Origin of the sequence: Streptomyces silaceus, from assembly GCF_001419745.1 — a bacterium.
Classification (GTDB): Bacteria; Actinomycetota; Actinomycetes; order Streptomycetales; family Streptomycetaceae; genus Streptomyces; species Streptomyces silaceus.
In genome coordinates this window covers 1-41,917 of the sequence record NZ_LIRJ01000135.1, presented here as the reverse complement: position 1 = coordinate 41,917, position 41,917 = coordinate 1, and the positions used below count along the sequence as shown (strand labels likewise).

Genomic DNA, 41,917 nt, shown 5'->3' with positions numbered 1-41,917 from the left:
CGGCATCGACGTGGTCGCCGTCCGCGTCGTCGCGATCCGCCCCGAGCCCGAGGTGGAGCGGGCGCTGCGCACACCCGCCAGGGAGCGCATCCAGCAGGACGCGGACCGGGCGACGTACGAACGGCGCGCGGTGGCCGTCGAGCGCGAGCGCGCCATCGCCGAGAACGAACTCGCCAGCCGCATCGAACTGGCGCGCAGAGAAGAGCAGTTGGTGGAGCAGAACGGCACGAACGCGCGGCGCGAGGCGGAGGAGGCCGCCGCCGCCGACGCCGTGCGCGCCGAGGCCGAGGCCGCCCGCACCGTGCGCCTGGCCCGCGCCGAGGCCGAGTCGGCGCGGACGGTCGGCGCGGCGCGCGCCGAGGCGCAGGCGGCCTGGCTGCGGGTGCACGCCGAGGTGGACGCCGCCACCCTGCACGCGCTGGCCGCCGGCCGGCTCGCCGAGAACGTGCCCCGCATCGAGAGCCTGACCCTCTCCCCCGACGTCCTGACCGGCCTGCTCGCCAAGCTCGGCGCCCCGGAGGGGGGCGGACGGCAGTGACCCTCGCGCCGCGCGCCGTCCTGGTCCACCGCACCACCGAGTACGAGGAGTTGCTGGCCCGGCACGGCACCCACGGGCAGGCCGCGTTCTTCCTCTCCTCGCGCGGGCGGAGCATCGAGGAGGTCGCCGAGCGGCACCGCCGGGCGCGGCGCGCGCTGGACGAGACCGCCGCCGCGGTGCCGCTCACCTGGCGGCAGAGCCGGGTGGAGCGCGCCGACCTGGACCGGTTCCTCTTCGGCCCGGAGGACGTGGTGGTCGTCGTCGGCCAGGACGGCCTGGTCGCCAACGCCGCCAAGTACCTGTCGGGACAGCCCGTCGTCGGCATCGACGCGGACCCGGGGCGCAACCCCGGCGTGCTCGTGCGCCACCGGGCGCGCGACACCGGGGCGTTGCTCGCCGCCGCCCTGCGGGAACGCGGCACCGTGGACGAACTCACCATGGTCGAGGCGGTCACCGACGACGCCCAGCGCCTGCTCGCCCTGAACGAGATCTATGTCGGCACGCCCGGACACCAGACGGCGCGCTACTCGCTGGGCGGCGACGGCGAGCGGGCGCCCGCCGAACCCCAGGCGTCCTCGGGCGTCCTGGTCGGCACCGGCACCGGCGCCACCGGCTGGCTGCGCTCGCTCTGGCAGCAGCGCGGCAGCGCCCTTGTGCTGCCCGGGGCCGTCGAGCCCCGGCTGATCTGGTTCGTGCGGGAGGCCTGGCCCTCGCCGGCCACCGGCACCTCACGTGTGGAGGGGGTCCTCGCCGCCGGTGAACGGCTGCGCGTCACCGTCGAGTCGGACCGGCTCGTCGCGTTCGGTGACGGGATGGAGGGCGACGCCCTGGAGCTCGCCTGGGGGCAGACCGTCCGCCTCGGCGTCGCCGACACCGCGCTGCGGCTTGTCGGTTGACGGATCCGGCCAACCTGTGAAGATCCAGGTGGGGGTATGTGCGACCGTCGTGCACGGATGCGGCAGGATGGCTCAGCGCCGGACCGAGCCCTCGTCCCGGCGTGACCGCTTTCCCCCGGAATCGAGCAGGTATCACAAGGTGACGACACATCACATACGCCGCGTGCGGGCGTATTCGCCGCGCTTCCTCCCCCGTACGGCGGGAGCGGGCCGATGACGCGCGCGCTCACCCTGCACGACTGGATCACGGCGGGCATCGCGGTGCTCGCCGGCGTCGCGGCGGGGCTGCTGCTGCGGACCCTCCTGCGGTGGCTCGGCGAGCGGGCCAGCCGGACCCGCTGGAGCGGCGACGACGTCATCGTCGACGCGCTGCGCACGCTCGTCCCCTGCGCGGCCATCACCGCCGGGCTCGCCGCCGCGGCGGGCGCGCTGCCGCTCACCCCGCGCACCGGGCGCAACGTCACCATGACGCTCACCGCGCTGCTCATCCTGGCGGCCACGCTCACGGCGGCCCGCATCGTCACGGGCCTGGTCAGGGCCGTGGCACAGTCCCGGTCCGGCGTGGCGGGGTCGGCGACCATCTTCGTGAACATCACGCGGGTCGTGGTGCTCGCGATGGGCTTCCTCGTCGTCCTGCAGACCCTCGGCATCTCCATCGCGCCGCTGCTCACGGCGCTCGGCGTGGGCGGTCTCGCGGTCGCCCTCGCGCTGCAGGACACCCTCGCCAACCTCTTCGCGGGCGTGCACATCCTCGCGGCGAAGACCGTGCAGCCCGGTGACTACATCCAGCTGAGCAGCGGCGAGGAGGGCTACGTCGTCGACATCAACTGGCGCAACACCGTGGTCCGCCAGCTCTCCAACAACCTGGTCATCATCCCCAACGCCAAGCTGGCGAGCACCAATATGACCAACTACAGCCGCCCCGAGCAGGAGCTGTCGATCATGGTGCAGGTCGGGGTCAGCTACGACAGCGACCTGGAGCACGTCGAGAAGGTCACGATCGAGGTCGTGGACGAGGTGATGTCCGGCATCACCGGCGCGATGCCCGACCACGAGGCGGCCATCCGCTTCCACACGTTCGGCGACTCGCGGATCAGTTTCACGGTGATCCTGGGCGTCGGCGAGTTCAGCGACCAGTACCGCATCAAGCACGAGTTCATCAAGCGCCTGCACCAGCGCTATCGCGCCGAGGGCATCCGGGTCCCCGCGCCCGCCCGCACGGTCACCGTCCACCAGGGCGAGCTGCCGCCCCCGCTCGGCATCCCGCACCAGCGCGACGCCGGCGCGGCCCCCCGGGTGCACTGACCCGACTGGCCGACCCTTCGGTGGCGGCACCCGTGCCCGCGTGTTCCACTCGCGGGCATGGGGCACGACCACGGCCCGTCCACGGCGGGCGGCACTCTCAGCGGGACGTACCGCAAGCGCCTGCTGTGGACCATCGGCATCAGCGGCTCGATCACCGTCATCCAGGTGGTCGGCGCCCTCCTGTCCGGCAGCCTCGCGCTGCTCGCGGACGCCGCGCACAGCCTGACCGACGCGGTCGGCGTCTCGCTGGCGCTGGGGGCCATCACCCTCGCCCAGCGGGCGCCGACGCCCCGGCGCACCTTCGGGTTCTACCGCGTGGAGATCTTCTCCGCGGTCCTCAACGCCCTGCTCCTCGTCGCCATCTTCATCTGGGTCCTCTGGTCGGCGATCGGCCGTTTCAGTGAGCCGGTGGAGGTCAAGGGCGGCCTGATGTTCGTGGTCGCGGTGGGCGGTCTCCTGGCCAATCTCGTGGGCCTGTGGCTGCTGCGGGACGCCAAGGACAAGAGCCTCAATCTGCGCGGCGCCTATCTGGAGGTCCTCGGCGACGCGCTCGGCTCGGTCGCCGTCATCGTGGGCGGCCTCATCATCCTGCTGACGGGCTGGCAGGCCGCCGACCCGATCGCCTCGATCGTCATCGGCCTGCTGATCGTGCCGCGCGCCTACGGCCTGCTGCGGGACTCCGTGCACGTCCTCATGGAGGCGACCCCGCAGGACGTCGACCTGGAGGAGGTGCGCCGGCACCTCCTGGAGGAGCCGGGCGTCGTCGCCGTGCACGATCTGCACGGCTGGACGGTCACCTCGGGGATGCCGGTGCTCACCGTCCACGTGGTGGTGACGGAGGCGGCCCTCACGGACGGGTACGGGGAGTTCCTCGGCCGGCTCCAGCGGTGCGTCGGCGACCACTTCGACGTGGCGCACTCCACGATCCAGCTGGAGCCGGAGGGGCACCGGGAGGACGCCGACGCGCTGCACGGCTAGGCGTACGGCCGCGCTCCCGGCCGAGTCCGGTCGGCCGCCCCCACCAGCCGGGGGTCACCCCTTCGCCTTGCCCCCTATTATTCGGACATGTTTGCCTATTTCGGCGCCGCACTGTTCTTCGCCCTCTTCGCCGTCGGCGTCCTGCGCGACCGGCGCCGCTTCAGCAACGCCGTCTACCTCGGCATCGCCCTGGCCTTTCTGGGCATCAGCTTGATCTACGAGCTCAACAGGGCTCCCCTGGGCGTCGCGGAGGTGGTCACGGTGCTGATCCTGGTGGTGCCCTCGCTGGGCGTCCTCGCCGTCGCGGTCTTCCTCACGGCCAACGGCGTGAAGATGGTCCGCAAGGAGGGCCGGAGCCCCACGAACTTCCTCTCCCTCCTCGCGGGCCTCTCGATCTTCGGCGTCATCGCGCTGCTCGTCGCCGCGTTCGGCACACGCTCGCGCCCGCTGATCATCATCACCGGCACCACGTTCCTCCTCGTCTGCTACGTCTCCTTCCTCTTCCTGTGCTTCATCGCGTACGCGTTCCTCTACAGCCGCATGCCGGTGCGCGGCACCGTGGACTTCGTGATCGTCCTGGGCTCCGGGCTGGTCGGCGGCACACGCGTACCGCCGCTCCTCGCGAGCCGGCTCGACCGCGGTCGCGCGGTGTTCGAGGCACAGCGGGCGCGCGGCGCCGATCCGCTGCTGATCACCTCGGGCGGCCAGGGGCCCGACGAACAGCTGCCCGAGTCCCACGCGATGGCCGACCACCTCACCGAGCGCGGCTTCCCCGCGGACCGGATCCTGCGCGAGGACCGCTCCGCCACGACCGAGGAGAACCTCGCGTTCAGCAGGGCGCTGATGGACGAGCGGCGGCCCGGGCACCGCTGCGTGATCGTCACGAACAACTACCACGCCTTCCGTGCGGCCCTCCTGGCCCGCCGCACGGGCGTGAACGGCCAGGTGGTGGGCGCCCCCACGGCCGCCTACTTCTGGCCGAACGCCACGATCCGCGAGTTCGTCGCGGTCTTCCTCTCCCACAAGACGGTCAACTTCGGCGCCTGTCTGCTGCTCGCGGCGCTCGGCACGGCCGCCTGGTGGGACGTCTGAGGCGCGGCCGACCGCCAGGTCGCCCGAGGCACGGCCGACCGGCAGGACGTGCGAGGCGCGCCGCTACCGCGCCGGTGGTGCCGGCCGCCGCGCCCCGAAGGCCCGCGCCACCGCGTCCCGCACCGCGGCCTCGGCGGACGCGGCATTCCCTCCCCCAGGGCTTCGCCCCCCTCGCGGTTCCCTCCTCCCGTGCGAGTCGTTTCACGGCGGTTTGCCCGGCCTTGCCTATGTTGAGCCGACAGAGGGTCCGCACTTCGGCCCCCGACCTGAACGGACGACACCTTGAAGCTGCAGCCGACCATGAACCGCGCGGCGTACGCCGCCCTCTCCTCTCTCGCCGTCGCGGCGGCCCTCCTGGGGCCGGTGACGGACGCGGCGGTCGCCGCCCCGCGGCCGACCGTGGCGGCCCCCACGGCGACGCCCGACGCACCCCGTCCCGCGCTCACCGCCCACGCCTCGGTGGACAGCGTGCGTGCCTCTCAGCAGTTCCGAATCGAGGGCACCAGCGAGGGTCTGCCGGCCGGCACTCCCGTCACCCTCCAGCAGAAGCAGGGCGAGCGGTGGGTCGACCTGCCCGCGACGGTGCACACGACCGCGCGCGGCACGTACGGCCTGCGGGTCGTCCTCGACCTCGTCGGCCGCAACGAACTGCGCATGACCGGCGGCGGCGCGGTGTCGCCGGTCATGCACGTCACCGTCCTGCCCCAGGAGCGGACCCTCCTGGAGGGGCGCCCGGTACAGGTGCCCCCCGGCCAGTGACCGGGTCTACTGCGCCAGGCAGGCGATCAGCTCCTCCCTGCCGGTGACCCCGGTCTTGCGGTAGACCGCCTTGAAGTGGTCGTTGACCGTGTGCGGCGACAGGCCGAGGCGGCGGGCGATCTGCTTGACGGCCAGGCCCTGGAGGGCCTGCTCGACGACCGCGCGCTCCCTGCGGGAGATGCCGTACCACTGGGCGAGCGCGGGCAACAGCTCGGCGGCCGGGGCGGGTCGGAGCGTGACCACCACGTCGTCCGCCCGGTCTCCGTCGAGCGGCTGCGCCTGCAGCGAGAACCACCCCAGCGGGGTGGGCGCGCGGGTGATCGCCGGTGCGGCCGTGCGCCGCGCGGTGTACGTGATGTGCCACAGGAAGCCGAACCGCTCCTGACCGCCGGCGGGATAGACGCCGGGCAGGAGTCCGCGCAGCGCGTCGCGGCCCGCCGCGGTCGCCCCGGAGACCTGGTCGTCGCGGTCGACGAGGACGACGCTGAGCGGGAAGTGGACCAGGCGGGGGCTGAGCGGCTTGTCGGTCACGTACCGCCGTACGGAGTCGGCCAGTGGCCGTGCCAGCTCCGCCGCGCGCGCCGCCTCGGCGGGCGAGAACGGCCTGGCGCCGCGCTCCCGGAGGAGGACCAGCACGCCCCAGGTGACACCGCGCCCGGTCAGCGCGACGCACAGCTCGCTGCCGTAGCTGTCGGCGGCCATGATGCGGTGCAGCCTGCGCGCCTGCGGGCTCTCGTCCGGCGCCCCGGCACCGAGGACGGTCACCGGGCAGTCGCCGGCGATGAGTTCGGCGACGGGGCTGCGGGTGCGGCCGAGCGCGTCCGCGCGGTCCATGCGGCGGCGCGCCCGCGTGTCGTAGGTGTTCTCGCAGGCGAGGAAGCAGCGCGCTCCGGTGACGGGGTCGAAGCCGGTGAGCAGGTATCCGTCGTGCGGGACGGCCCGGCTCAGGAGCCGGGAGAGCTCGCCGCCCAGCTCCGCGACGGTGCCGGCGCGTGCGGCGGCCTCCGGCGCGTCGCGGGCCACCGCGTCCACCGAGTACGTCGAGCCCATCGGATCCCCCTTGTCGGATCCACCTCCTGCGACCTGCGTCGAGTCTGGCACGGCAGCTGTCATCAACTCCCTTACTTTGCGCGCTTGTTCACCCGCGAGGGCCACGGAACAGGTGCGCGCCATCCCTGAATCTCGGGATACCGGGGCGCTCCTCGGGCCTCGTATGTTCAGTACGACGGTCCGGGGTGACCGGTCGGGGGAACCCGGTCACCCCGCCGTCCGCGCGAAGGAATGGTGGGTCGTCGCGCCGGGGAGTCCGGGCAGATCGCCGCCGCCGACGTCGGCGGTCTGCCCGGCGGCATCGACACGCCGACGACGGGAAGCACAGGAGTCGAACGTGCCGACGTGGATTGTCAGACCCTCCTGTCACGATGCCGACATGGGATTCTTCGACGACTTGGTGCTGCCGGAACAGCCCGCGCGGCAGCGTGACGCGTTACTCAGGCAGGGCCCTCCGGAGGCGGACGCGGGCCGGGAGCGGCCGCCCGGCGACTGGTTCGAGCCGGTGCTCGTGTCGCAGCTCGCGGTGGCCGGTGCCGGTCCCGCCGCGAAGGTGGTGGTGCGCGGCTGGTCCGTGTGGCCGCGTTCGGTCACGCTGCACCTGGCGGTCCGCAGGCCCGTGCACAGGGGCGAGGACGAGGCCGGGCGGCAGTCCGGTCTGCGGGTGGGGCTCCTGCTGGCCGACGGGCGCAGGGTGACGTCGCTCGACGAGTCCCGTGGCGGGTCCGTCCTCGGTCCGGCGGCGCTGCGGGCCGCGGCCGCGGGGCTGGAGGAGCCGTCCGGGCTGATCCCGCTGGACCCCGGCGTGGACTACGCGCGTCGCTCACTGTTCAAGACCGACGTCGATCTGTACCTGCCGGAGCTGCCGCCCCTCGGCGAGACGCGGCTGGTGGTGGAGTGGCCCGACGAGGACATCCCCGAGACGAGCACGCCCGTCGACGCGGGCGCGCTGCGCGCCGCGGCGGCGCGGTCCTTCGAGGCATGGCCCGACCTGCCGGCACCGGACCCGGAGACACAGCCGGGCATGATCATCACGAGCCACATGGGCGGCCCGCCGTCCTTCCTCGCCCCTCCCCTGTCCCGGCATCAGCGTGCGGCGCTAAGGCAGCAGGAGGAGGCACGGCGGCGCTATGCGCCGCGCGCCGACTGGAGCGGCATGGGGTACCGGGACTGGGGCGACGTGGAGTTGATCCGTGCCCGGCTCTCCGGCGGCGCTCCGCCCGACACCCTCGGCCCCGCGGGCGGCACACCGCTGCACCGGGCCGCGGAGAGCGGCGGCGCCGAGGCCGTGGCCGCGCTGCTCCCGCACGTCACGCGGGTCGACGCCGTCGACGAGGAGGGACGCACGGCGCTGTGGCACGCCGCCTGCGCCGTGGACGAGGAGAGCATCCGGCTGCTGATCGGCGCCGGAGCCGACGTGTGGACGCCGCAGTGCGGCCCCTGGTCGCCGGGCCGGCTGCTCCTGACGACGCCGCTCGCGCCGCTCGTCGCGGGGCTGCCGGGCGCGGTGCCGCTGCCGGAGGACGAGGCGGCCGCCTTCCGCGCGGCGGACGCGCTGATCAAGGCGTTCGGCATGGGGGACGTGTGGACCGAGGGCCTCGGCATCGCCTTCGTCCGCGACCTGGACGAGGACGAGGTGATCCGGCGCCTGGGCGGGGACCCGGCGCGCTGCCCCCAAGTCGGCCCGGAGGAGGCACCGTTCGACGAGGAGAACGACGAGCAGGACTACGACGACGACCTCGACTTCGTGCGGGTGACCGCCCTGCCGGGCTCTCCCGGAGGCTGCGTCATCACCCAGCAGGCGTACATGCCCGCCGACGACGACGTCCTCAAGGTCCTGTCGGCGGGCACGTCCGCGTACGGGGTGTACTTCAATCCCAAGGGCGGCACGCACGGCACGCTGGCCCGGGACGGCGAGATCGTGCGGCACGAGGAGATCGGGCTGCCGCCGGACGAGGCGGAGGCGACCGCGCACTGGCACTTCCGCTTCTGGCAGCACGGCGACCACGCCCCGTACGGGGTGCGGGACCTCGCCTACGCCTGCGGCGCGGCCGGGCTCCGCGTCGGCGACGGCTCGGCGGCCCTCGACTACGACGCCCCGCGGCGGTGGGTGGAGCTGCCACCGGAGCTCCGACGCTGACACCCGCTCGGCCTCAGCGCGCCGCCGGATCACGGCCCCGCAGCACCCGGTTGACCCGCTCGGTGTCGAGCACGCCCTCCCAGCGGGCGACGACGAGCGTGGCGACGCTGTTGCCCGCGAGGTTGGTCAGGGCACGGCACTCCGACATGAACTTGTCGATGCCGAAGATCAGCATGATGCCGGCGGCGGGGACCGTGCCCACGGTGGTCAAGGTGGCGGCCAGCGCGATGAAGCCCGCGCCGGTGATGCCGCCCGACCCCTTGGAGGTCAGGATCATGACGGCCAGCAGGCCCAGCTGCTGGCCGATGCCGAGCGGGGTGTCGGTGGCCTGGGCGATGTAGACGGCGGCCAGGGAGAGATAGAGGGAGCTGCCGTCGAGGTTGAAGGAGTAGCCGGTGGGCACGGTCAGGCCCACGATCTCGCGGCGTACACCGAGCCCTTCGAGCTTGGCCATCAGCCGGGGCAGCACGCTCTCGGAGGACGACGTGCCGAGCACGATCAGGAACTCCTCGCGCAGATGGCGCAGCAGCCGCAGGATGTTGATCCGCAGGAGCGCGGTGACCGAGCCGAGGACGACCAGGACGAAGAAGAGCGAGGTGCCGTAGAAGAGCGCGATGAGCCGGCCGAGACTGGTGAGCGTGGAGATGCCGTACTCGCCGATGGTGTACGCCATCGCCCCGAAGGCGCCGACGGGGGCGGCCAGCATGATGAAGTGCAGGATCTTGAAGACGACGGCGCCGAGCCGGTTGACGCCCTCGACGACGGGCTGTCCGACGGGTCCGACGGCCTTGAGGGCGACGCCGAACAGCACCGAGAAGAAGATGACTTGGAGGATGTTGCCCTCGGCGAAGGCGCCGACGGCGCTGGAGGGCACGATGTCCGTGAGGAAGTGCCACCAGCTCTGGTCCCTGCCGTCCTCGACGTACTGGGCGGCGTCGCCCTCCAGCCGCAGGTCGCCGGGGTCGGCGTGCACCCCGGCGCCCGGCTGGAAGACGTTCACCGCGACCAGGCCGACGACGAGGGCCGCGAGCGTGCCCGCCTGGAAGTACGCCAGGGACTTCAGCCCCACGCGCCCCACGCGGGCGAGGCTGTCCACGCCGCCGATGCCCGCCACGATCGTCAGGAAGACGATCGGGGTGATCAGCATCTTGATGGCGGAGACGAAGGTGGTGCCGACCGGTTCGAGGGCGACGCCGGCCGACGGCCACAGCCAGCCGGTCAGGATGCCGGCGGCGATGGCGGTGAGGACCCAGAAGTACAGCTGCCTGTACCAGGGCCGGGACGGCGTGCCGTCCGGGGGTGACACGGTGGGCGTGGACGCCGGCGCTGCCATGGCGTACCTCCTGTTACTCCTCGTCGAGGAACGGGGACGCGGGACGCTCAGAGCAGTTCGAGCACCTTGTCGGTGAACTCGGCGGTGGTCGCGGTGCCGCCGAGGTCCGGGGTGCGGACGTCGGTCGTGGCGAGGACCGAGGAGAGCGCGTCGGTGACGGCCGCGGCGGCGCCGGGGTGCCCGAGGTGGCCGAGCATCAGGGCGGCCGACCAGATGGCGCCCATCGGGTTGGCGATGCCGCGCCCCGCGATGTCGGGCGCGGAGCCGTGGACGGGCTCGAACATGGAGGGGAACTCCCGCTCCGGGTTGAGATTGGCGGACGGGGCGATGCCGATGGCCCCGGCGACGGCGGCGGCCAGGTCGCTGAGGATGTCGCCGAAGAGGTTGGAGGCGACGACCACGTCGAAGCGGGCGGGGTCGAGGACGAACTTGGCGGCCAGCGCGTCGATGTGCTCCTGATCCCACGTCACCTCCGGGTGCGCGGCGCCGCGTTCGGCGACCAGCTCGTCCCAGAAGGGCAGCGTGTGCACGATGCCGTTCGACTTGGTCGCCGAGGTCAGCCGCCCCTGCCTGCGCCCGGCCAGCGCGAAGGCGTACTCCAGGACGCGGGTCACCCCGGCCCGGGTGAACACGGCTTCCTGGACGGCCATTTCCTCCGGGAACCCCCGGTTCAGCCGACCGCCGATCTCGCTGTACTCGCCCTCGACGTTCTCGCGTACGACGACGAGGTCGACGTCGCCCGCGGCCGCGGACCGCAGCGGGCTGTCCAGGCCCTCGAAGACGCGGATCGGCCGCAGGTTGACGTACTGCCGGAAGCCGCGGCGGATCGGTATCAGCAGACCCCACAGGGAGACGTGGTCGGGGACGCCCGGGTGGCCGACGGCGCCGAGCAGGATCGCGTCCTTGTCCCGCAGCAGGTCGAGGCCGTCGTCGGGCATCATCGCGCCCTCCCGCAGATGCCGTGCGCAGGACCAGTCGTACGCGGTGAAGGCGAAGGTGATGCCGTGGCGCTCGCCCACGGCCTCAAGGACCTGCCGGGCGGGCGGCAGCACCTCGGTCCCGATGCCGTCGCCGGGGATCAGCGCGATGTGGTGGTTCGTCATGCGTCGATTCCAGCAACGGCCGCGTTCACGCGTCCAAGACGCGCTGGTGATGTGCCTGATAGGCGGGGCCTTTCAGTCGTCCCCTCGGCTGTCGTCCCGGGCTCCGGGGCCATCCGCGAGGAACGCCTCGGCGGCCGGTGAGAGCAGCCCGCGGCGGCTGACCAGGGCGATGCCGAGACGGGTCTCGGGCTCGATGTCCAGGACGCGCGCGCCGACCCGTTCGGCCGTCGTGCGCCAGGAGTCCGTCACCACGGCGAGCCCCACCCCCGCGAGCACCAGCGGCAGGATCGCGACCCGGTGCTCGGTCTCGGCGGCGACCTTGAACGCGATGCCGCGCTCCAGGAGGCCGTCCGCATAGGCCCGCATCCCGGTGCCGCGCTGGCCGACGATCAGTCGCTGCCCCGCCAGTTCCTCGCAGGTGACGGCCGTCCGTGAGGCGAACGGCCCGTCCGGCGGCACGACGAGCACGAAGCGCTGCTCGCCGACCGGATGGACGACGACCTCCTTGTCCGGGAGCGGCCCCGAGGCGGCGAGGAGACCCAGCTCCGCGGCGCCCGTGCGGACCATGTCGACGACGTCCCGCGCGGTGAAGGCCGCCTTGATGGAGACGGACACGTCCGGGTGGCGGGCGTGGAAGGACCGGATCATCGTCGTCAGCGGCTCGACCGCCTGCGAGGGCATCGCGGCGACGTCGAGGCGCCCCGAGCGCAGCTCACGTACGGCCTCGACGCTGGCCCGCGCCGTCTCCAGACCGCGCACGGCGGCCCGTGCCGGCTCGATCAGCGCCCGCCCCGCCTCGGTGAGCACGGCCCGCCGCCCGATGCGGTGGAACAGGTCGCTGCCCAGATCGCGCTCCAGCGCCCGGACGGCCTGGGACAGCGAGGGCTGCGACAGGTACAGGGCGGTCGCCGCCCGGTTGAACCCGCCGTGATCCACGATCGCCAGGAAGTACTCCAGCTGCCGGACATCCATGCACCGATTCTCACCCGGCCGGGAAACCCGCTCGCAGAACTAGGGCCCCTAGGCATAATCTAAGCTCCCTAGACAAAACCTAGGGGCCCTAGTTTCGGAGGAGAGCGCATGGCACGGGCCGGACTGACGGCGGAGCGGGTGACGGCCGCCGGGGCGGAGCAGGCGGACGAGGTCGGGTTCGACCGGGTGACCATGGCGCAGGTGGCGCGGCGGCTCGGCGTGAAGGACGCCAGCCTCTACGCGCACGTACGCGGCCTGGAGGATCTGCGCGGACGGATCGCGCTGCTCGCCGCGGACGAGAAGACCATCCGCATCGCGGAGGCGACCGCCGGACAGGCGGGCAAGGACGCGCTGGTGGCGTTCGCGAACGCCTGGCGCGCGTACGCCCATGAGCACCCGGGCCGCTACGCGGCGACACAGGCGTCGATCCGGATCGACCCCGACCTCGTGGCACAGGCGGCCGGACCGCGCCGTGCGGTCGAGCTGACCTACGGCATGCTGCGCGGCTACGGCCTCGACGAGCCCGACCTGACCGACGCGGTCCGGCTGCTGCGCAGCACGTTCCACGGGTTCGTCGCCCTGGAGGCCACCGGCGGATTCGCGCACGCGCGCACGCCTCAGCAGTCCTGGACCCGCGCCCTCGACGCGCTCCACACCCTCCTGGAGCACTGGCCCACGTCCCGAGAAGGAGACCCCGCATGACCACCCCGGCCACCGGCACGCTGCGCGTACCCGGCGCGACCCTGCACTACGAGGTGCGCGGCCACGGCCCGCTCCTGCTGCTCGTCCCCGGCGGGGCGGGCGACGCGGCCTCCTTCGACGGCATCGCCGACGACCTGGCCGCCGACCACACCGTCGTGAGCTACGACCCGCGCGGCATGTCGCGCAGCCCGCTGGACGACCCCACGGCCGAGCAGCACGTCGCCGAGCACGCCGACGACGCGCTGCGGATCCTGGAACTCCTCTCACCGGACGCGCCCGCGAAGGTCTTCGGTGCCAGTTCGGGCGCGATCGCCGCGCTGCACCTGCTCACCGCCCACCCCGAGCGTCTCGCACGCGTGGTGGTGCACGAGCCGCCGGTCGTGGAGGTGCTGCCGGACGCCGCCGACCACCGGGCGTTCCTCGCCCGCGTGCGGGAGACGCTCCGCGCGGAGGGGCTGATGCCGGCGATGACCGTGTTCGCCGCCGGGCTGAAGAAGGAGGGCGACACGACCGAGCCGCCCGCCCGCCTCACGCTGCCGCCGCAGGCCGCGGCGCGCGCCGAGCGGACGATGGCCAACCTGCCGTACTTCGTCGGGAGCATCGTGCCGCGCTTCATGTCCTACGCCCCGGACGTCCCCCGCCTGCGGGCCGTCTCGGACCGGCTGGTGATCGCCTGCGGCCAGGAATCCTCCGGTGAACTCCCCTACCGTTCCGCCGCGTTCCTCGCCGAACGCCTCGGCGGGCGGCCCCACCACTTCCCCGGCGGACACACCGGCCTGACGACGCACCCCGCCGCGTTCGGCACGCTCCTGCGCACGGCGCTGGGCACCGACGCCCGGATCCCGCGCGGTCTTTCCCAGGGGCAGAGCCATCCTGAAGTGGCCGGGTAGATCCGGCCGTTGGGCGGCGGTGCGCCGCGGCCGGACGGCCGGTTAGGGTGACAGGCCGAGGCCGAGTGGGCCGGACACGACGGGGAGGGCTCGCGTGGGATCGCCTGGCCGGAGCGGTGCCGGAAGTCGGCCGAGACCAGTCCCGGGACGACGTGCCGGTGGGCGGGTGACCGGCGGGCCCGCACCCGCCGTGCTGCCCCCGCCCCTGCGGGTGTGGTTCGGGGTGATCGCGGTCCTCGCCGCTCTGGTGGTCGTCGCGATCGGCGTCATGTACGCCGGACACGGCGAGCCCGGCAGGGTGGACCGGTGGGTCGTCGATCCGACGGCGGACAGCGTGGGGCCGCCGTGGCGGCCCGTCGCCCTGGTCACGGACTTTCTCGGAGAGCCCCTCGGGGCTGCGTTGCTGATCGCGGCCGTCGTGACGGGCTGCCTGCTGCTCCGGTGCCCTCGTGCGGCGGTTTTCGTCGTGGCCGGTGTCGGCACGACCGTCGGCACGGCGACGGTGATCAAGTCCCTTGTGGGGCGCACCATCCACGGCGACGACAACTTGTCCTACCCGAGCGGGCACACCGCCTTCCTCACCGCGCTCGCCCTCATGGCGGCGCTGCTCGCGACCGGCCGCCTCGGCCTCGGCAGAGCGGCGGGCACGTCACTCGTGCTCGCCGCCGCGCTGGCCGCCGGCGCCGTCATGGGCTGGGCGCAGGTCGCCCTGGGCGCGCACTACCCGACCGACGTCCTCGGCGGCTGGTGCACCGCGCTGGCCGTGGTCCCGGCGACCGCGTGGCTGGTCGACCGGGCGGCCGACCGGAGGGCCGCTCGCACGGCCGACTCCGGTCAGCGGCAACCCCACTGACGTCACGTCACCTCACGCGGCATCACGCCAGGCGGCGGAAGACCGGCTTCACCGGCCGCCCGGCCAGCCACGGAGTGGGATCACCGGCGTCGAGTGCCTTCCGGTACACCGCGCAGGCCTGGGCCACCACGTCGACGGTGTGCTCGATGTCGGACTCGTCGAGCGCGCTGCTCACCACGAACGACGGAGCGAGCACCCCGCCCGCGAGGAGCCGGCGCAGGAACAGCGTGCGGTACTGCTGGGACGGCCGGCCGTCCCCGTCGAGCGTGGCGAAGACCAGGTTGCTGGCCCGGCCCCGGACGACGACGTGCTCGCCGACGCCCATGCCCGCCGCGGCCTCGCGGACCCCGGCGGCCAGCCGCTCGCCGAGGGCGTGCAGCCGCGCGGTGACGCCCTCCTCGACGTAGGTGGTCTGCACGGCCATCGCGGCGGCCAGGGAGTGCGTCTCCGCGCCGTGCGTGGTGGACAGCAGGAACACCCGCTCGCCGGAGTGGCGCAGCCCGCCCCGCTCCATCAGGTCGCGGCGCCCGGCCAGCGCGGAGACGGCGAAGCCGTTGCCGAGCGCCTTGCCGAACGTGGAGAGGTCGGGGACGACGCCGTACAGGCCCTGGGCGCCCGCCTCGGACCAGCGGAAGCCGGTGATCATCTCGTCGAAGATCAGGACGCAGCCGTGCCGGTCGGCCAGGTCCCGCAGGCCCGCGAGGTAGCCGGGCGGCGGCTCCGTGTGCGTGGCCGCTTCGAGGATCAGGCAGGCGATCTCGCCCTCGTGCCGGTCGAGCAGCTCCTCCGTGGCGGCCAGGTCGCCGTAAGGGAACGCCACGGTCAGCTCGTTGGTCGACGCCGGGATGCCCGCGGACATCGGCGTGGTGCCGATGAACCAGTCGTCGACGGAGAAGAACGGGTGGTCGGCGCAGAGGGCCACTCGCTGGCGCCCGGTGGCGGCGCGGGCGAGACGCACCGCGGCGGTGGTGGCGTCGGAGCCGTTCTTCGCGAACTTCACCATCTCGGCGGTCGGCACCGTGGCCAGGAAGCGCTCCGCCGCCTCGACCTCCACGATCGAGGGCCGGACGAAGTTGCTGCCCCGGCCGATCTCCCGCCGCACCGCCTCGGTCACGCGCGGGTGGGCGTGACCGAGACTGACCGACCGCAGACCGGAGCCGTACTCGATGTAGCGGTTGCCCTCGATGTCCCACACATGGGCGCCGCGGCCGTGGCTGATGACCGGGGCGAGGTCCTGCGGGTACTGGTCGTCGCCCTTGGCGTACGTGTGCGCGCCCCCGGGGATGAGGTCGTGCAGCCGCTCGTTCGCCTGCCGCGACAGGGGCAGGGCGAACTCGTCGGCGTCCGCGGTGTGTTCGGTGTTCACGGCGACCTCAACTCTCCATGTGCTTCAGGGCCTCGGCGAGGCTCGGTGCCTCCCGGTCCCGCGGGGACATCGACGTGGGCGGCAGCGGCCAGTCGATGGCGAGCTCCGGGTCGTCGAAGGCGATCGTCACGTCCTCGGCGGGGTCGTGCGGACGGTCGATCCGGTACGACGTGTCGGCGGTCTCGGTCAGTGCCTGGAAGCCGTGCGCGCAGCCGGCCGGGATGTACAGCGTCCGCTGCGTCTCGCCGGACAGTTCGAAGGAGGCCGTGTTGCGGTACGTCGGGGAGTCCGGCCGCAGGTCCACGACGACGTCGAAGATCCTTCCGTACGAGCAGCGCACCAGCTTGGCCTCGCCGGCGCCGGAGCGCAGGTGCAGGCCGCGCAGCACGCCACGGACCGAGCGGGACACGCTGTCCTGGATGAAGGCGTTCGGGTCGAGGCCCACCGAACGGACGACGTCGGCGTCGAAGGTGCGGCAGAAGAAGCCGCGTTCGTCGGCGTACGGCGTCGGTTCGAACAGGAACGCCCCGTGGATCGCCGGGACGTGGGTCGCTTTCATGGGGTCTCCCGCAGGGCGTGGGCGTGGGCGTGACCGGTGCCGGCCGCCGGGAACAGTGCCGCGGTCAAGGCGGTGAACTGCTCCTCCAGTTGGCGGGCAGCGATCAGGTTCTTCTCGGTGAGGGTCTTCCGCAGCTCCGCGGAGCGCCGCTCCAGCTCCCGGAACTGTTCGAGCAGCCGGTCGGCGTCGACGTCGCGGGCGGGGTGGCGGAACTCGCCGAGCCCCATCCGGTCCATGAGCGCGTCGCTCTTCGCCGCGTAGCTGAGCGCGAGCGTGGGCGTGCCGACCTTCAGCGCGCAGACCAGGTTGTGGTACCGGGTCGCCACCACGGTGTCGGCCGCCGCCGTCTCCTTCATCAGGTCGGCGAGCGAGGCCGCCTCGGCGGCGGTGACCAGCGGCGAGTCCACCGCGTCGAGGATCGCGGCGACCACCGGGGCGTCGCACGCGTCGCCGGTGAGCAGCCGGACCGGCCTGCCCTCCTCGACCAGCGCGCGGACGAAGCGCGTCGTCCCTTCCAGGTAGCGCCGGTGGATCTCCTCGGCCCGCGCGCGGTCGTCGTTGCCGCCATGGAAGTCCATGACGCCGACGCAGACCGGGCCCGGCCTCTCCGAGGGCGCGCCCGCGGGCGGTGTCGGCAGGGCGAAGGCGAGGTCCGGGTAGACCTCGTCGCGCGTGGTGTCCACGCCCATCGCCCGCATGGCGTCGCGGGACAGGGTGTCGCGGTACGACCGGTACGTGGCGAGCCGCGCGGACCAGCGCACCAGGGTCCGGGTCGGCCGGTTGCCGATCGGGGCGGCGCCGACGCCGACCAGGGCGACCCGGGTGCCGAACAGCCGGCCGCTCGCGCAGAGCAGGAACAGCGCGTACGGGAAACCCCACGGCCGCAGCGGCAGCGTGGCCTCCAGGACGCCCATGCCCGGCACGATCACCACGTCGTGCCGCCGCACCCAGGCTGCGGTGCGGAAGGCGTCGACGAGCTTGCCCAGGCCCTTGCCCGCGACGGCGCCCGCACGGGACGCGGTCCGGTACTCGCCCCGGTACCAGTGCAGCCGCGTCGCGGGGATCCGGTACCGGGCCGCGACGGCCTCGGGCCCGCCGCACAGCGCGTCCACGGCCGCCTTCGGGTGCTCGGCGCGCAGATGCCCGAGCACGGCCTCCAGGGATCCGTCGTTGCCGAGGTTGCCGGAGCCGAGCAGGCCGAACACCCCGACGCGCACCGGGGTTCGGTCCGTCATGCCTGCCTCCCCACGGCGCCCTCGCGTCCGTCGGGACCTCCACGGCCTTCGCGCCCGGCGACGAGGGCGTCGACGGAGACGTCGAGCCGGGCCGGGTCGACCGGGGCGCGGTCCTCGACCCGCTCGCCGGCGCCCGGCCGGGCCCGGCTGGTCATCCACGTGGCCAGGTGGCGGTAGCACGCGCGCCGGTCGGCGGCGGACAGCGGCGCCCGCCGGATCGCCGCGACGAAGCCCCACACGTACTCGGCGAGCAGCCGGGGCGTCGGGTGCAGGGCGCCCGCCCTGCGGGGGTCCAGGTTGACGCACCGGGAGCGCTTGGAGGGGTTCGCCCGCTCGGCGCGGGTGGGGTGGTCGCGGCGGAAGTACAGCAGCTCCGGGACCTGGTGGAAGGGCCCGTGCAGGACGATCTCCGCGACGAACGTGCGGTCGGCGTGGTGATAGCTGTCGTGCGGCTTCACCCGGCGCAGCATGTCGGCGCGCATCACGCCGTAGAAGTCGTCGCCGCCGGGCTCGAAGAGGAAGCTGCGGAAGCGCTCCGGCGCGCGCGGCGAGTCGGTGGCGATCCCGTACTCGTACGGGACCTTCACCTTGCCCTCCTCGTCGATGACCGCCTGGCCGGAGTGCGCGAGGACCACGTCCGGCCGCTCGTCCAGCGCCTCCACACAGCGCTTGAGGAGGTCGCGGGCGTACAGGTCGTCGTGCGAGGCCCACTTGAACAGCTCGCCGCGGCACTGCGTGAACACGTAGTTGTGGTTCGGCGCGGCGCCGATGTTGCGCGGCAGGCGGAGGTACCGGATGCGGGCGTCCCGCGCCGCGTAGGCGCGGCAGATGTCCTGCGTCCCGTCGGTCGAGGCGTTGTCGGTGATGACCAGCTCGAAGTCCTCGTAGGTCTGGCCGAGCAGGGCGTCGAGCGACTCGGCGAGGTACTCCTCGCCGTTGTAGACGGGCAGGCCGATGCTCAGCCTGGGGTGGGCGGTCATGAGGTCCTCACTTCACGAAGGGTGTTCCTGTGGTGCTCGCGCAGGGCCGAGCGCAGGTGCAGCCACCACACGGCCGAGCCGCAGACGGTCGCGGCGGCGACGCCCCAGGCCGAGCCGAGCGTGCCGGCCACGGCCGCCCCGCCGAGCCCGCCGCCGACATAGCAGGTGGAGGCGAAGAGCTGGCTGCGCAGGCTGCGCCGGGCCGCGCCGAGCGCCCGCAGACCGGCCGCCGCGCCGGTGCCGAGCCCGGCGCCCGCGACGCCGAGCACGGCCGGGACGATGAGCCCCGAGGCGGAGCTCCAGACGTCGCCGAGCGCGAGCTCGCCGAGCCGGTCGGGCATCAGTAGCAGCGCCGCGCCCCAGAGCAGCGCCGCGACGGCCTGCGCGCCGCCCAGCAGCAGGCAGAACAGGCCGAGGCGGTGCGGGGCCCTGCGCAGGACCCGTGCCGCCTCCGCGACGGTGACCAGCGAAAGGCCCATCAGCACGGCCATGAACGGGCCGAGCAGGAGTTCGGCGCCCCGGACCACGCCGACCGCGCTGACCCCGACGATCACGCCGAGGCCGTACGCCCGCAGCTGGCTCGCGCCGCTGGTGCAGACGTTCTCGATCAGGTAGCGGGAGCCGAGGTCGTGGTGCGCGCGCAGCCACTCGCGCGCACCGGTGAGCCGGGGCCCGATGCCGGACTGGAGGATGCCGTACGCCCCGGCGACCGCGGCGGACGCGCCCCAGGCGAGCACGAAGGCGGCCACGCTGCCCACGCGGGCGGCCGCCACCATGGCCGGGACGAGCGCGACGCCCCACACCAGGTCGTTGACGAACGCCTTGCGCCCGGCGCCGGCGGCGAAGAAGGCGTACCGCCAGGCGTCCTGGAGCAGCAGCCCCGGCAGCATGACGCCGAGGCAGGCGAACGCGGTGCCCAGCTCACCGCCGAGGGCGAGCCCGACGACCAGGCACACCGCTCCGATGGCGCCGCCCACGCCCAGCGCGGTGCCCGACGAGCGGGCCACCGCCCCGCGCCAGGACGCGTCGGACACGCCGCTGAAGCGCACCACGAGCGGGTCGGTGGCCAGGCCCCGGGAGACGCTCAGGACCACGCCGTAGGTCACCCAGGCCAGGCTGAACACGCCGAACGCGGAGAGGCCCAGCGAGCGTGCCACGTAGATGCCCACCACGAAGTTGGACAGGCTGGAGGCCGCCTGGTCGGCCAGTCCCCAGGACAGCCGGCCGAGGATGGCCCGCTTGGCGGTGCGCCGGGTGGGTCCGGCCGGGGCCGCCGGTGTCGTCGCCCTCTCCCCCTCGGTGGGCATCGGCGTCATGCCTTGATCAGCCCGGCGCCGCGCAGGGCGCCGGCCGCGGTGGCGACGGTGTCGAACGGCAGCCCGGACCGCTCGGCGACGTCCAGCAGACTGTGGTCGCCGTCCGAGAGGTTGAGCACCCAGAGCATCGCCATCTCGGCCTGCTTGGCGTCGCTGCGGCCGCCCAGCGAGTCGTACAGGCCGCGCCGGCCCAGCTGGGGTTCGCCGTACGGGCTGAGGTTGAGGTACCTCCGGTTCCTGTCGAGTACGGCGAACGCCTCGCGGCAGACGGCGAGGGTGTCGGCCATCGCCTCCGGGGAGACGAAGTCCGGGTTGTCCGCCGAGGTGTGGTACTCGGGGTAGGCGGCGTACGGGGTCCGGCTGAGCGAGCCCACGCCGAGGTCGAACCCGGGTGAGCAGTACTGCCGCTCGTCGTAGCCGTAGGGCGTGAACTCGCGGATGCTGTGCGGCCGTTCGGAGGTGGCCAGCACGTGCTTCAGGACCCGGTCGATCTCCGCGTCGCCGCGCCTGCTCTGTTTGTACGTCAGGTGGCCCCGGTCTCCGGCGCAGGCCAGCACGAGGCCGTGCTTGACCCGGTCGATCCGCTCCGCGTTGCGGGCCAGCCAGGTGATCGCCCCGATGGTGCCGGGGGCGTAGATGAACCGGTAGGTGTAGTACGGCGTCCGCTCGGCCAGCTCCCGCGCCAGGAACGTCGCCACGGCGATGCCGGCGAGGTTGTCGTTGGCCAGCGACGGATGGCAGACGTGACAGGAGACGATCACCTCGTCGGGGACCTGTCCCGGGACCACGTGTTCGCCGTAGGTGAGGTGGCCGTCCGCGAGGGTGGAGTCGACGCGTACCTCGTAGTCGCCGTCCGGCAGCGCGTCCAGCGTCTCCTGGGCCAGGCAGAATCCCCATTCCGGCTTGTAGTAGCTGGTGCGGTAGGGCACCCAGGACGGGTGGTCCGGCAGGGTGTGCAGGTGTCCGCGCAGCTCGGACAGCGGCATGGTCGCCGAGACCGGCACGCTGTAGCCGAGCACGTGCAGGCTGGACGCGGCGAAGTCGACGACGCGGCGGCCCGCGCCGTCGGCGACGTACGCGTCCCGGATGTTCCACTCCTGCGGGACCGTCCAGTCGAGGACCTGCGTACCGGTCGGCACCTCGTGCACCTGCAGCGGGACGTACTCGTCGACGATCTTCAGGGTGGCGCGCACGCCGTCCCCGGTGATGCTCCGGCACAGCGGGTACAGCCGCCGCACCAGGGCGTGCATCTCCTCGCCGGGCGCGGTCATCGGCGCCACCGCAGGGTGTCGTCGACGGTGCCGGCCTCGGACGCCGCGCGCAGCACGGCGAGGCGGGTGAAGCGCTGCTCGAAGTCCTCGCGGGTCAGACCGTGCGTGCGGTAGGCCTCGGCGAGTTCGAGCGCGCCCCGCTTCACCGTCCACTCGCAGTCGAAGCCGGGCACGGCGGCGCGGAAGGCGGAGAAGTCCACGCGGTACGAGCGCGGGTCGGCGCCGGTCTCCCCGGTGATCCGGACCTTCGAGCCGGCGACCGCCTCGGCGACCTGCTCGGCGATCTCGGCGACCGTGACGTTGTTGACCTCGCTGCCGATGTTGAACGCCCGGTCGTGCACGGCCTCGCGCGGCGCGGTCAGCGCGGCCGTGAAGGCCCGTGCGATGTCGGCGGCGTGCACCAGCGGGCGCCAGGGCGTGCCGTCGGAGAGCACGAGCACCTCGCCCGTCAGGAGGGCGTGGCCGACCAGGTTGTTCAGCACGATGTCGGCGCGCAGCCGCGGCGAGTAGCCGAAGGCGGTGGCGTTGCGCATGTACACCGGGGTGAAGTCGCCGTCGGCCAGCGCGTGCAGGTCGTCCTCGACCCGCACCTTGGACTCCGCGTACGGGGTCACGGGGCGCAGCGGGGCGTCCTCGGCCACCAGTCCGCTGCCGCCCGCGGCGCCGTAGACGGAGCACGTCGACGCGTACAGGAAGCGCCGCACTCCGGCGTCCCGGGCCAGTCGCGCCAGGCGTACGGACGCGTGGTGGTTGATGTCGTAGGTGAGGTCCGGGGCCAGCGCTCCCAGCGGGTCGTTGGACAGGGCGGCGAGGTGGATCACGGCGTCCACGCCGGCCACGTGCTCGGCCGTGATGTCGCGCAGGTCCACCCGGTGCCCGGAGGGATCGGCGGGCGTCGGGCCGAGGACGCAGTCGGCGAACAGGCCGGCGTCGAGGCCGACGACTTCGTGTCCGGCGGCCGTGAGGACGGGAGCCATCACGGTGCCCAGGTAGCCCTGGTGTCCGGTGAGCAGTACGCGCAAGGTTCAATCCCCCAGGTCGAGCGTGAACTTGGTGACGGCGAACGCCTCGGCATAGCGCGCGTGGCATTCGATACCGCGGATCCGGGCGAGGCCGAGGAAGGCCTCCCGGTCGTACCAGGGACGGTGCCGCTGCGAGGGGTAGTGCTCCTGCAGCAGCCGTACCTTCTCTTCGGCGATCTCGGGCGTCAGCGGCTGGTACGCCGCCGGACGGCCGAGGTCGCCGTCCCACTTGACGATCTCGTAGCCGAGGACGAGGTGGTCGCGGAACGCGGTGGGCATCAGCCGCGCCAGGCCGCGGTGGTCCTGGTGCGCGTCGTCCGTGCGCGGGGCGAGGACGAGATCGGGTTCGGTCGTCGCCCGCAGTTCCTCGACCGCGGCCTTGGCCTCCTCCCAGTGCGCGGGAAAGCGGCCGTCGGGCAACTTCTGCACGGTCACGTCCAGTTCGGCACCGGGGCAGAAGGCGGCGAGCGCGGCCCGCTCCTCCTGCTCCCGTTCGCCGCCGCCACCGGAGAGCACCAGCGCGTCGACTCTCAGGCCCGGCCGCGCGAGGCACATCGCGAGCAGGGTGCCGCCCGCGCCGATGGCGATGTCGTCGCAGTGCGCGCCCACCGCGACGACGCTCTCCAGGGGCCCCGCCCCGAGCCGGATCACGCGCGCACCCCGATGCTGTCCCGCTCCCACACGGCCCACGGGCGCTCGCCCCTGGCGTAGCCGGCGTCGAGCGCGGCCCGCTCCTTGACCGTGTCGGTCGGCTTCCAGAAGCCGCGGTGCTGGTGCGCCACGAGGCGGCCCCGCTTGGCCAGTTGGGCGCATCCGTCGGCGACCAGGTCCCCGTTCTCCGGGATGTGGTCGAAGACCTCCTGGCGGAGCACGAAGTAGCCGCCGTTCTCCCACAGCGGCAGTTCGCTCACCGCGGTGATGCCGCCCACCAGGCCGTCCTCACCCAGGTCCACGCAGTGGAACGAGGACTGCGGCGGCACCACCATCATCGACGCGCCGGCGTCGCGCCGGGCGAAGGAGTCGATCATCTCCGGCAGCGGGGCGTCGGTGAGCACGTCGGCGTAGTTGGCGAGGAACATCTCGTCGCCGTCCAGGTGGTGGCGGACCCGGCGCAGCCGCTCCCCGATCGGCGACTCGACGCCGGTCTGCGCGAACGTGATCGTCCAGTCGGCTATGTCGGTGGACAGCAGCTCGGTCTTGCCGCCCCGCAGGACGAAGTCGTTGGACGTCGTCTCCTCGTAGTTGAGGAAGAAGTTCTTGATGTGGTGGGCGCCGTAGCCGAGGCACAGGATGAACTCCTTGTGCCCGAAGTGCGCGTAGTAGCGCATGACATGCCAGATCAGCGGCCTGGGGCCGACCATGGCCATCGGCTTGGGCACGTCGTCGGACGAGCCGTTGCGCATCCGCATCCCGTAACCGCCGCAGAACAGGACGACCTTCATGCTGTGACCTCTTTCAAAGACGCGCCTTCGACCATGCTCAGTTCCGGGATGGGGAAGACCAGGCGGCCGCCCCATTCGTGGACGAAGGACAACTGCTCGGTCAGCTCGGCCCGCAGGTTCCACGGGAGGACGAGCACGTAGTCCGGCTTGTCGGCGGCGATCTGCTCGGGCGGCAGGATCGGGATGCGGGTGCCCGGGGTGTACCTGCCGTGCTTGTAGGGGTTGCGGTCGACCGTGTAGGCGAGCAGGTCGGGCCGGATGCCGCAGTGGTTGAGCAGGGTGTTGCCCTTGCCCGGGGCGCCGTAGCCGACGACCGTCTCACCGCGCTCGGCGGCCTCGATGAGGAACTTCAGGAGGTCCCGGCGCACCTTGGCCACCCGCGCGGAGAACTCGGTGTACCCGGACAGCTCCTGCAGCCCGGCGGCCTTCTCCCTGGCCAGCACGTCGGCCACCCGCCGCGAGGGCTCGCCGGCCACCTCGGCGGGCCGGGCCCACAGCCGGATGGAGCCGCCGTGCGTGGGCAGCAGCTCGACGTCCACGAGGGCGAGTCCGCCGCTCGCGAGCGCCCGGATCGCGGAGGCGACCGTGTAGTACTGGAAGTGCTCGTGGTAGATCGTGTCGTACTGGTTCTCCTCGATCAGGGTCAGCAGGTGCTGCACCTCGATGGAGACCCAGCCGTCGTCGGCGACCAGGGCGCGCAGCCCCTGGGTGAACCCGACGACGTCGGGGATGTGCGCGTACACGTTGTTGGCGACGACCAGGTCTGCCGGGCCGTGCTCGGCGCGGACGTCCGCGCCGACGGCCGGGTCGAGGAACTCCGTGAGCGTGGGCACGCCGGCGTCCCGTGCCGCCGCGCCGACGTTCACCGACGGCTCGATGCCCAGGCAGCGGACGCCCCGGTCCACCACGTGCTTCAGGAGGTACCCGTCGTTGCTCGCGACCTCGACCACGAAGGCGTCCGGACCGAGGCCCACCCGCTGCACGGCGTCGGCGACGTACGTACGCGCGTGCTCCACCCAGGAGGTGGAGAACGAGGAGAAGTACGCGTACTCGCTGAACGTCTCCTCCGGCGTGATCAGCGGAGGAATCTGCGCGAGCCAGCAGTCGGTGCAGACCCGCAGGTGCAGCGGGTACGCGGGCTCCGGTTCGTCCAGTTCGTCCGCCGAGAGGAAGCTCTCGCACGGCGGAGTCGCCCCCAGGTCGACGACGCTGGCCAGCGTCGTCGAGCCGCAGAGTCGGCATCGTGTCATTTCCTGCCCCCATCCCTGCTCGCGCGGGCCCCCCGCCGCGAGCCTGTGTTTCCATTTCCTGTCGGCGGCGCGCTGTCTCCGCCGCCGGACCGCACCGCGATCGCGGTGCGGTACCCCTCCACCAGGCGCTCCAGGCCGACGGCCGGGCTGAAGCCCTGCTCGTACCGGCGCCGGGCCGCCCGGCCCATCTCCTGGTTGCGCCCCGGATCGGCCGTGATCCGGCGGATGCGGGACGCGAGCGAGGCGCTGTCGCCGGGCCGGTGCAGCAGCCCGGTCACGTCGTCCTCGACGAGTTCGACGAAGGCGCCGTGACCGGCGGCGACGGTCGGGACCCCGGCCGCCATCGCCTCCACGACCACCAGGCCGAAGGCCTCAAGCCACGTCGAGGGCGCGACCACGGCGACCGATCCCGCGATGGCCCGCCGGCACCGGGCGGTGTCGCACAGGCCCAGGTATCGCACGTCGTCGCGGCCCGCCGCCCAGGCGGTCACCTCCTGCTCCAGCGGCCCCGTGCCGGCGATCACGAGCGGTACGCCCACGCCGCCGCTCGCGGTGATCTCGTCCCACGCGGCCATGAGCAGCCGCACGCCCTTCGCCTCCGCGAGCCGGCCGAGGTAGAGCACGTGCTCGCCGGCGCCCGACCTGCGGGCGTCCGGGTCGGGCACGAAGTTGTGCTTCACCGCGAGGCGTTCGGCCGGCATGCCGGCCCGCACCAGGACGTCGCGCTGCGCCGCCGAGATGCAGAAGAACCGCTCCACGCCGGACCACCAGCGCCGCCGGTTGACCGACAGGCTGACCGCGAGCGGCACCGTCGCGAGCCGCGAGTCGCGGTAGCAGCCGTGCCGGACGGCGGGCAGCGGTGTGGCGCCGACGCACTCGGTGCACGGCTTGCCGTCCCGCTGGAGCGTGCCGGGTGGACAGATCTGGGTGTAGTTGTGCAGCGTGGCGACGGCGGGCACGCCGGCGTCGGCGCAGGCCGCGATGACCGCGGGCGACAGGAGCGGGAAGACGTTGTGGACGTGGACCACGTCCGGCCGCTCGGCGCGCAGCCGGGCGGCCAGCTCCGTGCGGACCCCCGGGTTCCACGGCACGAGCAGCGGCACCGCGGCCTTGGCCGGCAGGGACATGGCGGCGATGTCGTCGCTGCGCCGCTCGAACAGGTCGACCTGGTGGCCGGCCGCGCGCAGCAGCTCCACCTCCTGGTCGACGACCTTGTTCTCCCCGCTCGGCTGGGCCGACGCGTAGCGGTTGTGCACCACGAGGACGCGCATGCTCAGCTCACCTCCGATCGTCGGGCCCAGCTCGGGACGTGCCGTCGAGGCGCCGCGGGCGTCGGCAGCTGGGTGACCTCGGCGGGTGCGGGTGCCGCGAGCAGCGAGGCGGCCACGGTCAGGTGCAGCAGGTACGGCGAGGCGTCGCCGAGGCCCGCCTCGGTGTACGAGGCGATCGCGCAGTAGCTGATCAGGAAGATCGCGCAGGCCCTCGCGAGTGACGGCGGCCGCAGCAGGGCGACGCCGGCGAGGACGGCGATCATCGCCCCCACCAGGATGACGCCGATCAGGCCCTGTTCCTGGTAGACGGCCAGCCAGCTGTTGTCGATCGGCAGCCCGTCGAACGACTTGTCGCCCAGGCCCGCACCGAACAACTGCTCCCCGGTCGACCGGGGAGCCGCGAGGAGGGCGTCCCAGACCTTGGCCCGGCCGGTGAGGTTGGAGAAGTTCTCCTGGGTCTGTCCGCGCAGGAACCACGTCTGCAGCGCGGAGGTGAAGCCCACCGCGATCACCGTGGCGGACACCACCGTCCACAGGAAGAACCGGCGGGCGGCGGCGCTGGTCAGGACGAGCGAGCCGATCGCCAGCGCGAGGCCGATGAGCAGACCGAGCGTGGCCGTACGGGTATGGGTCATCGCGAGCAGCACGACGGACGGCACGACGACGAAGGCCGCGCTGGCCCGGTCGGTCCTGCCGCCCAGGAGCAGCAGCACCGTGAGCCCGATGATCACCGCGGCGTACTGGCCGATCTGCGGCGGGGTGAGCGGCCACAGCGCGCCGACCAGCCGCCCGCCGTAGAGCTCGGGCAGGGCCGCGCCCGGTGAGATGGCCGCGCCCGCGGCCACCGAGACGAGCACCGCGAAATACATCCGGATGTGGTGCCGTACGAACGTCGTGCCGCCGTCCCACCAGCGGCTGAGCAGCCACAGCGTGCCGACGAAGAGAGCCAGCCTGCCGCACCGGAACAGCGCGCCGAACCCGGACTCCAGGTTCGCGCTGGAGATCACGCTCGGCACGAGCAGCAGGGTGAGCAGCAGCAGGAAGGCGCTCGGCCTGATGCGCACCCGGAGATTGAGCGCCAGCGCCAGCGCGAACGCGGCGACCAGCGAGCCCATGGTGACCATCTGGATGAGGGAGCGCGGCAGCGGGACGATGGTCTTCGCCCCCGCGGAGCCGAGGGTGTTGAGGATCAGCAGCCCCCAGACGATCCCGACGGCCTTCGGGGTGTCATTGCCCATCGCGGCCACCGCCCCGCGCGCGGAAGGTGCTGTTCTTGTCCTGCCGGTACGGCGCGCCCTGCCACTGCCCGAAGTCGAGCACCCGGCTCGGGTCGTGGGCCACGAACTTCCAGGGTCCGACGTAGGAGTTGTCGTACCAGCGGTTGTGCTGCTCGCGGGTGATCGCCTCGGCCACCCGTTCGCCCTTGTACGGCGACCAGTTCGGATAGGTGCCGTAGTTGGCGAGCACCGCCATGCGGTCGCACTTCGCCGTGCAGTCGACGACGGACTTGTCCAGGACGAAGCGGTTGTCGTGGATGTCCACCCGCTGGGTCTTCCACCGGCAGTCGGAGTACAGCGGCGCGGTGGAGATCGCCGGCTTCGCGCAGCGGTCGGTGTCCTTCACCAGCAGGGTGCAGTCACCGGACGAGGTGTTGGCCGGGCTGTTGCAGAACCGGTCGGCGTTCTCCCACAGGGTGATCCCCGACCAGTTGTCCTCCAGCACGTTCCGGTAGATCTCGATCTTCTTGGTACGGGCGTGTATGCGCGGTTCGCCGCCGGACTCGGAGACGTAGACGGTCGCGAACGGGAAGTTGTCGCCGCGCTCGGCGTACCTGCGGCCCTCGACCCAGTTGTTGCGCCGGATCGTGTTCTTGCGGATGACCGCGTTGTAGCTGGTCTCGTAGATCAGGGCCGCGCCGTCGTTGGACTCGATCACGTTCTTCTCGATGCGGAAGTCGTTGTTGTTGGTGTCCGCCCACAGCCCGGTGCCGCGGTTGTCGTGCACCCAGTTGTCGCGGACGTCGGCGCCGTCGACGGCCCAGAACTTCACGCCTCCGGTGCAGCCGCAGCCCTTCCGCCGCCGCTCCCAGTCGTCGGTGTTGTTGCCGACGATCTCGTTGCCCTCGACGACCAGACGGCTGATGACGCCCTTGGGCTTGTACGCGTTCAGGCCGTACTGGCCGTTCTTGCGCAGGCAGTTGGCGCGGACCTGCTGGCGGGCCCCGGCCATCAGCCCGGCGCCGGAGTTGTTCTGGATCGTCGCGTGCTCGATCACCCAGCCGTCGGCCGAGTCGTGGTTGACCACGCCCTGGTCCTGGGGCGCCACGAAGCGCTGCACGGTCAGATGGCGGATGGTGACGTCGCGGGCGCTGCCGCCGAACGCGTACTGGTTGACCTTCCGGCCGTCCAGCACCGCGCCCGGCGCGCCGAGGTAGCGGTTGCCCTTCTTGGGGATGACCTGGGCGTAGCGGTCGGGATCGAGCCTGTGCTTGCCCGGACGCAGCCAGAACGTGGTGTGCGCGGGGTTGCTCCTGGTCTTCGCGGCCAGGTCACCGACCTTCCCGGGGTCGACCGTCACCGCGCCCTCCGGCGCCTTCTCCGGCCCGCGCTCGGGCTTGGCGCACACCTTGGCCACGGACGTGGACCGCGCCTCGGCCGGCGCGCCCGCCGGGGCGTCCGACGCGCCGCCGTTCACACAGCCGGTCGCCGCCAGCAGGACCAGCGCCACCGGGGCCGCCGGTAACACCCGCTTCCGCCACGTGTTCCCCACGCGTCCTCCCTAACCCTGGAACCTGAGTACGGTGGTGAATCCCCCCGCGCCGCCCGCGAATCCGCTGCCGACCAGCGTGGTGGCGGGTTCCTTGCGGCCGAAGCCCGCGGAGTACCAGCCGAGCGGCGGATCGCTCTCCCCGCGGTGCGCACGCCAGGACAGCTCCTCGGGCAGGTCGAGCACCGCGGAGCGGTCCTCGCCGCCCCGGGTCCAGGTGAGCACCGCCCGGTTGCCCTCCAGTTCCGCGGTGATCTCCGGGCCGAGGTGGAACGCCAGGCGTACGTCCCGGGCCGGGCCGCGCACCTCGTCGATCACCTTCAGTTCCCTGTCCGCGGCGGTCAGCTCCACCCGGCGGCGGTGCACGGACCCCTGGTAGCCGTCGTGCTCGGCGGCCCAGCGGGCCACCCGCTCGTCGGAGGTGTCCGCGACCAGGACGCGCGTGCCGGCGTGCCGGGTCCACAGGAACGGGCCGCCGGAGACGGACTGGTCAGTGCCGTCCAGCTCAAGGGTGTTGTGCCCGAGCGTCGATCGGAAGTACTGCCGCCACAGGGGCTGCCCGTGGTAGCAGTACGTCCCGGGGTCGGCGAGCACGTCGACCCCGTCGTGCCGGACCTCCAGGGACAGCGCGTCCGCGTGGGCGTGCGCGGCGATGGACAGGAAGCCGTGCGGACCGCCGTCGCAGCGGCACCAGATCTCCCCCGAGGGAGCCCCCTCGCGCAGGATCGTCATGCCCGCGTCGGCGAAGTGGACCGGCCGGCTCGCCGGACGGGACACGGCAGGTCCGGTCCCGTCCTTCGCGTACGGGCGGATGAGCGCGGCGAGGAGCGGGGTGCGCACATCGGTGCCGGTCGCCTCCGGCCACCAGGCGAGCCGGCCGAACACGGCGTCCCCGGTGGCGAGGAGCGAGCCCCAGCGGTCGGTGCCCGCGCCGTCCACGACCAGGCCGTGTCCGTCGTCGGCGTCGCCCTGGCGCGGCGGCCGCAGGTGGCTGTCCACCATGGCGGCCAGCGCGTCGGTCATCCGCAGCAGGACCAGGCGGACCGACGCGGGGACCGGCACACGGGCGGCGTCCGCCTCGGCCACCGCGGCCAGGCCGAGTTCGAGCACCAGTCCGTGGTACTCGGTGGCCAGCTCGCGGTTGAGGCCGGAGAGGAAGGTGTTGCCGCGCAGGTTGCGCTCCAGCGACCGCAGCGCGCCGGCGCGCCAGCGCGCCGAGGAGGGGAACCAGTCGAACGCGCAGGCCGCGGCGAACTGCCCGGCGGTCTCCGCGATGACGTGGTTGTTCGCCGAGGAGCCCCGGCTCGGGAAGGCGGCAAGCCAGCGCTGGTGGTGCCAGATCTGGTTCAGCGCCACCGGGTTGTCCTCGAACAGGTCGGCCGCGCCCTGCCAGCCGTCGAGCAGCCGGCGGATCCACACCCACGAGAGGAGCCGGATGCCCAGTTCGATGCCGCTGATCCAGTGCACGCCGCGCAGCGGCGGGTTGGCCGTCCACCAGGACCGCAGGTGCTCGGCGACCCGCTCGGCGTACCGCTCGTGCCCCGTGACCGCGTAGGCGGCGGCGAGCACGGTGAGGTACTGGTGCCGGGACAGCTCCCAGATCTGCTTGATGTCCCCGACCGCGTCCTCGTTGCGGTACGGCACGTCGAAGGCGTATCCCCAGGGAGCCCGGCGCCCGGTCTTCGGGTCGGACCACCAGTCCGGGTCGGCCAGGTCGTCGCGGACCACCCCGAAGTACTCGACGTGCCCGTACATCAGGCGGTCCGCCTCGGCGACGAGACGCTTCGCGGCGTCCGGCGGTATCGCGGCGATCGTCCCCGCGGGCAGGACCGCGGTGAACCGGGCGCCGGTCACGCTCGGGCAGTCCGGCCGGGCCGACCGCCACCGCCGCCTGCGCACCGCGTCGCCCACCCGGCCGCCGACCTCCCGCGGCCCCATCCGGGACAGCCGCCGGAGGTACCAGCCCGCGCTCATCGTCATCGCGTCCTCGCCAACGTCACCGGCGCGCCGCCGGCGAGACCGGCCTGCACGGCGAGGGTGGCCGCCGTGGTGGCGACCAGCGAGTCGAGCGGCACCGGCATCGGCCCGCCGGTCCGCACGGCCTTGACGAACGCGGCCAGTTCGGCGTTCTGGCCCTTGTCCCGGGCCTTGGGCAGCCGCGAACTGATCCACTTCTTGGGGCCGTAGACCGAGGCGCGGACGAAGTCGTCGAGCCGCAGCGCACGCCCGTCCGCGACCAGGTCCAGCGTCTCCTTGGGGAAGGCGGCCGGGCCGGTGGTCACGTAGCTGATGGTGGCGGTGGAGCCGTCCGGGTAGCGCAGCACGACCTGGAGGTCCTCGTTGCCGGACGTGGCGACCGAGTACACCGAGACCGGGTCGGCGCCCAGGAGCCAGCTCGCCGTGTCGATGAAGTGGCCGCCCTCACCGGCGAACCGCGAGCCCTCGGTGCCCTGTTGGAGGTACCAGCTGCCGTGCTGGAGCCGGCCCGCGTTGACCAGGTAGCGCAGGTGCGCCGGACCGGTCCGGGTGCCGAACCGCTTCCTGGCCTCCTGGAGCAGCGGCGAGAAGCGGCGGTTGAAGCCCACCTGCAGCCGGTCGTTGCCGGACTCCTCCACCGCCGCGAGCACACCGGCCAGCTCGTCCTCGCTCAGCGCCAGGGGCTTCTCCACGAACACCGTCTTGCCGGCGAGGAGCGCCTTGCGCGTGAGGTCGGCGTGCGAGCTGTGCCGGGTGACCACGAACACGGCGTCGATGGAGTCGTCGCCGAGCACGGCGTCGAGGTCGGTGGTCGCCTCGTCGAAGCCGAACTTGCGCTTCGCGTTGGCCGCGGAGAGCGCCGTGGTGGTGACGACGGTCGACAGCGTGACGCCGTCGCGCTGCGCCAGGTGCGGCAGCAGCATCGACGTCGCGTAGTTGCCCGCGCCGACGAACGCGAGGCGCACCGGTGCCTTGACGGGCCGGGCCGGGCGCCGCCGCACGTCGACAGCGGGCACGGCCACCGACGGAGCCTCCGTTTCCGCTTCCGCTTCCGCCGTGGGCGCGGGGTAGCGGAACAGCACGGCCACGGCCTTCAGGTCGCCGTCCTTCAGGCGCTGGTACGTGTCGACGGCATCGTCGAAGTCGGCGACGTGGGAGATCAGCGGCTCCACGTCGACGTTCCCTCGGGCGGCCAGATCGAGGAAGCACGCCAGGTTGCGGCGCTCGGTCCAGCGCACGTACCCGATCGGGTAGTCGCGGCCCTCCAGTTCGTACTCCGGGTCGTAACGCCCTGGGCCGTACGACCGGGAGAACCGGACGTCGAGCTCCTTCTCGTAGTACGCGTTCCACGGCAGGTCCAGACGGCACTTGCCGATGTCGACGACCCTGCCGCGGTCCCGGCAGAGCCGGGCGGCGAGCTCGACGGGCTGGTTGCTGCCGCCGCCGGCGGCCAGGTACACCTGGTCCACGCCGTGACCGCCGGTGAGTTCGGCGACGGCGGCCTCCACGGCCGCGGAGGCGGGATCGCCGCAGGCCGCGGCGCCCAGGCTCTCGGCCAGCTCGCAGCGCACCGGGTCGGGGTCGGCCCCGACGACGCGGACTCCCGCGGCGGAGAGGAGCTGCACGACGAGCTGCCCGATCAGGCCGAGACCGATGACCAGGGCGACCTCGCCGAGCTGCGGCCCGCCCTGGCGGACGCCCTGCATCGCGATCGACCCGACGGTGCCGAAGGCCGCGTGCCGCGGCGCGAGGCCTTCCGGCACCGGGGTGTAGAGGTTCTTCGGCACCCAGTTGAGCTCGGCGTGCAGCGCGTGCTCGTTGCCCGCGCAGGCCACGAGGTCGCCGACCTTCACGTCGTCGACCCCGGCGCCGACCTGCTCGACCACCCCGCACAGCGAGTAGCCGAGCGGCGTGTAGGAGTCCAGCTTGCCCATGACCTTGCGGTAGGTGGCGGGCACCCCGTTGGTGGCCACGCTCTGCATGACCTTGGCCACCTGGTCGGGGCGGGAGCGGGCCTTGCCCAGCATCGACATGCCGGCCTCGGACACCTTCATGAGCTCCGTGCCCGTGGAGATCAGCGAGTAGGCGCTGCGGACCAGCACACCCCCCGGCTTGCACCCCGGTACCGGCACGTCGAGCACCGCCAGCTCGCCGCTCTTGTAGTTCTGTACAACTTGCTTCACCCGAACTCCTCTGATTCCTAAGCCGTCAACCGAGTGCTCTGGCCGGACCCAGAGGTCGCGCCGCGATACCAGTACTCGAGGGTCAGCACATGCCACAGATGCTTGGAGTAGTCCCGCTGCCCGGCGGCGTCCTCGGCGACCATGCGCGCCAGCGCCTCGCGGCGCAGGAGACCGGACCGGACGAGCTCGCCGTCGTGCACCACCTCGCGCACCAGCGGCGCGAGGTCCCGGCTCATCCAGGCCCGCAGCGGGGCGCTGAACAGGCCCTTGGGCCGGTACACGATCTCCTTCGGCAGGATCGAGGTGGCCGCCTCCTTGAGCACGGCCTTGCCCTGCCGTCCGGCGATCTTGCGATCGCCGGGGAAGGCGAACGCCGCCCTGACCACCTCGACGTCCACGTACGGCACCCGTACCTCCGTCGACGCGGCCATGCTGGACCGGTCCGTGTACGTGAGGTTCAGGCCCGGCAGGAACATGCGGGCATCGCCCAGGCACATGCGGTTGACGAAGTCGTCGAGGTCGTTGTCCTCGTAGACGTCCGCGTGCTCGGTCAGCACGTCGTCGACCGTCCCCGCCAGATCCGGGTCGACCAGGGCGAGCAGCTCCTCCTGGTCGTACATGGTGTAGCTGCGCCGGAACGCGGTCTCCTCCGGCAGATCGGCGAAGGAGAGGAACCGCTTCGCGAAGCGCACCGACCGGTACCCCCGGCGGGCCGAGGCGACCGGCAGCCGGTCCACGGCCCTGGACACCCCGCGCCGCAGGGGGCGCGGGACGCGCTGGTAGCGCAGCGCGAGCAGGTTGGCCAGATGCTTGCGGTACCCGGCGAACAGCTCGTCGGCGCCCATCCCCGAGAGCATCACCTTGACCCCGGCCTCCCGGGCGGCGGAGCAGATCAGGAACGTGTTGATCGCGGCGGGATCGCCGATCGGCTCGTCCAGGTGGTACGTCATCCGCGGCAGCAGGTCGAGCACGTCGGGAGCGATCTCGATCTCGTGCAGGTCGACGCCGAACCGCTCGGCCACCTGCCGGGCGTAGCGCAGGTCGTCGGGCATCGCCTCGAACTTGGCGTCCTCGGCGCGGAATCCGATCGTGTAGGCGGATATCCCGGGCTGGTGGCGGGCCGCCAGCGCGGTCAGATAGCTGGAGTCGAGGCCTCCGGAGAGGAAGGTCGCCACGGGGACGTCGGAGAGCAGGTGCCGCTTGGTCGACTCCTCGACGATGGCGGCCAGGTCCGGCCGCTCGCCGCTGAGGGCCCGCTCCCGGCCCTCGGCCGCGACGTCCTTGAGGTGCCAGTACCGGCCGCGCTCCACCGCGCCGTCGGGCCGGCACCGGAGCCAGCTGCCCGGCGGCAGCTTCTCCGCCTCGCGCAGCGCGCAGCGCGAGTCCGGCACCCAGTAGTAGAGCAGTGAGGCCACCAGCGCCCCGTGGTCCACCTCCAGCGTGCCGCCGGTGGCGGCGGCGAGCGCCTTGAGCTCGGAGGCGAACACCAGACCCCCGCCGCGCCGGAGCAGGAACAGCGGCTTGATGCCCAACTGGTCGCGGGCCAGCACCAGTTCACCGGTCCGCTCGTCGAAGATCCCGAACGCGAACATGCCGCGCAGCCGGGGCAGGCAGTCCGTGCCCCAGCGCCGCCAGGCCTCGAGGACCACCTCGGTGTCGGAGGTGCCGCGGAAGCGCGCCCCGGCGGCGGCCAGTTCGGCGCGCAGCTCGGGCGCGTTGTACAGCTCGCCGTTGTACGTCAGGGCGAGGCCGCCCGAGACCATCGGCTGGGCGCCGGTCTCGGACAGGTCGATGATGGCCAGCCGGCGGTGCCCGAGGTGCACTTCGCCGTCACCGGCGGGGTGGCTGTACCTGCCCGCCCCGTCCGGCCCGCGGTGGGCGAGGGTATCGGTGAGCCGGTCGGTCACGACCTTCCCGTCCGGCCACCGGTACGTGCCTGCGATGCCACACATGTCTTACCGCGCCTCCTGATCGCTGTCCGGGACTCGTACGGCCGGCCTCGACCGCAGCTCCGTCCGCGGCCCGCCCGCCTCGTTCTGCCGGGCCAGCCGCTCGAAGTGGCCGCGCAGCGCGGTGTGCTGCCCGTCCCACAGGGTGCCGTCGGTCCGGTCGCGCGGATCGGGGTCGATCAGCACGACGCCGATCACCGGGATGCGCTGGTCCGTGAGTTGCCGTGCGACGGTGTGCAGCCATGCGGCACTGCCGTGTCCGGCACGTACGACGAGCACGGTCTGCCCGCCGAGGTACTGGAGGTCGGTCCACGCCGTGCCGGGGGCGACGGAGCCGACGCCGAGCCGGCGCACCTGGCGCGGTTCGGCCGCGGCACGCTCGCCGCTGACGACCTCCGGGTCGCCCGGCTCGCGGTGGCTCTTGGCGAGCTGCGGTCCGGGCAGGCCGTCGATCACGACCACCGGCCCCTCCGCCGCGAGGGCCCGGGCGACGTCCATGGCGATCACGCCCGTGTCGCGCGCGCAGCCCAGCTCCAGCAGGGACACCGAGTCCGCGGAGCCGCGCACGGCCCGCACCAGGGTCGTGGTGAGCCGTTCGCGTGCCTCCCGGGTGCGGCGCCGCCGCCACGGCCCGGCCCGCCAGAGGGCCCCGCGGCGCAGCTCCGCGATGACGGAGGCGCCCAGGTTCCGCGCGATCTCCCGGCGCAGCACGGGGCGGTCCGCCACCACCGCGCCGACCGCGGCCACCACGAGCCCGAGGACGAGCCCGAGGATGCAGCCGATCACGGCGTTGGTCGCCGCCGCCCTGGGCAGGGAGTGGCGCACCGCGCGCGGTGCGTCCACGACCTGCGTGCCGGCGATGATCCGGGGCGTGCCGACGCGTGCCTCCTCGGCGCGCTGGTCGAAGTCGGCGATGCGCGAGTTGAGCTCGGCCCGGCGGGCGAAGAGCGACTCGATGCTCGCCGACGACTTCGGGTCGCTCTCCGGCGAGCGGTTCCCGATCGTCTTGTTGACCTGGGTGAGTTCCTTGCGCATGCGGTCGCGCTGTTCGAGCAGGGCCTTGGCCTCCGCCTTCGCGGCGTCCCGCATCCGCCGGACGTGGTCGGTGACGAACGCGTCGGCCAGTGCCTTGGCACGGGCCACCGCCTCCGCGTCGGTGGCACCTGTCACATCGATCTGCAACAGGTTGTTGGTCACGCCGGTGCCCCGGTAGTCCTTCATGAAGTCCTCGGGGTTCTCCGAGGACTTGAGGGACTTCAGCGCCTTGTCGGCGATCCGTGTGGTCCCCAGCAGTTCGACGTCGGTGCGGATCAGCGTGCCGGTGTCGTTCGGCTGGTCCTCCTGGTGGGCGACCAGCACCTTGGTCACCGCGCTCGGCGGTGGCGGCATCAGGACCGCGACCGCCGCGCCCGCCAGGAGTCCGAGCAGCGCGAAGGCGGACCAGAGACGACGGCGTCTGCGCACCGCCACCACCAGGGACTGCAGGTCGAACAGCGGAGTGGCGGCCGGCGACTCGGTGGTCTTGCTCGTCGTCACCCCGAACCTCCCCTCGTGTCGTCGGCGACCGCGACCGCAGGCATGGCGTGACGCGGAGAATGCTCATCAGTGCGTGTCGAACGGTCCCGGACGGTGCCCGCGACGACGGTGCCGACGATCTCGTGCCCCGCGTCCGCGCACGCCGCGGCGATGCCGGCGAGCTCCGGCGCGGTCCAACTGCCCGCGCTGAGCACGACCAGGACACCGGACTCGGTACCGCGGTCCGGCACCATCGGCCGGGACACCGGGACCTCCACCACGCGCAGCACGGGGGTGCCCCGGCCCGACGAGTTGGCGGACGGATCGCCCTGCGCCTCGGCGGCGAGCTGCCCGGCGGCCCGGCGGGCGACCTCGTCGCCGTCCGGCACGACGGCCAGCAGCCCCCGGGAGGCGGGCAGTTGGCTGCGCAGACGGGCGCACACCCGCCGGTAGCGGACACGTCTGCCCGCGTCGTCGGACGTGTGAGGTGTCGGTGTGTCCCAGCGGGTGTCGAGGCCCAGGGCCCAGCGGAGCCAGGCCTTCGCGCCACCGCCCTTGGGACGGCGCGCGGGCGGTTCCTCCGGTACGTCGACGGCACCGAGGAACGTCGAGCCCAGTGCCGCGGCGATCTCCTTCTCGCCACGCAGCCGACGGCCGGCCCGCGCGGCGACGAGATGGCCGATGACCGCGGCCAGGAAGAACAACAGCGCCCCGGCGGCGACGAGTTGCATCCTCGTCGGCGGCGCCTCACCGGTCGGCCGGACCGCGGGTCCCATGACGACCATCCCGGCCTTGCCGGCCCCCGGTTCGGCCTCGTCGAGCTTCTTCATTGCCTCTTGCAGCGCGGTGCGCAGCTTCTCCAGTTCGGTGCGGGCCTGCACGCTCTCCACGGTCTGGCCGGGGTCGGCCGCGTTGGCCAGGTCGGTGATGCGCCGGTTGGTCTGCACCACTTTCTTGCGCAGGTCCTCGGGCCCCGCCGACGTGTCGGAGTCGCTGTCGTCGCCCGCGATCCGTCCGGCGAAGGTGACGTACTGCTGGGCCACCTCGTCGGCGAGACGCTGGGCCCGCTCCGGGGTCCGTGCCGTACCCGAGATCTTGATGATGTTTCCGTCGGCGGCCTTGGCGCTCACCTGTTCCCGCAGCTCACTGCCGCTGACGCCGCTCCAGTCGAGCTCCTCGGCGGCGCGGTCGGCCACGGCCGAACTGGACGCGATCTCCGCCTGGGTGAGCAGTTCGCGTTCCTCCCACTGGCCCGACAGGAGGACCGATGCCGACGTCGTGTAGTTCGGTGGGAACAGCAGGGAGGCGCCGAAGCCGACGAGTGCGCCCAGTACGGTGACGATGACGAGAAGCCGCCCGCGCCGACGGATAATCCGCCCGATCGTGACCAGGCGTATCGTGTCCTCGCTCAACGACGCCGCCTCCTCCTTGTCCGGTCGGGGCCGCCCGCCGACACCGGCGCGTGGTCACGGCAGGCAGCGGCGTAGGCGGCGAGCAGCGACGCCTGCGAGTTCCGCCAGGACAGCTCTCCGCTGATCCGCTCCCGGCCGATCTCGCCCATGCGGGTCCGCTGCTCCGGGTCGTCCAGGAGCAGCGCGACGAGCTTGGCGAACTCGGCCTCGTCGTTGGCGGGCGCGTAGAGGGCGGCCTCACCGGCGGAGACTCTCGCCTCTCTGAGGTCGAACGAGACGATCGGCCGGCCCATCACCATGTACTCCAGGACCTTGTTCATGGTCGACACGTCGTTGAGCGGGTTGCGCGGGTCGGGCGAGAGACACACGTCCGCGCTGGACAGGTAGCGCACCAGGTCGGCGTCCGGGATGCGCCCGGTGAACTGCACGTGTTCCGCGAGCCCGAGCCGCTTCGACAGCTCCACCATCGCGTCGAAGGCGTCGCCTGCGCCGACGAACACCGCGTGCCAGTCGGTCCGCCCGAGGTCGTCGCGCAGCTTCGCGAGGGCACGCAAGGCGTAGTCGACGCCGTCCTGCGGGCCCATGACCCCGAGATAGCACAGCAGATGGGGCTTGCCGCGCTTCAACTCCGGCTCGGGCGGCACCGGTTGGAACCGGTCGATGTCGGGCGCGCTGCGCACGACGAAGACGTCCTCCGGCCGCCGGCCGCCGCGGCGCACCGCGACGTCCCGGTAGCTCTCGTTCGTGGCGAGCACGATGTCCGCGGCCCGGTAGGTCCGCCGTTCCAGCGCGCACACGCCGCGGTAGAGCAGGTCCTTGCCGCGGTCGAAGCGGGAGAGGTACAGCTCGGGCACCAGGTCGTGCTGGTCGAAGACGAACCGCGCGCCCTGTCTCTTCAGCCACAGTGCGGGCAGGAACAGCAGGTCGGGCGGGTTGCAGGCGTGGACCACGTCGACCGGGCCGACCTCGCGGGCCAGCCGCAGCGTGTGCCACAGCGCCGTTCCGTACTCTCTCAGGTAGCCGGCGGGGCCACCGGTGGCCGCGCGCAGGGGGTAGCGGTGGATGCGTACCCCGTCGATCACCGCCTCGGCCTCCGTGTCCCGCTTCTCCCCCCGGGGACAGATGACGTCCACCGTCCATCCCGCGTCGCGCAGTGTCGTGCACTCCTGCCACACCCGCCGGTCGAACGGGACCGACAGGTTCTCCACCAGGATCAGCGCCCGACGGTGCGGCCGGTCGCCACTGGTCGTGTTACCAAGCAAGGCCCATGTATCCCGGTTCGGTCCGGCGCGCCTCGGCGTCGGGAAGGCGGATGAGGTCGACGATCACCGGGCCGTCACCGTGGGGCAGTGCCGAGAGCACGGCCGGATCCTTGGTCCCGACGAGGCACACCTCCGCGTGCTCGAGCACCTCGTCGACGGAGTCCGCGAGCAGCTGCGCGAGGTGCGGCAGCCGGGTCTCGATGTACTCGCGGTTGGCCCCGATCAGCCGGGAGAGGCTCACGTTGGCGTCATAGATGCGCAGGTCGTAGCCCTTGCCGAAGAGTCTTTCCGCCAGCTCGACGAGCGGGCTCTCGCGCAGGTCGTCGGTGCCGGGCTTGAAGGACAGCCCGAACAGGCCCACCCGGCGCTTGCCGGCGCGCTCCACCAGGTCCACCGCGCGCTGCAGGTGGTCGGCGTTGGAGGGGAGCACGTGGGAGAGGATGGGGACCGAGATGTCGGCCCGTCGCGCCGCGTGGACCAGGCTGCGCAGGTCCTTGGGCAGGCAGGAGCCGCCGAAGGCGAAGCCGGGGCGCAGATAGGCGGGGCTGATGTTCAGCTTGCGGTCGGCGAGGAACACGTCGATCACCTGATGCGAGTCCACGCCGAGCGCCTGGCACACCGCGCCGAACTCGTTCGCGAAGCCGATCTTGAGGCCGTGGAACGCGTTGTCCGCGTACTTGATCGCCTCGGCCGCCGGGACGGGCACGCGGAACACCTCGCCGGGCAGGCCCTCGTACAGCGACGCCACCACGTCGCCGCTCGCCGGGTCGAGTTCACCGATGACGGTCTTGGGCGGGTCGAAGAAGTCCCGCACACTGGTGCCCTCGCGCAGGAACTCCGGGTTGACCGCGACCCCGACGTCCACCCCGGCCGTACCGCCGAGGCTCTTCTCCAGGATCGGCACCAGCAGGTTCAGACAGGTGCCGGGGAGCATGGTGCTGCGGAACACGACGGTGTGCCGTCCGCCGCGCTCGGCCAGCGCGGCGCCGATCTGCTCGGTGACCCGCTCCAAGTACGTCGTGCACAGGCTGCCGTTGGCCTCCGACGGCGTGCCCACGCAGATCAGCGACACCTCGCTGTTCATGATCGCTTCGCGGACGTCCACCGTGGCGCGTAACGCCCCGCTCCGCACGACCTCGGCGGTGAGCTCGCCGATCCGCTCCTCGACCACCGGGGCCTTGCCGTCGTTGACCAGGTCGACCTTCACCTGGTTGACGTCCACCCCGATGACCTCGTGCCCCATGCTGGCCAGGCACGCGGCTGACACGCAGCCCACGTAGCCAAGCCCCAGGACGCTTACCCTCATGACTCGTTCCTCCCCCAGGGCAGGCCCTTCCGGCCCGCCTGCCGTGCATCGTTCGGACGACGCCCCCCACGCATCAGTACGCCCCTTGTCCCTGGAGCACCGCACGCAGCGTCTTCCACAAGATCACTGTGTCCAGGGCGAGCGACCAGTCCTCCACGTACCGCAGGTCGAGGCGGACGGCCTCTTCCCACGGCAGGTCGCTGCGCCCGCTGATCTGCCACAGACCCGTGAGTCCGGGCTTGACGAGCAGCCGTCGCCTGATGTCCGGTCCGTAGGCCGCGGACTCCTCCGGCAGGGGAGGCCGCGGACCGACGAGGGACATCGATCCGGTGAGTACGTTGAAGAGTTGCGGGAGTTCGTCGATCGAGTACCGCCGCAGCACCGCTCCCACCCGGGTCACCCGCGGATCCCGGCGGAGCTTGAACAGCAGGCCCGCGCCTTCGTTGCGGTCGGCGAGCGCGGCACGCGCCCGGTCGGCCCCGACGACCATGGTGCGGAACTTGAAGATGGTGAACTCGCGGCCGTCCTTGCCGACTCTGCGCTGGCGGTAGAACGCCCCGCCTCTGCTGTCCACCAGGACGAGCAGCCCGACGACGACCATCAGCGGCGCGAACAGCAGCAGCAGGATCGCCGCGCCCATCCGGTCCACCACCCCTTTGACGGCCCGGCGGCCTCCGGTGAAGGTCGGCATGCTGACCCGCAGCAGGGGGATCCCGAGCACCGCGTCGACGTGCAGCCGCGGGCCCGCCACCTCCATCAGCACGGGAGCCACGACCATCTCGGCCTCGCTGCCCTCCAGATTCCAGGCCAGTTTCTGCAGCCGGTCCGGTGTCCAGTGCGGGTCCGGTGTGACCGCGACGACCCGGTAGCCGTCGCGGCGGACGTGTCCCGCGACGTCCGCGAGCCGGCCGACGACCGGCACGCCGTTCAGCTGGTCGCCGTCGGGCCCGAGGCCGTCCACCGTGCAGACGGCGTCCACACGCCAGCCGAGGTGCGGGAACTTGCGGGCCCGGGTGATCATGTCGTGCACGGTCTCCGGGCTCCCCGCGGCCAGTACTGGTCTCAGGCACCTTCCTTCTTTGCGCTGTTTGTGCAGCCAGAGGCGCAGCACGTACCGCGCGGTCATGGTGACGATCGCGATCGCCGGGATGGCGACGAAGATCCAGAGCTTGATGTTGCGCGAGGTGAGCGCGATTCCCCCGAGCGCGAGGACGACGGCCGCCG

Annotated in this window: 34 protein-coding genes and 1 pseudogene; 10 read left to right on the top strand and 25 right to left on the bottom strand. The window is 72.7% G+C overall.

Annotated elements, in window-relative coordinates; genetic code table 11:
- The 6 genes and pseudogenes from AOK22_RS14725 to AOK22_RS14700 form a co-directional block, all read left to right on the top strand.
- Window positions 1–538 (top strand): annotated as a pseudogene (locus tag AOK22_RS14725) (SPFH domain-containing protein); the annotation flags it as partial.
- Window positions 535–1,434, top strand: a complete 900-nt coding sequence (locus tag AOK22_RS14720) for an NAD(+)/NADH kinase (RefSeq protein ID WP_055699094.1) — start codon at window positions 535–537, stop codon at window positions 1,432–1,434. The pseudogene AOK22_RS14725 and the gene AOK22_RS14720, both read left to right, overlap by 4 nt.
- A gap of 213 nt (window positions 1,435–1,647) precedes the next feature.
- Window positions 1,648–2,739, top strand: a complete 1,092-nt coding sequence (locus AOK22_RS14715; RefSeq protein ID WP_055699093.1) for a mechanosensitive ion channel family protein — start codon at window positions 1,648–1,650, stop codon at window positions 2,737–2,739.
- A gap of 57 nt (window positions 2,740–2,796) precedes the next feature.
- Entirely contained in the window at window positions 2,797–3,717 is a 921-nt protein-coding gene (locus tag AOK22_RS14710) for a cation diffusion facilitator family transporter (RefSeq protein WP_055699092.1), read from the top strand.
- Window positions 3,718–3,804: 87 nt separating this feature from the next.
- The gene (locus AOK22_RS14705) at window positions 3,805–4,809 is read left to right on the top strand and encodes a YdcF family protein (protein WP_055699091.1); all 1,005 of its coding nucleotides are present in this window, start codon (window positions 3,805–3,807) and stop codon (window positions 4,807–4,809) included.
- 282 nt (window positions 4,810–5,091) lie between these two features.
- Entirely contained in the window at window positions 5,092–5,568 is a 477-nt protein-coding gene (locus AOK22_RS14700) for a hypothetical protein (RefSeq protein ID WP_244164793.1), read from the top strand.
- 6 nt (window positions 5,569–5,574) lie between these two features.
- Here the strand turns inward: AOK22_RS14700 and AOK22_RS42705 are convergent, their stop codons facing one another.
- Window positions 5,575–6,618: a helix-turn-helix transcriptional regulator gene (locus AOK22_RS42705; RefSeq protein WP_244164792.1), complete on the bottom strand. Its 1,044-nt coding sequence runs from the start codon at window positions 6,616–6,618 to the stop codon at window positions 5,575–5,577.
- A gap of 379 nt (window positions 6,619–6,997) precedes the next feature.
- Here AOK22_RS42705 and AOK22_RS14690 point away from each other — a divergent pair, with 379 nt between their 5' ends.
- Window positions 6,998–8,758: an ankyrin repeat domain-containing protein gene (locus AOK22_RS14690; protein ID WP_055699090.1), complete on the top strand. Its 1,761-nt coding sequence runs from the start codon at window positions 6,998–7,000 to the stop codon at window positions 8,756–8,758.
- Between the two features lie 13 nt (window positions 8,759–8,771).
- On the opposite strand, the gene dctA is transcribed toward AOK22_RS14690, so the two are convergent.
- The 3 genes from dctA to AOK22_RS14675 form a co-directional block, all read right to left on the bottom strand.
- Window positions 8,772–10,091, bottom strand: a complete 1,320-nt coding sequence (dctA, locus tag AOK22_RS14685) for a C4-dicarboxylate transporter DctA (RefSeq protein WP_055699089.1) — start codon at window positions 10,089–10,091, stop codon at window positions 8,772–8,774.
- Window positions 10,092–10,138: 47 nt separating this feature from the next.
- Entirely contained in the window at window positions 10,139–11,194 is a 1,056-nt protein-coding gene (locus AOK22_RS14680) for a tartrate dehydrogenase (RefSeq protein ID WP_055699088.1), read from the bottom strand.
- A 72-nt stretch (window positions 11,195–11,266) separates the two neighbouring features.
- Window positions 11,267–12,166 carry a LysR family transcriptional regulator gene (locus AOK22_RS14675; protein WP_055699087.1) on the bottom strand — a complete coding sequence of 300 codons (900 nt, stop codon included), beginning with the start codon at window positions 12,164–12,166 and terminating at the stop codon, window positions 11,267–11,269.
- 108 nt (window positions 12,167–12,274) lie between these two features.
- On the opposite strand from AOK22_RS14675, the gene AOK22_RS14670 reads away from it, so the two are divergent.
- The 3 genes from AOK22_RS14670 (at window position 12,275) to AOK22_RS14660 (ending at window position 14,611) form a co-directional block, all read left to right on the top strand.
- A complete protein-coding gene (locus AOK22_RS14670; protein WP_055699086.1) occupies window positions 12,275–12,868 on the top strand; it encodes a TetR/AcrR family transcriptional regulator in 594 nt (197 codons plus the stop codon).
- Window positions 12,865–13,758, top strand: coding sequence for an alpha/beta fold hydrolase (locus tag AOK22_RS14665; RefSeq protein ID WP_055699085.1), 894 nt, complete (start codon window positions 12,865–12,867; stop codon window positions 13,756–13,758). Before AOK22_RS14670 ends, AOK22_RS14665 begins: the two co-directional genes overlap by 4 nt.
- A gap of 166 nt (window positions 13,759–13,924) precedes the next feature.
- The gene (locus tag AOK22_RS14660; RefSeq protein WP_055699084.1) at window positions 13,925–14,611 is read left to right on the top strand and encodes a phosphatase PAP2 family protein; all 687 of its coding nucleotides are present in this window, start codon (window positions 13,925–13,927) and stop codon (window positions 14,609–14,611) included.
- A 22-nt stretch (window positions 14,612–14,633) separates the two neighbouring features.
- Here the strand turns inward: AOK22_RS14660 and AOK22_RS14655 are convergent, their stop codons facing one another.
- From AOK22_RS14655 to AOK22_RS14555, 21 genes are all read right to left on the bottom strand, one after another.
- Window positions 14,634–15,977, bottom strand: coding sequence for a glutamate-1-semialdehyde 2,1-aminomutase (locus tag AOK22_RS14655; RefSeq protein WP_055699083.1), 1,344 nt, complete (start codon window positions 15,975–15,977; stop codon window positions 14,634–14,636).
- Window positions 15,978–15,984: 7 nt separating this feature from the next.
- The gene (gene rfbC, locus AOK22_RS14650; protein ID WP_055699082.1) at window positions 15,985–16,536 is read right to left on the bottom strand and encodes a dTDP-4-dehydrorhamnose 3,5-epimerase; all 552 of its coding nucleotides are present in this window, start codon (window positions 16,534–16,536) and stop codon (window positions 15,985–15,987) included.
- Window positions 16,533–17,771 carry a polysaccharide pyruvyl transferase family protein gene (locus AOK22_RS14645; RefSeq protein WP_055699081.1) on the bottom strand — a complete coding sequence of 413 codons (1,239 nt, stop codon included), beginning with the start codon at window positions 17,769–17,771 and terminating at the stop codon, window positions 16,533–16,535. Before AOK22_RS14645 ends, rfbC begins: the two co-directional genes overlap by 4 nt.
- A complete protein-coding gene (locus tag AOK22_RS14640; protein WP_055699080.1) occupies window positions 17,768–18,751 on the bottom strand; it encodes a glycosyltransferase family 2 protein in 984 nt (327 codons plus the stop codon). Before AOK22_RS14640 ends, AOK22_RS14645 begins: the two co-directional genes overlap by 4 nt.
- On the bottom strand, window positions 18,748–20,067 hold the full coding sequence (locus AOK22_RS14635; RefSeq protein WP_055699079.1) for an MATE family efflux transporter: 1,320 nt from the start codon (window positions 20,065–20,067) through the stop codon (window positions 18,748–18,750). Before AOK22_RS14635 ends, AOK22_RS14640 begins: the two co-directional genes overlap by 4 nt.
- Window positions 20,064–21,338, bottom strand: coding sequence for a DUF4910 domain-containing protein (locus AOK22_RS14630; RefSeq protein WP_193433160.1), 1,275 nt, complete (start codon window positions 21,336–21,338; stop codon window positions 20,064–20,066). The genes AOK22_RS14635 and AOK22_RS14630 overlap by 4 nt, the downstream gene beginning before the upstream one ends.
- A complete protein-coding gene (locus tag AOK22_RS14625; RefSeq protein WP_055699077.1) occupies window positions 21,335–22,360 on the bottom strand; it encodes an NAD-dependent epimerase/dehydratase family protein in 1,026 nt (341 codons plus the stop codon). The genes AOK22_RS14630 and AOK22_RS14625 overlap by 4 nt, the downstream gene beginning before the upstream one ends.
- Before the next feature lie 3 nt (window positions 22,361–22,363).
- Window positions 22,364–23,011 carry a PIG-L deacetylase family protein gene (locus tag AOK22_RS14620; RefSeq protein WP_055699076.1) on the bottom strand — a complete coding sequence of 216 codons (648 nt, stop codon included), beginning with the start codon at window positions 23,009–23,011 and terminating at the stop codon, window positions 22,364–22,366.
- The gene (locus AOK22_RS14615; RefSeq protein ID WP_055699075.1) at window positions 23,008–23,802 is read right to left on the bottom strand and encodes a sugar phosphate nucleotidyltransferase; all 795 of its coding nucleotides are present in this window, start codon (window positions 23,800–23,802) and stop codon (window positions 23,008–23,010) included. Before AOK22_RS14615 ends, AOK22_RS14620 begins: the two co-directional genes overlap by 4 nt.
- A complete protein-coding gene (locus tag AOK22_RS14610) occupies window positions 23,799–25,052 on the bottom strand; it encodes a class I SAM-dependent methyltransferase (RefSeq protein ID WP_055699074.1) in 1,254 nt (417 codons plus the stop codon). Before AOK22_RS14610 ends, AOK22_RS14615 begins: the two co-directional genes overlap by 4 nt.
- Window positions 25,049–26,323, bottom strand: a complete 1,275-nt coding sequence (locus tag AOK22_RS14605; protein WP_055699073.1) for a glycosyltransferase — start codon at window positions 26,321–26,323, stop codon at window positions 25,049–25,051. Before AOK22_RS14605 ends, AOK22_RS14610 begins: the two co-directional genes overlap by 4 nt.
- Window positions 26,324–26,325: 2 nt before the next feature.
- Window positions 26,326–27,561, bottom strand: coding sequence for a hypothetical protein (locus AOK22_RS14600; protein ID WP_055699095.1), 1,236 nt, complete (start codon window positions 27,559–27,561; stop codon window positions 26,326–26,328).
- The gene (locus tag AOK22_RS14595) at window positions 27,551–29,092 is read right to left on the bottom strand and encodes a right-handed parallel beta-helix repeat-containing protein (protein WP_055699072.1); all 1,542 of its coding nucleotides are present in this window, start codon (window positions 29,090–29,092) and stop codon (window positions 27,551–27,553) included. Before AOK22_RS14595 ends, AOK22_RS14600 begins: the two co-directional genes overlap by 11 nt.
- A gap of 9 nt (window positions 29,093–29,101) precedes the next feature.
- On the bottom strand, window positions 29,102–31,069 hold the full coding sequence (locus AOK22_RS14590) for a heparinase II/III family protein (RefSeq protein WP_055699071.1): 1,968 nt from the start codon (window positions 31,067–31,069) through the stop codon (window positions 29,102–29,104).
- Window positions 31,066–33,249, bottom strand: coding sequence for a bi-domain-containing oxidoreductase (locus tag AOK22_RS14585; RefSeq protein ID WP_055699070.1), 2,184 nt, complete (start codon window positions 33,247–33,249; stop codon window positions 31,066–31,068). The genes AOK22_RS14590 and AOK22_RS14585 overlap by 4 nt, the downstream gene beginning before the upstream one ends.
- Before the next feature lie 17 nt (window positions 33,250–33,266).
- Window positions 33,267–35,201 (bottom strand): asparagine synthase (glutamine-hydrolyzing), encoded by a 1,935-nt coding sequence (asnB, locus tag AOK22_RS14580; protein ID WP_055699069.1) that lies wholly within the window; start codon window positions 35,199–35,201, stop codon window positions 33,267–33,269.
- Between the two features lie 3 nt (window positions 35,202–35,204).
- Entirely contained in the window at window positions 35,205–36,734 is a 1,530-nt protein-coding gene (locus tag AOK22_RS14575; protein ID WP_055699068.1) for a Wzz/FepE/Etk N-terminal domain-containing protein, read from the bottom strand.
- Window positions 36,731–38,125: a Wzz/FepE/Etk N-terminal domain-containing protein gene (locus AOK22_RS14570; RefSeq protein WP_055699067.1), complete on the bottom strand. Its 1,395-nt coding sequence runs from the start codon at window positions 38,123–38,125 to the stop codon at window positions 36,731–36,733. Before AOK22_RS14570 ends, AOK22_RS14575 begins: the two co-directional genes overlap by 4 nt.
- Window positions 38,122–39,387 (bottom strand): glycosyltransferase family 4 protein, encoded by a 1,266-nt coding sequence (locus AOK22_RS14565; protein ID WP_055699066.1) that lies wholly within the window; start codon window positions 39,385–39,387, stop codon window positions 38,122–38,124. Before AOK22_RS14565 ends, AOK22_RS14570 begins: the two co-directional genes overlap by 4 nt.
- Window positions 39,377–40,693 (bottom strand): nucleotide sugar dehydrogenase, encoded by a 1,317-nt coding sequence (locus tag AOK22_RS14560; RefSeq protein ID WP_055699065.1) that lies wholly within the window; start codon window positions 40,691–40,693, stop codon window positions 39,377–39,379. Before AOK22_RS14560 ends, AOK22_RS14565 begins: the two co-directional genes overlap by 11 nt.
- 73 nt (window positions 40,694–40,766) lie before the next feature.
- A partial coding sequence (locus AOK22_RS14555; RefSeq protein WP_055699064.1) for a sugar transferase occupies window positions 40,767–41,917 on the bottom strand: 1,151 nt, incomplete at its 5' end.

What these genes read in the sequence shown, in the direction of transcription:
- AOK22_RS14605 (WP_055699073.1), bottom strand. Translation starts at nt 26,323, where the DNA reads ATGCGCGTCCTCGTGGTGCACAACCGCTACGCGTCGGCCCAGCCGAGC.
- AOK22_RS14630 (WP_193433160.1), bottom strand. Translation starts at nt 21,338, where the DNA reads ATGACCGCGCCCGGCGAGGAGATGCACGCCCTGGTGCGGCGGCTGTAC.
- AOK22_RS14615 (WP_055699075.1), bottom strand. Translation starts at nt 23,802, where the DNA reads ATGAAGGTCGTCCTGTTCTGCGGCGGTTACGGGATGCGGATGCGCAAC.
- AOK22_RS14665 (WP_055699085.1), top strand. Translation starts at nt 12,865, where the DNA reads ATGACCACCCCGGCCACCGGCACGCTGCGCGTACCCGGCGCGACCCTG.
- AOK22_RS14635 (WP_055699079.1), bottom strand. Translation starts at nt 20,067, where the DNA reads ATGACGCCGATGCCCACCGAGGGGGAGAGGGCGACGACACCGGCGGCC.
- rfbC (WP_055699082.1), bottom strand. Translation starts at nt 16,536, where the DNA reads ATGAAAGCGACCCACGTCCCGGCGATCCACGGGGCGTTCCTGTTCGAA.
- AOK22_RS14705 (WP_055699091.1), top strand. Translation starts at nt 3,805, where the DNA reads ATGTTTGCCTATTTCGGCGCCGCACTGTTCTTCGCCCTCTTCGCCGTC.
- AOK22_RS14710 (WP_055699092.1), top strand. Translation starts at nt 2,797, where the DNA reads ATGGGGCACGACCACGGCCCGTCCACGGCGGGCGGCACTCTCAGCGGG.
- AOK22_RS14610 (WP_055699074.1), bottom strand. Translation starts at nt 25,052, where the DNA reads ATGACACGATGCCGACTCTGCGGCTCGACGACGCTGGCCAGCGTCGTC.
- AOK22_RS14680 (WP_055699088.1), bottom strand. Translation starts at nt 11,194, where the DNA reads ATGACGAACCACCACATCGCGCTGATCCCCGGCGACGGCATCGGGACC.
- AOK22_RS14590 (WP_055699071.1), bottom strand. Translation starts at nt 31,069, where the DNA reads ATGACGATGAGCGCGGGCTGGTACCTCCGGCGGCTGTCCCGGATGGGG.
- AOK22_RS14645 (WP_055699081.1), bottom strand. Translation starts at nt 17,771, where the DNA reads ATGACGGACCGAACCCCGGTGCGCGTCGGGGTGTTCGGCCTGCTCGGC.
- AOK22_RS14690 (WP_055699090.1), top strand. Translation starts at nt 6,998, where the DNA reads ATGGGATTCTTCGACGACTTGGTGCTGCCGGAACAGCCCGCGCGGCAG.
- AOK22_RS42705 (WP_244164792.1), bottom strand. Translation starts at nt 6,618, where the DNA reads ATGGGCTCGACGTACTCGGTGGACGCGGTGGCCCGCGACGCGCCGGAG.
- AOK22_RS14715 (WP_055699093.1), top strand. Translation starts at nt 1,648, where the DNA reads ATGACGCGCGCGCTCACCCTGCACGACTGGATCACGGCGGGCATCGCG.
- AOK22_RS14640 (WP_055699080.1), bottom strand. Translation starts at nt 18,751, where the DNA reads ATGACCGCCCACCCCAGGCTGAGCATCGGCCTGCCCGTCTACAACGGC.
- AOK22_RS14560 (WP_055699065.1), bottom strand. Translation starts at nt 40,693, where the DNA reads ATGAGGGTAAGCGTCCTGGGGCTTGGCTACGTGGGCTGCGTGTCAGCC.
- dctA (WP_055699089.1), bottom strand. Translation starts at nt 10,091, where the DNA reads ATGGCAGCGCCGGCGTCCACGCCCACCGTGTCACCCCCGGACGGCACG.
- AOK22_RS14670 (WP_055699086.1), top strand. Translation starts at nt 12,275, where the DNA reads ATGGCACGGGCCGGACTGACGGCGGAGCGGGTGACGGCCGCCGGGGCG.
- asnB (WP_055699069.1), bottom strand. Translation starts at nt 35,201, where the DNA reads ATGTGTGGCATCGCAGGCACGTACCGGTGGCCGGACGGGAAGGTCGTG.
- AOK22_RS14600 (WP_055699095.1), bottom strand. Translation starts at nt 27,561, where the DNA reads ATGGGCAATGACACCCCGAAGGCCGTCGGGATCGTCTGGGGGCTGCTG.
- AOK22_RS14675 (WP_055699087.1), bottom strand. Translation starts at nt 12,166, where the DNA reads ATGGATGTCCGGCAGCTGGAGTACTTCCTGGCGATCGTGGATCACGGC.